Raw genomic sequence first — 56149 nt, forward strand, 5'->3', positions numbered from 1 at the left:
CCTGATCGATTTCCCCAAGGACGGCGTCAACGTGCCGGCGGTCTTGCTGCCGAGCAAGCAGGGCGAGTTGTATGTGCTGGACCGGCGCACCGGCAAGCCGCTGGTGGGCGTGGAAGAACGTGCGGTGCCGGGTGGCGGCGTGGAGCCGCAGATGCGCGCCAAGACCCAGCCGTTTTCGCTGTATCACACGCTGCGCAAGCCGGATCTGACCGAGCGCGACATGTGGGGCATGACCCCGATCGACCAGCTGGTTTGTCGCATCCAGTTCCGCACCGCCAGCTACAAGGGCATCTATACGCCGCCGGAAGCGGAGCGCCATTCGATCGAATACCCCGGCTATAACGGCGGCTCGGACTGGGGCAGCGTGGCGGTGGACCCGCAGCGCGGCGTGATCGTGGCCAACTACAACGACATGCCCAATTACAACCTGCTGGTGCCGCGCGCCAAGGCCGACAAACTGGGCTGGGCACCGCGCGACGAGGTACGTGGCGATGCCGGTGGCGCAGAAGGCGCGGGCGACCCGCAGGCAGGCACGCCGTATGCGATTAACGTCAATGCCGGCTGGCGGCTGCCGTTCACCAAATTGCTGTGCAAGGAACCGCCGTACGGCGGCATCCGCGCCATCGATCTGGCCAGCGGCAAGACGCTGTGGGACCGCCCGTTCGGCAGCGCACGCGGCAATGGCCCGTTTGGCATCCGCTCCGGGTTGCCGATCGAGATCGGCACGCCCAACAACGGCGGCGCGGTGGTGACGGCAGGCGGTTTGATCTTCATCGCCGCCGCCACCGACGACCTGATCCGCGCCATCGATCTGGCCACCGGCAAGGAGCTGTGGCATGCCAAGTTGCCAGCCGGCGGCCAGGCCAACCCGATGGTGTACGCGTATGGCGGCCGCGAATATCTGGTCATCATGGCCGGCGGGCATCACTTCATGGAGACCCCGGCAGGCGATGCATTGATGGCCTACGCGCTACCGCAGCAGGCGCCATGATGCTGGGGGCGATCGAAGGCCGCTGGTAAAGCCGGCGATGACACGGCTGCGTGGCTGCCGAGCCGCGCGGCCGGTGTCTGAAATCGGAATGCGCCGATGCATATATGGCGCGACCAGGCGCACGGCCGCCCGCAACCACGCTCGTCTGCATCACTCGTCGGCCACTCAAGAATGCCGAAGCATGAAACAAAGAAAGCGCACCGCAAGCGGTGCGCTTTTTGCAGAAAATCAGGGGGGCTAAAACGCTTGATTCGCTCGAGACGCCATCCTCGTGGAGAGGCGCAACGCCACATTAGCGATGCATCAGGCCGTACGCTCCTGCGATTCCCGATTCACTGTTAATTCGCACGGTACGCATCCTCGGCAATAGGCGTAACGCCACATCGGGATGCATCAGGCCGTACGCTCTTACGATTCCCGATTCCCGATTCCCGATTCCCGATTCCCGATTCAGCCAACGTTCGCCGCCACCTCATCGTCCCGCACCGCATCGCGCACATCCTGCGCCAGCGTCGCCTTGACGATGATGGAACGGATGGCATCGGTGGCTTCGGAGAGTGGTACATCGCTGCTCAGGCGCTGGAAGGTGTCACGGCTGTTGTAGCCGGAGCCGTCCTTCAAATAATGGTCGTACATCGACAGCAGATCCTGGCACGCGGTGATCAAGGCCGCCACATTGCCGCGTACCAGCGCGTGGCCGATCTGATCGAAGCTGTGCAGGCAGTCCGCCAGCCAGTGCAGGTCGTAGCGCGCGGTGCTCGGCTCCGGCGCGCTGTGGCCGCGGCTGTAGGCGCTGTAGCGACGCAGGCTGCGTGCCACGCGGGCGACATGCGCAAACAGGGTGCCGATCTCGTTGGCGATATCCAGCCGCTGCACCATCACCATCGGGATCACCTCGGTGGCCGCGGCGTCCTGCTGCCCGGCTGCGTTCTGCTCCTGCTGGTCCAGCGACTGCTTGAGCACAGCGTAGCTGCGCTGCAGCGATTCCAGCTCCAGCGCGCTGGCCGCCGCACGCGCCTTCAGCTGCGACAGCGCTGCCTGGTAGCGGCCAAGGCTGTCCTGGGTGCTGGCAAGCTGGCCGGACTCGGCGCGCAACTGGCGGCCGCGGACGAATGCCAGTGCCGTGGCGATCAGGGCCCAGAGTGCGAATGCAGGCACCAGGTAGATCAAGATGCCCATGGAGATTCCTCGAAACGTTGCATACCTTGTCGGCCAGGCAGCGGCGTTCTTGAGGGCAATCGCCGGGAGTGTGATGCGGTGGTCAGGCGTGAGGTCGGCCTTGCCCACGCGGAGCGCGTTCAGCCCCGCCCGCGAGGGGGCGAGGGATCAGTCGACGCCGATGCGGCCATAACCCCCCGCGGGAAGGGCGGCGGCTCCATGCCCTGCCGCTGGCGCAATCCGTGGCTATTCGAACGATCGCAGATCTCATTGACCTCTTTTGCCCGTGATCCCGGGCAAATCCAGTCCCTGTACGTCTGCGCAATCCCGTGCAATCGCATAACCGGCGTCGGCGTGCCGCATCACGCCGGTGGCGGGATCGTTCCAGAGCACGCGCTCCAGGCGCTTGTCGGCCGCCTCGCTGCCGTCGCAGACGATGACCATGCCGGCATGCTGCGAAAAGCCCATGCCGACGCCGCCGCCATGATGCAGCGACACCCAGGTGGCGCCGCTGGCAGTGTTGAGCAGGGCATTGAGCAAGGGCCAGTCGGACACGGCATCGGAGCCGTCGGCCATCGCCTCGGTTTCGCGGTTGGGCGAGGCCACGCTGCCCGAATCCAGATGGTCGCGGCCGATCACCACCGGCGCCTTGAGCTCGCCACTGCGCACCATCGCATTGAAGGCCAGGCCCAGCCGATGGCGGTCGCCCAGCCCGACCCAGCAGATGCGCGCGGGCAAGCCCTGGAAGGCGATCTTGTCGGCCGCCATGTCCAGCCAGCGATGCAGGTGCGCATCGTCGGGGATGAGTTCCTTGACCTTGGCATCGGTCCTGGCAATGTCTTCCGGGTCGCCGGACAGCGCGACCCAGCGGAACGGGCCGATGCCGCGACAGAACAGCGGGCGGATGTAGGCGGGGACGAAGCCGGGGAAGTCGAATGCATCGTCGACCCCTTGTTCCAGCGCCATCTGGCGCAGGTTGTTGCCGTAGTCCACGGTGGGCACACCGAGCGCGTGGAAGGTGAGCATGGCGCGGATGTGGTTGGCCATCGTCTCGCGCGCGGCGGCTTCCACCTCCTTCGGTGCGCTCACGCGCTTTGCGTCCCACTCTTCCACGCTCCAGCCTTGCGGCAGGTAGCCGTTGACCGGGTCGTGTGCGGAGGTCTGGTCGGTCAGCAGGTCCGGCTTGATCCCGCGCAGCAGCAGTTCGTCCAGGACGTCGGCGACATTGCCGAGCAGGCCGACCGACAGCGGCGTCTTCGCGGTGCACGATTGCTCGATCAGGCGCAGCGCTTCGTCCAGCGAGTCGGTCCAGGTGTCCAGATACCCGGTGCGCAGGCGCATGTCGATGCTGGAACGGCGGCATTCCACGGCCAGGCAGGAGGCGCCGGCCATCACCGCAGCCAGCGGTTGCGCGCCGCCCATGCCGCCCAGCCCGCCGGTGAACAGCCACTTGCCGGCCAGGCTGCCGCCGTAGTGCTGGCGGCCCATTTCCACGAAGGTTTCGTAGGTGCCTTGCACGATGCCCTGCGCGCCGATGTAGATCCAGCTGCCGGCGGTCATCTGCCCGTACATCGCCAGGCCTTTTTGATCCAGCGCGTTGAAGTGGTCCCAATTGGCCCAGCGCGGTACCAGATTGGAGTTGGCGATCAGCACGCGCGGCGCATCGGCGTGGGTGCGGAACACGCCGACCGGTTTGCCCGATTGCACCAGCAGGGTTTGATCATCTTCCAGTCGCGTGAGCGCAGCCACGATCGCATCGAAGGATTCCCAGTCGCGCGCGGCGCGGCCGATGCCGCCGTACACCACCAGTTCCTGCGGGCGCTCGGCCACGTCCGGGTCCAGGTTGTTCATCAGCATGCGCAGCGGCGCTTCGGTGAGCCAGCTCCTGGCGGTGAGCGTGGTGCCGGTGGCAGCGCGGATGACGCGGGTAGCATCGTGACGGGTCATGCCGGGTTCCTTGCAATCAACGGTGGGCCGCGTGCGGCGTGGTGTCGGTTCGGGGTGCGTTGGCGAATGCCAGACAGGCCAGCAGCACGTGCCGCAATACCGCGCGCAAGGCAGCGGCGTGCACCGGCTGCCACGGAGTGGGCCAGTTGTCCGGGGTGATGGTGTCGGGTTCGCGCATGTAGCCGCGGCAGGCCAGCTCCATCTGCAGGGCGTGCACGCCCTGGTCGGGTTGCCCGTAATGGCGGGTGATCCAGCCGCCCTTGAAACGCCCGTTGCGTACCGTACTGGAGCCGCTGCTGCGGCACAGTTGCTCCACCGCGTCGGCCAGCGCCGGGTCGCAGCTGCGGTCGTCGTTGCTGCCGATGTTGAACTGCGGCAATTCGCCGTCGAACAGGTGCGGGATGAAGGACCGAATCGAATGCGCGTCGTACACCACGATGCTTGCGTGCTGCTGGCGCAGGCGCGCAATCTCGTCGGCCAGCGCGGCGTGGTACGGGTCGAACCAGCGGGTGCGGCGCAGGTCGATCTGCGCCTGATCCGGCGCCTGGCCTTCGGCATAGAGCGGTTGATTGTCGAAGGTGGTCAGCGGACACAGGCCGGTGGTGTTCTGGCCCGGATACAACGAAACGCCGCTGGGGTCGCGATTGACGTCGATCACCGAGCGGCTGATCGTGGTGCGCACCGTGGTGGCGCCCAGCGACTGCGCAAAATCGTAGAGCTGATGCACCCACCAGTCTGCATCGCGGCGCGCCAGCCACGGCGAGGCGAACTGGTCGGCAACCAGATCGGGTAACTCGGTTCCGGTGTGCGGGAAACTGATCAGCAAGGGGGCGTTGCCGCGGTGGATCTCCAGCCAGTCGGGCAGGGCACTCATCGTTGCGCTCCGGTGGTGCGCGCAGCGGTGAACGAGTGCGGCCGGCGGCAGCAATCAGTGGCATGCAGGCCGGCTTCGCGCTGGACGCAGCAGCCAAACCCACCGCCCGCAGATCCTGCGCATGCGCGCGCGGCTGTATCGCATGGCGCCGGAATGTTGCACAGGTAAGCTGCAACGCGCCGCATCATGCCTGCGGCTCCACACCCGGCAACGCAATCGCCACCGCCTCGGCCAGGGCGCCCGACCGCACCAGTGCGCTGGCGGCCAGCATGTCCGGGTGGAAGTAGCGATCGTCCTGCAACGTGGGCACCTGCGCCCGCAGCAATGCGCGTGCCGCTTCCAGCGCGTCACTGGAGCGCAGTGGCGCATGGAAGTCGCAGCCTTGCACCGCCGCCAGCAGCTCGATGCCGATCACGTGCGCGGCGTTTTCCGCCATGGCCAGCAGACGGCGCGCACCGTGCGCGGCCATCGACACATGATCTTCCTGGTTGGCGGAGGTTGGAATCGAATCCACGCTGGCCGGGTAGGCGCGCTGCTTGTTCTCCGACACCAGGGCCGCGGCGGTGACCTGCGGAATCATGAAGCCGGAGTTCAAACCCGGGCGCGGGGTGAGAAACGCCGGCAGACCCGACAAGGCCGGATCGACCAGCATCGCGGTGCGGCGTTCGCTGATCGAGCCGATCTCGCACACCGCCATCGCCAGCATGTCGGCGGCAAAGGCCACCGGCTCGGCATGGAAGTTGCCGCCCGACAGTGCCTCGCCGGTGTCGCTGAATACCAACGGATTATCGGACACGCCGTTGGCTTCGATTTCCAGCGTGCGCGCGGCCTGCCGCATGATGTCCAGCGCTGCCCCCATCACCTGCGGCTGGCAGCGCAGGCAATACGGGTCCTGCACGCGCACATCGCCGAGCCGGTGCGATTCGCGGATCGCCGAATCGGCCATCAGTGCGCGCAACGCCGCGGCGGTCGCGATCTGCCCCGGCTGCCCGCGCAGTGCGTGGATGCGTGCATCGAACGGCGTATCCGAGCCCTTGGCCGCTTCCACCGACAGCGCACCGGTCACCAGTGCGGCCTGCAACACGGTTTCGATCTCGAACAGGCCGGCCAGCGCGCAGGCGGTGGAGAATTGCGTGCCGTTGAGCAGCGCCAGGCCTTCCTTTGCGCCAAGCACGCGCGGTTGCAGTTGCGCGTGTGCAAGCGCGTCGGCAGCAGGTAACCGTTGCCCGCCGACGAAGGCTTCGCCAACGCCGATCATCACTGCCGCCAGATGCGACAGCGGCGCCAGATCGCCGGACGCCCCGACCGACCCCTGGCACGGCACCACCGGAGTGATGCCCGCATGCAGCATCGCGTCCAGCAATGCCAGCGTGCCCGGTTGCACGCCGGACGCACCCTGCGCCAGGCTGGTGAGCTTGAGCGCCATCATCAGCCGCACCACCGGCACCGGCGTGGGCTCGCCGACGCCGGCCGCATGCGACAGCACGATATTGCGCTGCAGGGTCTGCAGGTCGTCGCGCTCGATGCGCACGCTGGCCAGCTTGCCGAAGCCGGTGTTGACGCCGTAGACCGGCTCGCCACGCGCGACGATGGCCTCCACCGTCTGTGCGCTGCGCAGCACCGCGGCCGCGCAGGCGTCGTCCATCCTCATCTCGGCGCCGCGATACAGCGCACGCCACTGCGCCAGCGTCACGTGGCCGGGTTGCAAGACAACAGAAGCACTCATGGCAACTCCAGTGAATCAGGTCGAATGCCCGCGCCAGACGCGGGCGTGGAGCGGATTGAAGCCCATGCGATAGACCAGGTCGGCCGGCGCATCGATGTCCCAGATCGCCAGGTCGCAGTCCAGGCCGGCGCGCAACCGGCCCAACCGCGCGCTGCGGCCGAGCGCACGCGCAGCCTCGCGGGTGAAGCCGGCGATGCATTCGTCCACGGTCATGCGGAACAACGTGGCCGCCATGTTCATTGCCAGCAGCGGGCTGGTCAGCGGCGAGGTGCCGGGGTTGCAGTCGGTGGCCAGGGCCAGTGGCACCCCCGCCGTGCGCAGGGCGTCGATCGGCGGCAACTGGGTATCGCGGGTGAAATAGAACGCACCAGGCAGCAGCACCGCCACGGTGCCGGCAGCGGCCATGGCGGCCACGCCGTCCTGGTCCAGGTATTCGATGTGGTCGGCCGACAACGCCCCATGGCGCGCGGCCAGCGCCGCGCCATGCTGGTTGCTCAGCTGCTCGGCATGGATCTTGATGCCCAGCCCGTGCGCCTGCGCGGCGATGAAGACCTGTTCGGCCTGGGCAGGCGTGAACGCCAGGTGCTCGCAGAACACGTCGACCGCTTCGGCCAGGCCATGCGCGGCAATCGCCGGAATCATCCGGGTGCAGACCGCATCGATGTAAGGCTGCGCATCGCTGCCCGGCGGCACCGCATGCGCACCGAGAAAGGTCGGTACCACCTCGACCTGACGCAGGCCGGCGAGCGCGCGCGCCACGCGCAGTTGCTTGGTTTCGTCCTCCAGCGTCAGCCCGTAGCCGGATTTGATTTCCAGCGTGGTCACTCCTTCGGAAAGCAGTGCATCCAGGCGCGGCAGGCTGGCAGCGAGCAGGGCGGCATCGTCGGCAGCCCGGGTGGCCCGCACGGTCGCCACGATGCCACCACCGGCTGCGGCGATGTCGGCGTAGCTGGCGCCGCGCAGACGTTGCTCGAATTCGTTGGCGCGGTTGCCGGCATACACCAGGTGCGTGTGGCAATCGATCAGGCCCGGGCTGATCCAGCGCCGCTGGCAGTCGTGCGTGATGGCCGCTGCGAACCCCGGCGCCTGCGCGGCCGGGCCGGCATACACGATGCGGCCGTCCAGGCAGGCGACCACGCCATCGTCCACCGGACCCAGACCGCCGCCTGGTGCGTCCAGGGTCATCAGCTGCGCGTTGTGCCAGAGAACGTCGCAATGCATGGCGCAGGCTCGTGGTGTCTGATATGTATATACAATAAGTTCGTCAATCGAGGGTGTCCAGTGGCAGACCAGCCGGTACAAGCGTTGTGGGCAGCGCGGGCCCTGTTGCCAGGCGGCTGGGCCAGCGGTGTGCGCATCGGCCTGACGCAGGGGCGCATCGTGTCGGTGCAGGCCGATACCGCGGTGGCTGCCACCGATACACGCGCCGGGACGCTGCTGCCCGGCCTGGGCAACCTGCACAGCCACGCCTTCCAGCGCGGCATGGCCGGCCTGACCGAAGTGGGTGGGCGTCGCGGTGACAGCTTCTGGAGCTGGCGCGAGCTGATGTACCGCTTTGTCGACCGGCTCGACCCGGACAGCCTGCAGGCGATCGCCGAGCAGGCGTATGTGGAGATGCTGGAAAGCGGCTTCACCCGCGTCGGCGAATTCCATTACCTGCACCACAGCCCCGGCGGCGCGCCTTACGCGCATGCCGGCGAAATGTCCGGGCGCATCGTCGCTGCCGCTGCCAGTACCGGCATCGGGCTGAGCCTGCTGCCGGTGTTCTACGCGCACTCGGATTTTGGCGGCGCCGCACCCAGCGCGGCGCAGAAGCGCCTGATCCACGACATCGACGGCTTCGCACGGCTGCTCGACGATTGCAGGCAAAGCCTCACTGCGCTGCCCGACGGTGTGCTTGGCCTGGCGCCGCATAGCCTGCGCGCGGTCACGCCGCACCAGCTGATGGCACTGCTGCCGCTGACCGATGGCCCGGTGCACATCCACATTGCCGAGCAGCAGCGCGAGGTCGATGCCTGCCTGGCCTGGTCGGGCCAGCGCCCGGTTGACTGGTTGCTGGCCAATGCGCCGGTGGACGCGCGCTGGTGCCTGGTGCACGCCACGCATGTCACCGGCAGTGAAGTGCAGGCCATTGCCGATCGCGGCGCGGTGGTCGGGCTATGCCCGATCACCGAGGCGAATCTGGGTGATGGGATCTTCCCGATGCAGGTGTTCGCCGCCGCGGGTGGCCGCTTCGGTGTGGGTTCGGATTCCAATGTGCTGATCGATGCCGCCGAGGAGTTGCGCCTGCTCGAATATGGCCAGCGGCTCAGCGTGCAGGCGCGCAACGTGCTGGCGCCCGCCGATGTGTCGAGCGGGCGCTGGTTGTACGACCAGGCCGGCAGGGGGGCGGCACAGGCACTGGGCAGCGCGGTGCATGGAATCCAGGCGGGCGCCGCGGCCGATCTGGTGGAGCTGGAGACCTCGCACCCGGCCTTGCTCGCGCGCGACGACGACGCGCTGTTGGACAGCTGGGTGTTCGCCGCACGCGCGGGGGCGGTCCGTACCGTTTGGCGCGCCGGGCGTGCGGTGGTGCGCGATGGCCGGCATATCGACCGCGCACTCATCGCCGCGCGGTTTGCACAGGTGTTGCGCACAGTGCTGGGCAACGGAGCCGATGCGCGCACAATGCAGGTCTGACCGGAGACCTCCGCTTTGACCGCCACCCCCATCGCCGCGCCCGGCACCTTGCACCACCGCATCCGGCAGGATCTGGAGCAACGCATTCACAGCGGCGACTGGCCACCCGGGCACCGCATCCCGCCCGAGCACGAACTGATGGCGCAGTACGGCTGCTCGCGCATGACCGTCAACAAGGTGCTCGGCCTGCTGGCCGACGCCGGCATGATCGAGCGTCGCCGCCGCACCGGCTCGTTCGTGGCGCGCCCGCATCCGCATCTGGAGCAGGTGGCGCTGTCGATTCCGGATATCGAAGTGGAGATGACCACCCGCGGACATCGCTACGCGTTTTCGCTGTTGTCGCGGCGGCTGCGCAGTGTGCGCCCGCGCGTGCCGCAGGAGCGCGCGCTGGGCAGCACCGGCAAGCTGCTCGCGCTGGACAGCCTGCATCTGGCCGATGGCAGCCCGTTTGCGCTGGAACAGCGGGTGATCGATGTCACCACCGTGCCCGAGGCCCTGCACGAGTCATTCACCACGCTCGCTCCCGGCAGCTGGCTGTTGCGCAACGTACCGTGGACGCGGGCCGAACACCGCATCAGCGCAGTCAGCGCCGATGCCGCGCAGGCACACAGCCTGCAGGTGGACGAAGGCGCGGCCTGTCTGGTGATCGACCGCCACACCTGGCGTGGCGAGCAACCGGTGACCTATGTGCGCCAGCTGTTTCTGGGCGGCTCGTACGATCTGGTGGCGCGGTTTGCGCCGGGCATGCGCTGACGCTGTACTGGAGCCTCGCGCGCGCCTCCCGCGTAGGGCCTATCGCGTTGCAGAACGCAGTCGCTGCAACGCCAGTGTGCACGGCGGCTTCGAGAGCGCGGCTCGTCTGACCCAGCTGTCGTGAATGGCCAGCCGCTGTATGCGCGATGACGGGAAGCGCGTCGCAGTCATCGCCCAGCTGCGCCAGCAGATCAGCGCGGGATCGACTGGACTCGCGCGTGCCCACGCCAGACGCCCGATATGTTTACCTGCGGGGTGGCAGACCATCGCGGTGCACCCGCATCAGATCGTGGTGCATTGTCGCCAGCGCACCGGCTCGTCCACGCCCGGTCGGGGGTTGAGCTGCACGCGCACCGTGCGCAGATAGGGGTAACGCTGCAATTCGCGGCAGATCAGCGGCCATGCCGCGCCATCGTCCACCGCGCGATCCACCGCAAGCGTCGCCTGGGTGATCCAGATCCCGCGCACCAGGCCCGGCGTCTGGGCCAATGCCCTCGACACCTCGCGCCGATAGCCTTGCAGGGTCTCGGCATCCGGCTCTGCGCTGGTTGCCGTCGCGGCGCCGACTGGCGCTGTCGGCGCTGCGGGCTGCACAGCGTTCATGGCGGCCGCAGCGGGAGGGCTCGGCGGCGTTGCGCCCGCCCGCGAGGCCGCAACGGGCGGTGCCGGCTGTGGCTCGGGTGAGTGCAGTGCCAGCACCGCCACCAGGGCAAGCGTGGCCAGGGCGGCACCGGCAATGACGCTGTGGCGGAGCGCGCGCCGCCGCGCCAGGGTCACCACGCGGGTCTCCACATCGCCCGGCAGATAGGGTTTGAGCAAGGGCCACAGGCGCGTGCCGTCCAGCACTTCGATGGATTGCTTGTCTGCCGCAGCCAGGCCTTCGCGCTCCATGCGGCCTTCGGTCACCATCACCCCGCCGCCAGCGCCGGCCAGCCGTGCCATCGCCCCGAGTTCGTTCACTGCAGCTACGCCGATGCGATAGCCGCGGCCATGCTTGCAGGCCACCAGGCGGGTGCCGTGATCGGTCTGCATCATGAAATCGGCGGTGGGCAGGCCGTCCTGCGGTAGCTGGGTCGGTTGCCAGCCACGTTGGTCCTGCAGCACCCGCAGCACCACTGCGGAGAAGTCGCGCCAATGCAGGGCGGCCAGCGCACGGATGCCTTCGTCGGTTTCGTTGGCGCGACGCCGCACCAGCCAGAAGTAAGCGCACACCGCCAACCACAGCAGCAGTGCAGCCAGGAGCGCCAGAATCCAGGAAGGCATAAGCATCAAGCGAAGGGATGGCGCGTATTACGAGTCGATGCGCCTAGAAGAATCCTTCGTACCGGATTCGTCAATGGATCGCGGGCGGCGATGTCACGAGCCGTGACCCAGGCAACGAAAGACCCGCCAGTCCGAAGCCGTGAGGGGAGGGGAGCAAACGGACTTCGTAATACAGGACTGGCGGGTCGTCCCCCGATTGTCTGTAAAACCATGCTGCTTTGCAACACGGTGGCGGGGCGGCTATCGCTTGACCCCGGTGCGGTCCGGGGCGACCTGGCTGCGCAGGACGTCAGTTGTGGACGGGCGCCGGTGCGACGCCCTGCATCCCGTGCACCAGGCCAACCCCTTCCGTAGTTCACTCCCCGTCGAAAGCCGCCGAATTGCCGGTCTGCGAGGTGCCGCCGGTAGTGCCTGCGCTGGTCGTCTCGCTGCTGGCAGCCTGCGCGGCCTGGTTGGCCGTGCGGTTGGCCCGCTTGGTCGCGGCGGTATTGGCGCGCACCTGTGCCTTCAGCGACTCCACTTCACGGCGCAGGGTTTCCAGCTCTTCCTGCTCGGGGATGTTGAGCGTTCGCAGCACGCCCTTGACGCGCTCGTCGAAGGCTTTGCCCAACTTGTCCCAGCCGCGCACCGCGGTATCGCGTGCCTGCTCGAACTGGGTCTCCACTTCTTCGCGCAGCTCGTCCACGCCTTCGGCCGCCTTGCGCTGGCCGGTGCGCTCGTAGGCAGCGCCCTCGCGCACCAGCGAGTCGAACAATTTGCCGCCTTCGCTCTGCACGCGGCCCAGTGCGCCGAGTCCCGCCAGCCACACGGTCTGCGCCGATTCCCCGAGCCGGCGCGAGATCTGTTCTGCCTGGGCCTGGAAGCCCGACGCCGTGTGGTCGCGATTGCCGTTCTGGTCGTATCCGGTCGTCATGGAATGCTCCTGTCGATTGCCAAAGTGACGTTGCGTTCACCCTAGTGCCGGTCCTGCATCGGGCAGGTGAAGCGCCACCCGATCAGGCCTGGCCCAAGCATCCGCCCATCGCATGCTGGGCGGGTGACTTGGCGCTGAAGCGGCAAACCTGCGCGAAGCGCTGGCTCAGGCGAGTTTTTCCGCCAGCAGGCGGCGGATTTCCGATTCCACCATCGGCTGCACGGCCGACAGCAGGAAGCCGAGCTCGGCCGTCAAGTGCACCTGCTGCGGCAGCAAGGTGATTGCACCATCCACACCGGCGCGGGCGATGCGCAAGGTGTCGCCTTCCCAATGCGAGGCAACGCCGTAGCGATCGGTCAGCTTGCGCGCCGCCTCGTCGATCGCCGCGCGGGCCTGAGCCGGCGGCAGGGAATGGTCGTGGCGGATATCGATGCTGGACATGAGCTGCCTGGGTGAGACGAAAGTAGGCGCGCATTGTGCGCATGCGCGCGTCCGGCTCCAAGTGCGACCGCTCGCGCCGCGCTCCAGGCGGCACCGTGGAGACATATGCGTCGGTGCCGATGCGCGCATTTCCGGCGCGTACGTCTCGCTGCACAACAGCCTGACGCCGCCCTCCGGCGGTGTGCAAGATGCCGGGTTGGCCGCTGCTGGCGGCAAACCTGCTAGGCTGCGGCGGGTGCGCGACCTGCAAGTTCATTTCACCCACCGGCAGCAGCCGGATCATTCCCTCACGCCCGGCGTCCACCGGATCGTCCGTCATGCCTCCGGCAGCGTGCGGGTGGTCGCCGATGCGCAGGGTGCGCTGCTGTTGGCGCAGTTCTGCCTGGACCAGCGTGGCCTGTGGCTGCAGGTGGCCAATGGCATCCGCGGCATCCACGTCAACGGACGCCCTGTGCGGCGCATGGCCTTGCTGCGTCCCGGCGATGCGATCTACGCCGACGGTGTGGAGATGCTGTTGCGCAGCGCGCCGTCGAGCGCGCCGGCCAACGATGCGCCGGAGGACAATGCCGGCCTGAGCGAAGTCTGCCTGCTGCTGCGCGGGTTGGGCGGGCGTCACCACGGACGCAGCTTCACCCTGGACCGCTCACGCCTGGTCGGCAGCGACCCCGCGTCGGACATCGTCATCGACGACCCGGCGTTCGCCGCCCAGCACGCGCGCCTGGAACGCCATGGCGACCGCGTGCTGATGCGCGACCTGGGGTCGGAAGAGGGCAGCTGGATCAATGGCGTGCAGGTGCGCGATGGTTGGTTGCAGGCCGGCGACCAGGTCGTGTTCGATGCGCGTCACCGCTTCGTGGTGGAAGTCCCGCGCATCCATCACGGCACCACCTGGGACATTCCCGATTCCGAACCGCCGCCGCCGCCGCGTGCCACCGCCGCGCCGGCGCGCGCACCGATGAAGGTCGCACGCTGGCCCTGGCTGCTGCTCAGCGCGGTGTTGCTGGCGGCGGCGCTGAGCGCCCTGCTGTGGTTCGGCGCGCGCTGAGCTTTTTCCAGAGCCGCCAGCCCAGCAGCACGGCCAGGATGCCGGCATACAGTGCCGGTTCGCGGATGTCGGACTTCACCAGCCACCAGAAATGCAGCACCGCCAGCACGCCGATCGGATAGATCAGCTGGTGCAGGCGGCCCCAGTTGCGCTTGAGCCGGCGCATCCAGCCCTGGGTCGAGGTGATCGCCAGCGGCAGCAACAGCAGCCAGGCCGCAAATCCCACCGTGATGTAGGGACGCTTGAGAATCTCTTCGAAGATCTGCGTCCAGAAGCCGCGCAGGTCCAGGGTCAGGTACACCAGCAGATGCACGCTGGCGTAGAAGAACGCGTAGAGCCCCAGCATGCGGCGGAAGCGGATCACCACCGCCTGGCCGGTGAGCTGGCGCAACGGCGTGAGCGCCAGCGTGAGCAGAAGAAACCGTAATGCCCACAGGCCGGTGCGGTGCTCGATCTCGGCCACCGGATCGGCGCCCAGTGCATCGCTGCCGTTCTGCCACACCTGCCAGAATTGCCAACAGAGCAGCGCCATCGGCGCCAGTGCGGCAACGTGTACCGCAGTCTTTGCGGCGATCAATGCAATGGAGGTCTTGGCCATGCCATCTCGAAGAAGGGGACGCCGCGTGGGCATGAAGCGTAGGAGCGCACCCAGGCGCGACGGGCCTTACCGGTAAGGCCTGTCGCGCCCGGGTGCGCTCCTACGACCTGTCGATACCGGAGTGCGTGTTGCCTAGAACCACTTCTTCAGATCCATGCCTGCGTACAACGACGCCACCTGATCGGCATAGCCATTGAACGGCTTGGTCGCGATGCGTTTGGCAAACAGCTTGCTGGCAGTGCCGGCGATGCGGCGCTCGGTCTTCTGGCTCCAGCGCGGATGATCCACCGCCGGGTTGACGTTGGAAAAGAAGCCGTATTCGGAGGGTTGCAGATCGTGCCAGGCGGTCTCGGGCATCTTCTCGACGAAGCGGATTTCCACGATCGACTTGATGCTCTTGAAGCCGTACTTCCACGGCACCACCAGGCGCAGCGGCGCACCGTTCTGCTGTGGCAACGGCTTGCCGTACAGGCCGGTGGCCAGCAAGGTCAGCGGGTGCATCGCTTCATCGATCCGGAGGCCCTCGCGATACGGCCAGTTGATCGAGCGATAGCGCACACCCGGCATCTGCTGCGGGTCGGCCAGCGTGGTGAACGCCACATACTTGGCCTTGGAGGTCGGCGCGAAACGCTTGAGCACCTCGCCCAGTGGCACGCCGGTCCACGGGATCACCATCGACCAGCCTTCCACGCAACGCAGCCGGTAGATGCGCTCTTCCGGCGTGACGCCCTTGAGCAGTTCATCCAGCGACAGGCTGCCGGGCTTTTCGCATTCGCCGCCCACGTTCACCGACCACGGCGACAGCTTCAGTGTCTTGGCGGCCTTCGACGGGTCGGTCTTGTCGGTACCGAATTCGTAGAAATTGTTGTAGCTGGTGACATCTTCCAGCTTGGTCAACTCCTCGGCGGTGCGAAATCCGCTGCGCGCCTGCGCCGGGGTCACCACCGTCTTGGGCGGTGGCGGCGGGTCGGCCTCGGCGCAGCCGGCCACGCCCAGTGCCGGCGTCAGCGCAAGCAGTTGCAGCAGCCGACGACGGTCGCGGTAAACGGCCTCATCGGTGATCTCGCTGGACGGCAGGTTGAAAGCAGTGCGAAACGACATGGCAGGCTCCGGCAATGGCTGCAGCGTGAGAGTAGCCGACCGGGGCAGAAGTTCGTCCCGCGGCTGTCACCACGTTACGTCAGGCTCAGTCAAAAGGATGCAGCTGCAACTTTTTTGCCCGCTGCCAAGGCCGATGCGCTGCGGCATACTAGAAGGCTAGCTCGACAAGGTGTGCCATGACACGCGCGTTCAATTTCAGTGCCGGCCCTGCGACATTGCCGGAATCGGTCCTGCGGCAGGCGCAGGCGGAGATGGTCGAGTGGAACGGCGTTGGTGCCTCGATCGTTGAAATCAGCCATCGCAGCGCGGATTTCATGGCGGTCGCGGCCGCGGCCGAAGCCGATCTGCGCACCTTGCTGTCGATCCCTGACGACTATGCGGTGCTGTTCACGGCCGGTGGCGCGACCACGATCCAGGCGCTGCTGCCGCTGAACTTTGCCGCGCCCGGCCAGGCGGCCGACTATGTGATCAGCGGCCACTGGGGCAAGACCGCGATCAAGCAGGCGGCACCTTACGTGGACGCACGCATTGCCGCCGATGCACAGGCGGGCGGTTTTACCGAGATTCCGCCGGTAGCCAGCTGGACCTTGTCGCCGCACTCGGCCTATGTGCACATCACCGCCAACGAAACCATCCACGGTGTCGAATTCCGTGAGACACCGGATGTGGGCACACTGCCGTTGTTTGCCGATTTCAGTTCATCCATTGCGTCCGAGCCGCTGGATATCTCGCGTTACGGGCTGATCTATGCCGGTGCGCAGAAGAACCTGGGGCCGGTGGGGATTTCGGTGCTGATTGTGCGGCGCGACCTGCTCGAGCGCGCCGGGCAGCCGCGCGCCGACATCTTCAATTACGCCTCGCATGCGGCACGCGATTCGATGCTCAACACGCCGCCAACCTGGAACTGGTATCTGCTCGGGCTGACCGTGAAGTGGATGCTGGAGCAGGGCGGGGTGACCGAATTTGCGCGGCGCAACGCGGAAAAGGCCGGCCTGGTGTATGCGGCCATCGATCGTTCCGGCGGCTTCTATCGCAACCTGGTCACACCGGCGGTGCGCTCGCGCATGAACATCCCGTTCTTCCTGCCGGACGAGCAGCTGGATGCGTTGTTCGTGAGCGAATCCAAGGCCGCCGGGTTGCTTGCGTTGAAGGGCCACAAAGCCGTCGGCGGTATCCGTGCATCGCTGTACAACGCGATGCCGGTGGCCGGTGCGCAGGCACTGGTGGCCTTCATGCACGACTTCCAGCAGCGTCACGGCTGAGTCCAACTTCGACCGCGGCGCATGCCGCGCAGGCGCGTGCGCCGTCTTTTCAAGGAATGCCCAGCGATGGCACCCAAGTCCAACAAGCCCAAGGCCGCCAATGGCGGCAAACACAGCCCGGCGAGCAGGTCTGCCGACACGTCTGCGCGTGCGCCCGGCAGCAAACCTGCCAAGGTGGCTGCCAAATCCGTCGCCAAGCCTGTCGCGGCCGCACCGGTGCTGGCCGATGTGCGCGCCAAGATCGACGAGATCGACCGCAACATCCAGGCATTGATCGCCGAGCGCGCCAACTTCGCGCACCAGGTCGGCAAGGCCAAGGGCAAACTGGCAGCGGCGGTGGACTATTACCGCCCCGAGCGCGAAGCGCAGGTGCTGCGCATGGTGGTGGACCGCAACGAGGGCCCGCTCAGCGACGAAGTGCTGGTGCACGTGTATCGCGAAATCATGTCTGCGTGTCTGGCCCAGCAGGAGCCATTGAAGATCGGTTACCTGGGGCCGGAAGGCACCTTCAGCCAGCAGGCCGTGCTCAAGCATTTCGGGCGCTCGGCGGTGGGTCTGCCGATGGCGACCATCGAGGAAGTGTTCCAGGAAGTGGAAGCCGGCAATGCCGATTTCGGCGTGGTGCCGGTGGAGAACTCCGGGCAGGGCACCATCCAGGTCACGCTGGACATGTTCCTGACCTCCAACCTGAAAATCTGCGGCGAAGTCGAACTGCGCGTGCATCAGTATCTGCTCTCGCGCAACGGCCGGCTGGACGACATCGAGCGCATCTATGCGCATTCGCAGTCCTTCGCGCAGACCGCCGGCTGGTTGCGGTCGCATCTGCCCAAGGTGGAGAAGATTGCGGTTTCCAGCAACGCCGAGGGTGCACGGCGCGCGCGTAACGCCGAAGACGCTGCGGCGATCGGCGGCGAGAGCGCGGCGCACGTGTATGGCCTGAAGAAGGTCATCATGAAGTCGATCGAAGACGACGACGACAACACCACGCGCTTCCTGGTGATCGGCCGGCAGATCTTTCCCTCGTCCGGGCACGACCGCACCTCGGTGCTGGTGTTCATCCATGACAAGCCGGGTGCGTTGTTCGATGTGCTCAGCCCGTTCGCACGCCACGGCATCAGCATGAACCGCATCGAGTCGCGGCCCTCGCATCAGGCCAAGTGGGAGTACGGCTTCTTCATCGATCTGGTCGGCCATGTGGAAGACGAGGCGATGAAGCAGGCACTCGCCGAGCTGGAAGCGCATTCGGCACAGATCAAGGTGCTGGGGTCGTATCCGGTCGCGATTCCCTAGGCGCACGAACAGCCGCAGCCATCGGCGCGTTGCGTTGGTGTCGGCAACGCGGCCCCTCTTTCAAAGCGCATCGCCACCGCCTGTGGCGATGCGCAGCATTCGGATCATTCGCATGAGCAACAGCACGCAACACTGGATCGCCCGGCAAGGCAGCGCCTTGCGTGGCACCTTGGCCATTCCCGGCGACAAGTCGGTCTCGCACCGTGCGGTGATGTTTGCTGCGCTCGCCGATGGCGTCTCGCAGATCGACGGCTTCCTCGAAGGTGAAGACACGCGCTCCACCGCGGCCATTTTCGCCAAGCTCGGTGTGCGTATCGAAACGCCATCGGCGTCGCAGCGCATCGTGCATGGCGTCGGTGTGGATGGCTTGCAGCCGCCGTCCGAGGCGCTGGACTGCGGCAATGCCGGCACCGGCATGCGTCTGCTGGCCGGCGTGCTTGCCGCGCAGCGCTTCGACAGCGTGCTGGTCGGTGATGACTCGTTGTCCAAGCGGCCGATGCGGCGGGTGACCGGCCCGTTGGCGCAGATGGGCGCCAGGATCGACACCCAGGATGACGGCACGCCGCCGCTGCGGGTGTACGGTGGCCAGACATTGCAGGGCATTGCATTCGTTTCGCCGGTGGCCAGCGCCCAGGTCAAGTCGGCGGTGCTGCTGGCCGGCCTGTACGCACAGGGTGAGACCTCGGTGACCGAGCCGCATCCCACACGCGACTACACCGAGCGGATGTTGTCGGCGTTCGGCGTGGAGATCGATTTCGCTCCCGGCACCGCGCGTCTGCGTGGCGGCCAGCGACTGCGCGCCACCGATATCGCGGTGCCTGCCGACTTTTCGTCGGCGGCGTTCTTCATCGTGGCTGCCAGCATCGTCCCCGGCTCGGAGGTCATATTGCGCGCGGTGGGATTGAACCCGCGGCGCACCGGGCTGCTGGCGGCATTGCGCCTGATGGGCGCCGACATCACCGAAGAACGTCATGCCGAACACGGCGGCGAACCGGTAGCCGACCTGCGCGTGCGTTACGCGCCGTTGCAGGGCGCGCACATTCCCGAAGCGCTGGTGCCGGACATGATCGACGAGTTTCCGGCCTTGTTCGTGGCTGCGGCTGCGGCAAGCGGGCAGACCGTGGTCACCGGCGCTGCCGAATTGCGGGTCAAGGAATCGGATCGGCTGGCGGCCATGGCCACTGGCCTGCGCACCTTGGGCGTGCAGGTCGATGAAACGCCGGATGGCGCGACCATCCACGGCGGCAGCATTGGCAGCGGCGTGATCGAAAGCCATGGCGACCACCGCATCGCCATGGCGTTCGCCATCGCCGGCCAGCTGTCCACCGGCAGCGTGCAGGTGAACGATGTAGCGAATGTCGCGACCTCGTTCCCGGGTTTCGACACCCTGGCGCGGGATGCCGGTTTCGGGCTCAGCGCGCTGCGCTGAAGTCCACCGGCACCTGCACGCTGCTGATCACGGCATGGCCATCACGCGTGGCCGGCGCGAAGCGCCACTGGCGCAGGCTGTCGGTCACCGCCGCATCCAGGCGCGGGTCGTTGCTGCCGGTGCGTTCGACAATGACTACCTCGCGCACCCGGCCCTGCACATCCAGCTGCAGGCGCACGGTACGGCTGCCCTGGATGCCGGCGCGCGCCAGTTCGGCGGGATAGCTGGGCATTGCATTGCCGGGTAACGGTTCGGCCTCGATGCTGGTGGTGGCCGCGCGTGCCGGTGCATGCGCCACCATCGTCATCGCGCGGGGGCCATCGGCACTGGGCAGAATCTGGCGGCTCGCGACGGGAGCGGGGCCGGTATCGGTCGCAAACGACTCGTCGCCATGCCGGTTCCACCACCAAGCAGGAATCACCACCAGCAGAGCCAGCAGCGTCGCCCACAGCCATGGCGAGGCGCCATCGTCTGCCGCATCCGGCCCCCGGCCCGTAACAGGCGGAGCGCCGCGCGACATCGCTGGCGCCTGGGGCGTTGAAGGGTTCGAGATGAAGGACATGGCCGACCTCCTGGCGCATCTTTGGGATGACGCGGCCAGTCTGGTCGGCACTGCCTGAGGCGCAGCTAAGGCGCGGGGCCTGACGGCGGTTGCCGGCGTGCAGATGTTCAGTTTAGTGATGGTGGCGGCCGTTGCATCCGGGCGAATCGATGGCCGTGTACGGGCTCGATCAGTGCATATCGACGGCTGTCGTCCTCCCGATCAGCAGCACCGGGCGATGCCGATCAGCGCTGCCGTCAGTGGCGCTTACTGACCAGGCTTGAACTCGAACGGAACATCCAGGCTGCCGGCCACCGGCTGGCCATTGCGCTGTGCCGGGTGGAAGCGCCAGTGGCGGACCGCTTCCATCGCTGCGCGGTCCAGATCCCGCGAACCACTGCGCTGCACCAGGGTGACGCCGCCGGGATTGCCGGCGGCATCTACGTCCACGCGCACCACCACATCGCCCGCATCGCCACGGCGCAACGCAGCGGAGGGATAGCGCGGCGGCGGCATCTGGCCCTGGATCGGCACCGGGCGGTTGCCGCCGGCCACCGGGGCCGGGGCCGGCGCTGCTGTTCCTGGTGCACCGGGGACGGCCTCTTCCGGGAGTGGCGCGGGCGCGGGCGGAGCCGCCGGCGCGGTGTCGACCAACGTGGGCGCTTCTTCCTGCGGCTTGGCCTGTGGCATGTCGCTGGCGCCATCCTGGGCGGGCAGCGGCGCTGGCAGCGGTTGAATGGCGTCGTCCGCCGCCGGCGTGCCGGCGCTCGGTTGGGTGGGGGAGGCCTTGTAGAAATCGTCCTTGCGGCCGGTCGCCCACACCAACAGGAACAGCAGCAGGCCGGCAGCGAACGCGATACCGGCAATTTTCAGCGTGTGGCGGGGCAGGCGCAAAACGATCTGGCGGTCGGACGCAGGGCGGGGCGCGGGCATAGGGCTCACCTGAAGGATCGCCATAATTCTTGCATAGCCCCGGTGAATCGATCGCAGCAGGTGGCGGAACAGGCGATAATCCCGCGCTCCCCACCGACACACAGACTTCCGATGCTAGATCCGGCCCTGCTTCGCCAACATCCCGCCGACCTTGCCGAGCGCCTGCGCAGCACCCGCAGTTTCTCGCTGGACACCGCGGAACTGGAGTCGCTGGAAAGCGAGCGCAAGCGCATCCAGGTGCGTACGCAGGAACTGCAGAGCCAGCGCAATGCCAAGTCCAAGGCGATCGGGCAGGCCAAGGCGAAAGGCGAGGATGTCGCCGCGCTGATGGCCGAAGTGGCTGGGTTCGGCGATGAGCTCAAGGCGTCGGAAGAGGCGCTGGATGCGATTCGCGCCAAGCTCGACACCATTGCGTTGGGGTTGCCCAATCTGCCGGCAAGCGACGTGCCGCTGGGCAAGGACGAAGGCGACAACGTCGAGCAGTCGCGCTGGGGCACGCCGCGGCAGTTCGACTTTGCGGTCAAGGACCATGTGGAACTTGGCGCGCCGCACGGCTGGCTGGATGGCGAGACGGCGGCCAAGTTGTCGGGCGCGCGCTTCACCGTGCTGCGCGGGCCGATCGCGCGCCTGCATCGCGCACTGGCGCAGTTCATGCTGGACCTGCATGTGGGTGCGCACGGCTACGAAGAAACCAACGTGCCGCTGCTGGTCAATGCCGATTCGATGCGCGGCACCGGGCAGCTGCCGAAGTTCGAAGACGATTTGTTCCAGACCGAAGTGGGTGAGTCGCGCCGCTATCTGATCCCCACCTCGGAAGTGCCGCTGACCAATATCGTGCGCGACGAGATCATCGATGCCGAGCGCCTGCCGCTGCGCATGACGGCGCATTCGATGTGCTTCCGTGCCGAGGCCGGCAGCGGTGGTCGTGATACGCGCGGCATGATTCGCCAGCACCAGTTCGAGAAGGTGGAGCTGGTGACGGCCTGCGCGCCGGAAGACAGCGATGCCGAACACCAGCGCATGACGCGCTGTGCCGAGGTGGTGCTGGAACAACTCGGCCTGCCCTATCGCAAGGTACTGCTGTGTACCGGCGACATGGGCTTTTCGGCGATCAAGACCTACGACCTGGAGGTCTGGCTGCCGTCGCAGAACACCTATCGTGAAATCTCCTCGTGTTCCAATTGCGGCGATTTCCAGGCGCGGCGCATGCAGGCACGCTGGCGCAACCCGGCCAGCGGCAAGCCGGAATTGCTGCACACGCTCAATGGCTCCGGCACCGCAGTGGGCCGCGCCATGATTGCGGTGATGGAGAACTACCAGAACGCCGACGGCTCGATCGATGTGCCGCAGGTGTTGCGCCCGTATATGGGTGGGATGGAAAAGATCGCTTGACGTCGGCGTGGCCGGTGCAGCCGGCGAGCGCTGTGCAGCGGTGGAGGGATGTCGAGTGATCTCGGCATACACGCGCGCAGTCTGGAGTGGTCGTTGGATCGGCAGCACGTACGCATTTGCACGAGCAAGTGCAGTGTCTCTTGCGGGCTAAGGGTGCAGTTTCAACACGCAAACGGGGCCAGCAGTGGCCCCGTTTCGCGTTGTACGCGGCTGGCTGGTCGTATGGCGTAGTGCCTGGCGCGAGTCACCGGGATGACGCAGCACGCTCAGGATTGCAGCGCGTTGCGCCCACCCAGCACGTGGCTATCGCTCTTGCGGTACGGGCGAGGCACTGGCCTGCGTTTGGTGCCGCGCGCTTATGCCACTGCGCCTGCCGCCTGCTGCAGGCCAGCCAGCGCCTGCGCAATCGCGTCGCTGCGGTGCTGCGGCGAATAGGCCAGGCCTTCGGCGCGTACAAAGCTGACATCGTCCACGCCCAGGAAGCCGAACAGCTGACGCAGGTAGGGCTCCTGGAAATCATTGGTCGGGTCGGGGTAGATGCCGCCGCGCGCGCTGGCGACGATGACGCGCTTGCCGCCGGCCAGGCCTTCCGGGCCGGATGCGGTGTAGCGGAAGGTACGCCCAGCAACCGCGATGCGGTCGATCCATGCCTTGAGCGTGGAAGGGATGCCGAAGTTGTACATCGGTGCGCCGATCACGATGACATCGGCCTCCAGGAACTGCTGCATCGCCTGCTCGGCCACGGCCGCTTCGGCGGCGTCCGCCTGCGCCAACGACCTGCCGCTGAGGTGGGGGATTGGCTCCTGATCCAGATCGCGGTACGTCACCTGCAGCCCGGGGTGCAGCCGCTGCTGCTGCGCAACGGCGGCGGCACTGAGTTCCCGGCTGACGGAATTGGCGCCCAGGGCGCTGGAGTCGATGTGAAGCAGCTTCATGGCGAAGACCTGTGGCAAGCGGCAGCGCCGCGGAGATGCGCAGACTAGGTCGTTGCCCTGTTGGGATAAAGGTGGTTAAATATCACTTATCGTTCTATCCATGGATACCTGCGCCATGCACGACCTGAATGACCTGTACTACTTCGCGATGGTGGTGGACCACGGCGGCTTTGCCGCGGCCGAGCGTGCGCTTGGTATCCCCAAGTCGCGCCTGAGCCGGCGTATCAGCCAGCTTGAAACCGACCTGGGCGTGCGCCTGCTGCAGCGCTCCACACGCCGCTTCGCGGTTACCGACGTCGGCACCAGCGTTCACCGGCATGCCCAGACCATGCTGGCCGAGGCCCAGGCCGCGCGCGAGGTGGTGGATCGTCTCAGCGCCGAGCCGCGCGGTCTTGTACGTGTGAGCGTTCCTGTCTCGCTCGCGCAGATTCAGTTGCCCAAGCTGCTGCCGGAATTTCTGGCCAAGTACCCCAAGGTGCGGCTGCAGCTCAACATCAGCAACCGCCGCGTCGATGTGATCAACGAGGGCTACGACATTGCCCTGCGTGTGCGTTCGCGCCTGGACGACGACGGCAGTCTGGTGATGCGCAGCTTCGGCCAGGTGCAGGAGCTGCTAGTGGCCAGCCCGAAGTACCTGGACCGTGCCGGCCGTCCCAAGGACCCGAGCGAGCTGGCCAACCACACCACCATGAGCACCAGCGAGGACGAAGCGCACCAGCGCTGGGAGCTGCATGGGCCCAACGGCGAGATGCGCCGCGTGGACCTGCAGCCGCGCCTGGCCGGCTTCGACTTCCCGCTGCTGCAATCGATGGCGCGCGACGGCTTCGGCATCACCATGCTGCCGGAGACCGTGTGCGCCGAAGCGGTGCGCAGCGGCGAACTGGAGGTGGTGCTGCCGCACTGGTCGCTGCCGCAGGGCATCTGCCATGCGGTGTTTGCCTCGCGCCGCGGCCTGCTGCCGGCGGTGCGCGTGTTCATCGACTTCCTGGCCGAGCACCTGCCGCAGGAAATCGAACGCTCGCGCCTGGACTGCGGCGGCAACTGCGCCGAGCTGGCGGAAAAGCTCAAGCGTGCCGCCGGCACCGCGCCGCGCTTGGTGGTGGCCGAGGCTGGCTGAGCGGTCGTGGCCAAGGCCGGCTGAGGACTGCGTCTGGCCGCCGCGGCTGGCTGGCAAGTTGGTTGGCAGCCAGCGAGCTGCTCGGCAGTGGTTTCGCTGCAGACGTTCGGCAGGCCGCATCCATGCTTGGGTGCATTCCGCCGACCACGACATGCAGCGGCCGGCCACGAGTAGCGCCGCACGACGCTGTGCCAGCCAGAAGCGAGTGGTGCCACCAAGCAAAACGCGCCAGGGCATGCGAGAATGCGCGCCCGGGAGCGTTCCGGGGATTGTGGATCCGCACAAGATGTCCCTGCGGCCACCGTCAGGCGCCACCCGCGCAGTGCGGGTCGCTATAGCGTGACAGCCGATGCCTTCGGCGGTCACGCGCAGCAGCATCGGAGAGATGGCCGAGCGGTTTAAGGCACCGGTCTTGAAAACCGGCGAAGGGTCAAACCTTCCGTGGGTTCGAATCCCACTCTCTCCGCCACACGCTGCCACAAGTTGCTGAGGCGATGGACTTCTTTTGCAAGGTCCGCTGTCGTCCCATCTTCCATCCCATGCGCAGCGCTATGGTTTCCGTGGCGGCTACTTCTCATCAGGCTGATCGCTCAGCAGCCCCGTCAACCGTTCACCGCAGGTGGTTATGTTGCCGCCACTCGCAGCGCTGGACTAACGCTTCCAGGGCGATTTGAAGCAAGCAGCGTTCTTCCGGAGTGCGAGGAATGGCACGCGTGTGAATCAGGCGGGCCCGCACTGCGCACGGCAGTCGGGCCGCGCGGGCATCACCTGGCATGGTCGCTTGCGGTGATAGTGCTGTACTAGCACTCCTTCAATCCACTGCCGCGATGCATGACACCTCACCCTTGATCAACACCAACGCGCGTTCGCAGCAGACGGCGGGCGATGCGGGCAAAACAGTCTGGACGGTCGGTCACTCCACCAGGACCTGGGAGGCGTTCGTTGCGCTGCTGAGCGCGCATGGGATTGAGGCACTGGTGGATGTGCGGCGTTTTCCGGGTTCGCGCCGCTACCCCTGGTTTGCCAGCGACACGATGGCGCAGGCACTGGATGCCGTATCGGTGCGGTATCTGTGGCTGCCCGAGCTGGGTGGCCGTCGCAAGGCGCAGCCGGGATCGCCGAATGGCGGGTGGCGCAACGCGGCGTTTCAGGGCTATGCCGACCACATGACCAGTGCCGAGTTCGCTGCCGGACTGGAGCGGGCGACGGCCATGGCACGGGAGCGGCGTACCGCGCTGATGTGTGCCGAAGCGCTATGGTGGCAGTGCCATCGCCGTTTGATTGCAGATCTGTTGCTGCACCGAGGGTGGCAGGTGCTGCACATCCTTGGCGAAACCACGGCGCAGCCGCACCAGCTGAATGCCGATGCGCGCCCGGTTGGGAGCGATCTGATCTATCCGCCGCGGCAGATCGGTCTGTTTTCTGCCGAGTAGGCGCCTGTGGTTACGTCGATGCCGAGACGGTGCCCGCAACCGTTGCTTGCGCGTTGAACGCGATCATGCGGGCTCACAGCACCGTTGCATTGACCTTGAAGACTTCCACTGCGCGGGTGAGTTGCGTGGAGTGCTCCTCCAACGCATGCGCAGCGGTGCTGGCGGCTTCGACGAGGCGCACGTTTTGCTGGGTGGTTTCGTCCATCTGGGCGATGGTGTGGTTGACCTGTTCGATGCCGCCGGCCTGTTCCTGCGAGGCGGCGGAAATATGTCCGATGATGTCGGTGACATGCTGGACGCTGGTGACGACTTCGCCCATGGTGGTGCCGGCCTGGTGCACCAGGGTCGCGCCATCGGCCACGCGCTGTACGGAATCGTCGATCAGGCGTTTGATCTCCTTCGCTGCATCCGATGAGCGGTGCGAGAGCGTGCGCACTTCCGACGCGACCACCGCAAAACCGCGGCCTTGTTCGCCCGCGCGCGCGGCTTCGACAGCGGCGTTCAACGCCAGAATGTTGGTCTGGAAGGCAATGCCGTCGATGACGGAAATGATGTCGGCGATGCGTTTGGAGGAGGCTTCGATACCGGACATCTGCTCGATGACCTGGCCGACCACATCGCGACCTTGCGAGGCGATGGTGGCCGCGCCGAGCGCGAGCTGGTTGGCGCGGCCTGCATGCTCGGCGTTCTGCTTGACGGTGGAGGTCAGCTCTTCCATCGAGGCGGCGGTTTCTTCCAGGCTGGCTGCCTGCTGTTCGCTGCGACGGGTCAGTTCCTGGTTGCCACCGGTGATGTCTTCGGCGGCGAATCCGATGCTGTTGGACGTGGTCTGGATGCGCGTCACGATATCGGTGAGGCGGTGCACGGTGCTGTTGGCGTCGTCGCGCATGGACGCAAACACGCCGTGGAAGTTGCCGGACATGCGCACGGTCAGGTCGCCGTCGGCGATGGCGCGCAGCAGTTCGGAGAACTTGGCCAGGTTGGTGTCGGAGGTGGCCATCATGGTGTTGAGGTTCTCCACCATCAGGCGGAAATCGTGTTCGAACTTGTCCGGCTGGCCGCGAAGTGCGAAGTCGCCCGCGCAGGCAGCCTGGGTCAGGGCGTGGATCTGCGCGTTGATCGCGCGCAGGTTCTGCTTGACCTGCTGCATGGTGGCGGTGATGGCGGCCTTTTCGCCGGGATACTGTTCGATCTCCGGAGCCAGGTCGCCGACTGCATAGCGGCCCATGACCTCGGTCATGCGCAACTGCGTCTGCACATGTGCGTGCACCAATGCGTTGGTGTCCTGCACCATGTGGCCGTACTCGCCGGGGAAGCGCTGCGCATCGGTGCGATAGCTGATCTCGCCGGCATCGTGGCGCGATGCCATGGTGCGTTGTGCGGAGATCACGTCCTGCAGGCGATGCTGCATGTGCTGCATGGCGCGCAGCAGTTGGCCGGATTCGTCGCTGCCGGTCGGGGCGTCCTGGCTGCGCAGGTCGCCTTCGTTGATGCGTTGGGCCAGCTGTAGCGACTGACGCAGCGGCAGCACCACGCTGCGGGTGAGCAGGAAGGCAATGGTTGCGCCGAGTAGCAGCGCGACGACGGTGGAGATCACCATCAACATCGCAAAGCCACGCGCGGTGGCGACGGCTTGCTTGGCCGCTGCGCGGTTCTTGGCTTCCTGCAGGTCGATGAAGGCGTTGATGCTGGCCAGCCAGTCGATGAAGGCCGGGCGTGCTTGCTGCAGCAATTGTTGCTCGGCGTGCAACCGGTCCGATGCATCGCGGAACGAGCGCACCTGCGTGATCAGCGGCATGGTGCGCTGCTCGATGGACTTGATCTGCTGAAGGATGGCTTTTTCTTTTGCGTCGGTCGAAGCCGCGATCATGTCGTCGAGCGGTTGCGCGGAACGCGCGTAGTCGGCGGCGAGCTTGTCGATCAATTGCTCGGCCGCGTGGCGGTCGGCCGGCGCGTCCATCAGGACAACATCGCGCAAGGCGATCGCGCGATCATGCACGCTGCCGCGAAAGTTGATGGCGTAACGCTGCTTGACGCTATTGACCTCGTTGATGGCGGTCAGTTGCTGGTCGATGCTTCGTACGCGCTGGATGCCAACCACGGTCAGGATCACCATCAGCACGATGATGGACAGAAAGCCGAGCGCCAGGCGCTGACCAATGCGCAGATTCGAAAGGAGATGCATAGGGTTCGATCGGTGATCCGACAGCGGGATGGCAGGGGTCCCCGCGGCAATGGCGAGGCGAAAGGCGCGATACGGCCGTGGGCAGCGCAAGGCCGCTGCGTTGGGTGTGTCTCGACCTATTCGTTAGCGGCCTCGGCCAGGAGAACTGAACTTTGCAGCCCGGAGGATTCAGGTGCGGTTGCTGCGTCCGGGGCGGCGTCGAGCCGCCAGCCGGCTCGCCCGGATGGCGTTGGCGATGCGTGGGCACGCGACGCCCGAGCCAAGCCCGGAGCGGAGCTGGCATGACCCGCATCGTCCGGCGCAGGCGTCATGCCCGCCGTGTAAGCCCGTTCTGCCAAGTGGGCCTGTCTCCATCCACTCCCGGCCGGAGCGCGGCAGCCGGCGAACAACCACTGCCGAGCTGGCAGGTAATAGATTCAGTGGCATGTCGCCCGTCCGCTGGACGGCGTCGGTCGCAGGCAAGATGATAGGCGCCCGGCGTGGGTGTCGCCTGTCACCCACGCGCCGATTCCTGAGTCTTCCCGATGGTCACAACGATGCTTCCATGGTCGACAGGTCACCTGGCCCCCCGTAGTGCTGCACTTGCGCGGTGCGGCGCGCGCAATGGCGCGCCATGGTCGTGCGCTGCATGAGCGCGGCATTCCCGCATGGCGATAGCGCGATGGCACAGGCGGTCCGTGCCCATGACTGGAGCGGCACGCCACTGGGGCTGCCCGCGCAGTGGCCGTTGCCGTTACGAAATACCGTCGATCTGATGCTCGCCTCGCCCGAAAGCATGTATGTGGTCTGGGGGCAGGCGCTGACGTTCTTCTACAACGATGCCTATACGCCGATCCTGGGGTCGCGCCAGGCACAGGCATTGGGTGCGCCGCTGCGCGAGTTGTGGGCCGATGCCTGGGATGCCGTGCGTGCGCCGATCGAGGCGGCGTTTGCCGGGCGCGCGTCGCGCTTCGAAGAAGTGCCGATCGCGATGAACCGTTATGGCACGCCCGAAGACACCTGGTGGACGTTCTCGTTCTCGCCGATCTATCTCGACGATGGCAGCGTGGGTGGCGCGTTCTGCGTGACCAACGAGGTGACCGCACGCAAGGTGGCGCAGGCGCGGTTGGCCGACGAGCACGAACGCCTGATCCGCCTGTTCGAGCAGGCGCCGATGTTCATGGCGTTCTTGAGCGGGCCGCAGCATGTCGTCGAGTTCGTCAATCCGTGTTACTCGCGGCTGATCGGTCACCGCGACGTGATCGGCCGCCCGTTGGCCGAGGCGTTGCCGGACGTGGTGGCGCAAGGGCATCTGGCGCGGCTGGATGAGGTGTTTCAGTCCGGACGTGCGTATTCGGCCACGGCGCTCGCCTACGACGTGCAGGCCGTGCCGGGCGGGCCGACCGAGCGCCGGCTGCTGGATCTGGTCTATCAACCGATCGCCGGTGCCGACGGCACGGTGTCGGGCATCTTTGTGCAGGGGCTGGACATTACCGACCGCATCAGCCTGGAACGCGCGGTGCGCGAGGCCGAAGTGCGCAACCGGCAGATCCTGGACAGCGTCATGGACTACGCGATCATCGCCACCGACATGCGCGGCCGGGTGACCTCGTGGAACGAGGGCGCACGCCGCATTCTGGGGTGGAGCGAGAGCGAGATGCTCGGGCAATCGCTGGAGCGCACGTTCACACCGGAAGACGTGGAAAAGCGGCAGATCCTCATCGAAGCTGCCGCCGCCCTGGAAAGCGGCAGCGGCATGGACGAACGCTGGCACGTGCGCAAGACCGGCGAGCTGTTCTGGGCCACTGGGTCGTTGATGGTGTTGCGCGAAGAAACCGGCACGGCGATCGGTTTCGTCAAGGTCCTGCGCGACCGTACTGCCGAGCGTCTGGCCAGCGAAGCCTTGATCAGGAGCGAGCGTCGCCTGGATGCGCTGGTGCGCGCCTCGTCGCAATCGATCTTCTCTGCGGCTGCCGACTGGAGTGCATTGCGCCAGCACGTGCGCGACGGGCTGCTCAACGACAGCCTGCCGGCGAACGCGCGCTGGCAACAGGACTGGGTCTACCCGGACGATCACGCGCTGTTGTCGAGCGCCATTGGTGCCGCGATCGCCGACAAATCTGGGTTGGAGCTGGAGCTGCGGGTGCTGGATGCCAGCCAGCGCGTGCGCTGGACCCTGCTGCGTGCAGTGCCGCTGCTGGATGCGCACGGCGCGATCGAAGAATGGTTCGGCACTGCATCGGACGTCACCGACAGACGCCAGGCCGAAGAGCAATTGCGCCTGCTGACCGAAACCCTGGAAGAACGCGTGCGCGAGCGCAGCGCGGCACTGCTGCTGGCCGAAGAAAAATTGCGCCAGAGCCAGAAGATGGAAGCCGTTGGGCAGCTGACGGGCGGCCTGGCGCATGATTTCAACAACCTGCTGACCGCCATCACGGTGGGGCTGGAACTGCTGCAAGCGCGCGTGCAGCAGGGCAAATACGACCGGCTGGAACGCTACGTGGAGATGGCACAGACCAGCGCCGCGCGTGCGGCAGCGTTGACGCAGCGTCTGCTGGCGTTTTCGCGTCGGCAGACCCTGGCGCCCAGCGCACTGGAAGTGGAGGCACTGGTGCATGGCATGCGCGAGATCATCGCGCGCACCCTGGGGCCGTCGATCAGTTTGCAGGTGATTCCGGCGGCCGACGCCTGGAAGGTGCTGGTGGATGCGCCGCAGCTGGAAAATGCCTTGCTCAACCTGTGCATCAATGCGCGCGATGCCATGCCCGATGGTGGCGAGCTCACCATCAGCCTGCATAACCGCTCGCTGGATCACGCTGCGGCCCAGCTGCTCGATTTGCCGCCCGGCGACTATGTGTGCCTGAGCGTGCAGGACACCGGCACCGGCATGAGCGAAGAGATCATGTCCAAGGTTTTCGAGCCGTTCTTCACTACCAAGCCCATCGGTCAGGGCACCGGGTTGGGCTTGTCGATGATCTATGGGTTTACCCGACAATCCGGCGGGCATGTGCGTATCGAATCGGACGTTGGAGTGGGCACCACCATGGCGCTGTATCTGCCGCGCTTCAGTGGCGAGCAGGTGCATGACGAAGGGCCGGCCACGCAGGATGATCCGCAGCGGGCGACGATGCACAGTTGCACGGTGTTGCTGGTCGAAGATGAAACCGCGATCCGTGTGCTGATCTCCGAAGTGCTCACGGACGCCGGGTATCGGGTCATCGAGACGGCCGAGGGAAGCGCGGCAGTGGAGCGCCTGCGGTCAGCGGAAACGATCGATGTGCTGGTAACCGATGTCGGTCTGACCGGCGGCCTGAACGGGCGCCAGGTGGCGGATGCGGGCCGGCAATATCGCCCGATGCTGCCAGTCTTGTTTGTCACCGGCTACGCGGCGACCGCGGCCGTGGGCGCAGGGCAGTTGGATGACGGCATGGAAGTGCTGACCAAGCCCTTCCTGGCGGCTGACCTGGAACGGCGCGTGGCGCAGTTGCTGGAGCGGCGCCCGTAGTGAGTCAGGGCGGTGCGCGGTCACGCGTGGAGACACGGCGTGACCGCGAGACGAGGCGCTTCAGACGTTGTGCTCTCCACCGCGCAGCGGGAGCAAAGCCGCCGGAATCTACTGGGGTATGCTCAAGCGCAGCGGCTACACGTGGCACTCGGCGACGCGTTACAACGCTTTCTGGACGATACCCAACAGGTCGCGTAACGAAAATGGTTTTGGCAGCAGGCGCATGCCGGTGTCCAGGAAGTCCGCGCGCTTGGCAATCGCACCGGCATAGCCGGTCATGAAGACGATCGGGAGCGCGGGATACAGGCGCCGCGCATTGTCGGCAAGGTCGCGTCCGTTCATGCCGGGCAGGCAGATATCCGAGAGCAGCAAGTCGAACGGACACGCCGTGGTGAGTTGCTGCATCGCCTGCTCGGCGTCAGCGGACACAACAACCTGATAGCCCTCGTCACCCAGAATGTCTGCGGCCATCGCACGGATGGCATCGTCGTCTTCAACCAACAGAATGCGTGCATTGCCTGATGCGTCGTTCACTGCCGTCCTCGAGCGATCGCAACAGCGCGTTCGCTTCCATTGCCCACGCTATGCGCATGTGCGTGACGGATGTGTCGGAGTTGCCACAAAGCCGGCGGCGCAGGCAGGCAAGATCCAAGCAAGTTTTTGTGCGATTCATCGCCGGCGGTAAAACGTTAGCGGTGTCACGGCAGAAGGGCGATAAAACACACAGCACGTCAAGCCAAACAAGCTGATCAATTCAGTCCCTGACGCGGCTGTATCACCGGCGCGTGATAAATTCTGCGGCATGGAAAACGTGAAGCCGATGATCGCAAACCGTATTACCACCGGGACGACGGGGCTTGACACCATCCTCCGCGGTGGCCTGCCCGCCAACCGGTTGTATCTGCTCGAGGGCCAACCGGGCTCCGGCAAGACCACGATGGCTTTGCAGTTTCTGCTCGATGGCACAGCCAGGGGCGAAAGCTGCCTGTATGTGACCTTGTCGGAAACCATCGACGAGCTCACCGAAGTGGCCGCCTCGCATGAGTGGTCGCTGGAGCCGCTGCATATTTTCGAGCTGGCCTCGGCCGAAGCGTTCCTGGGCGACGGACGTCAGCAGTCCATCCTGCATCCCTGGGAAATGGAACTGGATGGCACGATCAAGCTCATCCAGGCCGAGGTCGATCGGGTCAAGCCCACACGCGTGGTGTTCGATTCCTTGTCCGAGTTGCGATTGCTGGCGCAGGATTCGCTGCGCTACCGGCGGCAAGTGCTGGCGCTCAAGCAATTCTTTGCCCCACGTAATATCACCGTGTTTCTGGTGGACGACCTGACCGGTGAACATGGCGAGCGCGATGCCCATCTGCACAGCCTCTGCCACGGTGTGGTCTCGCTGGAGCGCATGACACTGGATTTCGGTGCTGCGCGGCGGCGCATGCAGGTGCAAAAGCTGCGCGGGGTCAATTTCATCGCCGGCTACCACGATCTGACGATCGCGACCGGTGGCTTGCATATCTATCCGCGTTTGATTGCCTCCAACCATCACGTGCCTTTCGTTGGCGATGCGGTGTCCAGTGGCGTGGAGCGGATCGATGCGCTGCTGCATGGCGGCCCGCTGCGCGGTACCAGCACGCTGTTGACCGGACCGGCCGGCTCGGGCAAGACCAACGTGGCGTTGCAATATGTCAACGCGGCCTGCGAGCGTGGCGAGCACTGCTGCGTGCTGGAGTTCGATGAGCGCACCGGCACATTGTTGACGCGTGCACAAAGCCTGGGCATGGATTTACGCAAGCATCTGCAGTCGGGTTTGCTGGAGCTGCATCAGATGGATCCGGCCGAACTGACACCCGGCGAGTTTGCCTGGGCCGTGCGGGAAAGCGTGGAAAAGCGCAACTGCCGTGTGCTGGTGATCGACAGCCTCAACGGGTACCTGTCGTCGATGCCGCAGGAAAAGCAGTTGATGTTGCAGATACACGAGCTGCTGTCGTATCTCAATCAGAGCGGCGTGACCACCTTCCTGATCAATCCACAGCATGGCCTGGTGGGGACGATGTCTACCGGCAACCTCAATGTGTCCTACATGGCCGACACCGTCATCCTGTTCCGCTTCTTCGAAGCGCAGGGCCGCATCCGCAAGGCCTTGTCGGTGATCAAGAACCGCAGCGGCGCGCACGAAGACGCGATCCGCGAATTGCAGATCGGCACGGGCGGTTTGCAGCTGAGCGAGCCCCTGGAAAAATTCCATGGCGTGCTGACCGGCACTCCGCAGTTCGTCGGAGACGATGCGCCGTTGCTGGGGCGTCCCCTTGACCAGTTGTGAGGCAGACGGCTCGATCGTTCACATCATCGCGCCGTTCGGCCGCGATGCCCAAAGCATCGCCGGCATCGTCGGCGAGCACGGGCTGACCCAGAAGGAGTACGGCACGCTGGCCGCGCTGGCCGGCGACCTGCTCGACAGTTCCGGTGTGGTGGTCCTGACCGAAGAGGCGGTGGGTGGCGATCTGCAACAGCTGCAGCAGATCCTGCAGGCCCAGGCGGCCTGGTCGGACATCCCGTTCGTGCTGCTGCGTGCGCCGCGCGGCAGCCACGCCGGGCGGCGGGCAAGCCTGCCGCCGGAGATGACCAACGTCATCGAGCTGGAGCGGCCACTGAGTTCGTCGTCGTTGCTGAGTGCGATTTCCACTGCGCTGCGCTCGCGCCAGAAGCAGTTCGTGATCCGCGATCAGATGGCCCAGCTGGCCGAAAGCAGGGCGGCGCTGGCGCTCAGCGAAGCCGAGCTGCGTCGCGTCACCGATGCCCTACCGGTCTTGATCGCGTTCATCGACAAGCACCTGGTCTACCGCTTCGCCAACCGTTCGTATGAAGACTGGATCGGGATCCCGCCGCAGGATGTGATCGGGCGGCCGCTGGTGGACGTGGTGGGGCCCGCGGTGGTGGCCGAGCGTCGCGCGTGGATCGAGGCGGCACTGGCCGGGCGCGCGCTCACGGTGGAAACCAGCTGGCCGCATGCCGATGGGCGTCGCCGCGATGCCGAGATCCGCTACATGCCGCGCTTCGATGCGGACGGCCAGGTGGACGGGTTCCATGTGTTCGCGACCGATGTCACCGCGCGGGCGCTGGCGATGGAATCGATCCAGCAGCAAGCCACCGTGCTCGAGGCTAAGGTCGCCGAGCGCACGGCCGAGCTGCAGCAGCAGATGCAGGCGCGCGAGTCCAGCGAGGCGGCGCTGCGCCAAGCGCAGAAGATGGAAGCGGTGGGCCAGCTGACCGGCGGCATCGCGCACGATTTCAACAACATGCTGACCGGCATCCTGTCTGCGCTGGATCTGGCGCGCCTGCGCATCGATCAGGGGCGCACCGAAGGGCTGGGGCGGTTCCTGGATGTGGCGTCGGCCTCGGCGCTGCGTGCGGCCGCGTTGACGCAGCGGCTGCTTGCGTTTTCGCGCCGGCAATCGCTGGAAGCGCGGCATCTGCAATTGAACGATCTGGTGGTGTCGCTGCAGGATCTGCTGGCGCGCACGCTGGGCGAATCGGTGCGCCTGGAAACCGATCTGTGCAGTGCGTTGCCGCAGGCCTACGTCGACGAAAACCAGCTGGAAAGCGCGCTGCTCAACCTGGCCATCAATGCACGCGATGCGATGCCCGATGGTGGGTTGTTGCGCATCGCCACGCGGCATCTGCAGGTCCAGGCGCAAGGGCTGGAGCTTGGCCGTGGCATCAGCCTGGCGCCGGGCGACTATGCGGTGGTGTCGGTCACCGACACCGGCACCGGCATGCCGACCGATGTGCTGGAGCGGGTGTTCGAGCCGTTCTACACCACCAAGCCGATCGGGCAGGGCACCGGCCTGGGCATGTCGATGATCTACGGCTTCATGCAGCAGTCCAACGGGCAGGTGTGGGTGGAGTCGCAGATTGGCACGGGCACCACGGTCAGCCTGTACCTGCCGGCCGGGGTGTCCGTGCCGGGTGCGGTCTCCGAGCCGCAGAGCGGTGCGGTGGTAGCCGGGCAGGGGCAGCAGGTGCTGGTGGTGGAGGACGATGAACAGGTGCGCCTGCTGGTGACCGAGTTGCTGGGCGAATTGGGCTACCAGGCCGAGGTGGTGGCCGATGCCGATGCCGCGTTGCCGATCCTGGCGTCGCCACGGCGGATCGACCTGCTGGTCACCGACGTCGGCCTGCCCGGGCTCAACGGCCGCCAGCTGGCGGAAATCGCGCGGCAGTCGCGCCGCGATCTGCCGGTGATCTTCATGACCGGCTACGCCGAAACCGCGCGCGACCGTGGCGAGTTTCTGGCCGAGGGCATGAGCATGATCGCCAAGCCTTTCACGCTGGGCGAGTTCAGCGGCAAATTGCACGAGGTGCTCGGGCCATCGCCGTGAGCCCGCTGCGCGCAGCCCGGCGCGCTGTTGCCGGTCTGCGGCGGTGACCGCAATCGCGGTGTCGTGTTGCTGCGCTCCGCGGCACACACGAGCGCCGCAGTAAGGCTTGCGGCAGTGGCGGGCGAGACGCGTCGCGCGAGCCGGCCGCCGTGAGCGATATGTCGCGGTGGAGGTCTAGCGCGCAGCGCGCCCGGATTGCCGCTCGGTGGCCAGCGCTTGTGCCACGGCAATCTTGTCTGCCACCGCCTTCTGCATGGGCGAGCCGGTCTCCAGCAAACCGTGCAGGTGACGCCAGTGCGTGGTGGCGGCCGCGTAGTCGTGCTGCTGGAAATCGCTGATGCCAAGCAGCCACAGCCCGCGCTGGTTGTCCGGCTCGCGCACGATTACCTGTTGCAGGCGCGTGCGTGCGGCCGCGTCGATCGCAAAATCGTCATGCGTGGCCATGTCGGCAGCAATCCAGCCGACGATGGCCGCGCTGGTGTCCGGCGCAAGCTTCAGGGCCTGTGCGTACGCGTCGCGTGCCTCGGCGGGGCGGTTGTTCTGTTCGTGATCCTTGGCCTGCTGCATCCATGCACCGAGCGCCTGCAGTTGCGCGTCGTCGGCAACCGGGGCCTGTGCCTGCGAGGGGGCGGCAACGGCGGTGTGCGTGCTCTGCGGCGGCGCGGCGTCGATGCGCGGCGCGATCGCATCGGGTGTGCCCACCAGCCGATACAGCCCGGCAGTGGCGAGTGGCAGCCCCAGCGCCAGCAGTACCGGCAGCGTGTAGTGCGCGGCGCCATGGCGCGTGGGCTTGCGCAACAGCGGCAGCAGCAAGAGCAGCAGCGCAAGGAGCACCAGCGCGGCGCTTGCGAGATAGAAGCCTGTCATCACCAGTCGTCCTCCGGCCGCGGCGCCACCGGGGTGCCGGCGCGCGCGCGCTGGCGCATGGTGTGGGCCACCACCACCGCGCCGGCGACCAACATCAGTGCCGGCCCGAACCACAGCAACCAGGTGCCGCGCTTGACCGGCGGGTCGTACAGCACGAAGTCCGAATAGCGGTCGACCATGTACTGCTTGATCTGCGCATCGCTGCTGCCGGCCTGCAGCTGCGCAAAGACTTGGTGGCGCAGGTCGCGCGCCAGGCTGGCGTTGGAATCGGCCAGGTTCTCGTTCTGGCACACCAGGCAACGCAGCTGCGCGGTCAGCCGCTGATAGCGCGCTTGTTCGGCGGCATTCTTGAACGGCAGCGGGTCCACTGCCTGCGCCTGGAGACCGGGCGCAAGCAGCAGGCCCAGCAGCAATACCAGCAACAGCCGCAGCTGCCGCGCCTGCTGCTGCCGATGCGCCTGCAGCCCGCGGTAATACCCGATCACCGCGCCCCCCTGGGCAGCGCAGCGATGGCCGGCAGCAGCTCGTCGTTGATGACATCCGGGGTCAGCACGCCGATGTGCTTGTAGCGGATCATGCCGTGCGCATCGATCAGGAAACTTTCCGGTGCGCCGTAGACGCCGAAGTCGATTGCGGTCTGGCCGGTTTCGTCGGCAAGCACCACGGCATACGGATTGCCCAGGCGTGCAAGCCAGGCGGTGGCATCGGCCGGCGCGTCCTTGTAGTTGTAGCCGATCAACGGCACGCCAAGGCGTTGGGCCTGCGCCATCAGCACCGGATGCTCGTGCACGCACTCGGCGCACCAGCTGCCGAACACGTTGAGCACGTACGGCTTGCCCAGCAGCTGGTCACGGGTGACGTGCCGCGCGGGCTGATCCAGCTGCGGCAGCGAGAACGCCGGGGCCGGTTTGCCGATCAGCGGCGAGGGCACCTCGCGCGGGTTGTGCTGCATCGTCCAGTAGATGCCGAAGCCGAACAGGGCGGCCACCACCAAAAACCCCAGCAGGGGCAGCATGCGATTCACGGGTGCGACTCCTGCGCGATGACCAGGCCATCGTGTGCGGGTACTGCGGCCGGCCTGGCGGCGCTGGCCGGTGCACGAAAGCGCCGTGCGCAGGCGCTGACGAAACCGCCCAGCATCATCAGCAGGCCGCCGGCCCAGATCCAGCGGATAAAGGGCTTGTAGTACAGCCGCAGCGTCCAGTCGTATTCGATGTGTTGATCGTCCAGCGGCTCGCCGAGTGCGACATACAGGTCGCGGGTGATGCCGGGGTCGATCGCCGATTCGGTCTGGATGCGCTCGCTGCTGTACAGGCGTTTTTGCGGATGCAGTTGCGCCACCACCTGGCCATCGCGACTGACCTGCACGCTGCCTTGTTCGGCCTTCCAGTTGGGACCATCGATCAATTGCACGCCGTCGAAGCGGAAGCTGTAGCCGGCGATCTCGGCGGTTTGCCCAGGTGCCAGGCGCACGTCGCGTTCGACCGACAGGCTTTCGGACACCAGCACGCCGGCAACGAAGACCGCCACGCCGGCATGCGCGATCAGCATGCCGGCCATTTCAGCCGGGAAACGCCGGCCGCGCGGCAGCTCGCGCCAGCGCTTGTAAACGTACAGCGCGGTACCGGCGGCCACCCACGTCGCCACGCCGATGCCGGCGATGGCCTTGGCCTGTCCATCGGCAACGATGCTGCCGACCAGTGCACAGGCAATCGCCGCGGTGCCGGCACGGGTGCCGAGCGCCTTCAATGGCGCGGCATCGGCCTGGCCCCAGCGCAGGTAGGGGCCGAACGGCAGCAACAGCACCACCGGCAGCATCAACAGCGGGAACAACAGGCCGAAGTAGGGCGGCCCCACCGAGACCTTGCCCAGGCCGAAGGCATCGGCAATCAGCGGGAACAAGGTGCCCAGCAGCACCATGGCGGCGGCCACGGTGAGCAGCAGATTGCCGATCAGGATCGCGGTCTCGCGCGAGGCCGCAGCGAACGGTTTGCCGCTGGCGATCCTGGGCGCGCGCAGCGCGTACAGCAGCAACGAGCCGCCGACCACCGCGACCAGGAAGATCAGGATGTAGAGGCCGCGGCGCGGGTCGGCCGCGAACGCGTGCACCGAGGTCAGCACGCCCGAGCGCACCAGGAAGGTACCCAGCAGCGAGAACGAAAACGCCAGGATCGACAGCAGGATGGTCCACGCGCGCAGGCTGCCGCGTTTTTCGGTGACCGCCTGGGTATGGATCAACGCGGTGCCGACCAGCCACGGCATGAAGCTGGCGTTTTCCACCGGGTCCCAGAACCACCAGCCGCCCCAGCCCAGCTCCGCATATGCCCACCAGCTGCCGGCGACGATGCCAGCGGTGAGGCAGGCCCAGGCCACGTTGGTCCACGGCCGCGCCCAACGCACCCAGGCCTGTTCCAGCTCGCCGCCCAGCAGCGCGGCGACCGCAAACGCGAACGCCACCGAGAAGCCGACGTAGCCGGTGTACAGCACGGGCGGGTGGAAGGTCATGCCCGGGTCCTGCAGCACCGGATTGAGCTCGTTGCCATCCAGCGGGATCGGCGACAGCCGCCCGAACGGATTGGAGGTCAGCAGGATGAAGGCCAAGAAGCCCACCGACACCAGCCCCAGCACCGCCAGCACGCGGGCGGCGAAGTGCTGCGGCAGATGCCGGCTGAAGGCGGCCAGCAGCACCGTCCAGGTGGCGAGGATGGCGATCCACAGCAGCAGCGAGCCTTCATGCGCACCCCACACCGCGGCGAAACGGTAGTACCAGGGCAGGGCGATGTTGGCGTTGGCGGCGACGTATTGCACCGAAAAATCCAGCGACAGCAACGACCACGCGAGCAGCCCGAAGGCCATCCACACGAACACTGCCTGGCCAAGCGCGGCCGGGCGCGCAATGCCCATCAGTGCAGCGTTGCCGCGCCAGGCACCGATCAGCGGCAACACGCCCTGGGCAAGCGACAGCAGTAACGCCAGGATCAGTGCGATCTGGCCGAGTTCAGGCGTCATGGATAGGTCGCTGGGTGTAACCAAGAAGAGTCATTGCAGTGCCTTGCGCCAGCCGACAACGCATCAGCGCGGCGCAGACAGCGGCACGGCGGTGGCAGCAATCGGCTTGCCGACATGGCCTTCGGCCATCGCGTCTTTCAGTTCCTTGGGCATGTAGGTTTCGTCGTGCTTGGCCAGCACTTGGTTGGCGACAAAGCGCCCGCCCTGCATGCGCCCGTTGGCGATCACCGATTGGTTGTCGCGAAACAGGTCCGGCAGGATGCCGGTGTACTCGACCTGGGTGGCTGCGTGTTTATCGATGACGGTGAAGCTGACTTTCAACGAGTCGCTGGCGCGCTGGATCGAGCCGGCCTTGACCATGCCGCCCAACCGGAATTGCTGGTAACCGGCCGCTTCGCCGGCGTGTACCTGGCTGGGAGTGAACAGGTAGCTCATGTTCCGCTGCAATGCGAACACGATCAGCGTGCCGGCCAGTGCGGCGGCGGCCAGCACGCCGATGACCAGCCAGAGGCGCTGTTTGCGGGTGGCATTCATGGTGCGTCGCGCTCCAGTGCCGGCAAGGGCGCATTGCGCTGGCGGCGCGGCGTCTGCCGCTGCAGTTGACCGCGCAGCTCGCGCGGCAGGCGCCGGCGCCGCAACCACGGCGATGCCAGATCGGCCAGCAGCACCAGCACGAACACCGCATAAGAAGTCCACACGTAGTGGCCGTAGCCACCCATCGCCAGAAAGCTGCTCATGCGGTGCGCTCCGCCAGCACGATGCGGCGTGCCCAGTCCTTGCCGCTGTCCAGCGCCAGCAGCTCCACCCGTACCCGCCCGAACAGGCTGGCGATGTAATAGCACTTGGTGGCCAGCATCATGGTCAGCAGCGGCCATAGCATGTCTGCACCCATCTTGGAGGGGCCGAGCAGGCGCACGGTGGAGCCCTGGTGCAGCGTGTTCCACCACACCACCGAGTAATGCACGATGGGCAGGTTGATCAGGCCCACCAATGCGAGCAGGCCGGCCGCGCGCATCGCCTGGCGGCGGTCTTCCACCGCGTAGTACAGGCCCAGCACGCCCAGATACAGAAACAGCAGCAGCAATTCCGAGGTTAGCCGCGCGTCCCAGGTCCACCAGGTGCCCCACATCGGCTTGCCCCACAGCGCGCCGGTGCACAAGGTGATGAAGGTAAAGGCCGCGCCGATCGGTGCCGACGCCATGGTCACCACCTCGGCCAGCTTGATCCGCCACACCAGCGCGATAAAGGCCGACACGCCCATCGCCGCATAGATGAAGAGGCTCATCCAGGCGCTGGGCACGTGGATGAAGATGATGCGGTAAGCGTCGTGCTGTTGATAATCCGGCGGTGCCAGCACCAGCCCGCCATAGGCGGCCACTGCGCCCAGCAGCAGCGCCAGCGCCAGCGCCCAAGGACGCACGCGCCCGGCAAAGCGGTAAAACAGCGGCGGTGAGCTCAGCTTGTGCAGCCACAACGGGATCCAGTTGGCCATGCCGGTGTCGTCAGTTGGAATGTTTGGAAGGCGACAACGCGTCGACCGCCGCGCCGGCATTGACCTGCAGCTGACCATCGGAGACCTTGCTGGTGCGCTGCAACAGCTCGCGCAGCGCGCTGGCGTCCATCGACGGCGACAGCGACAACAACAACGCGGCCATGCCGCTGACGTGCGCGGTGGCCATCGACGAGCCGGAGGTGAAGTCGTAACGGCCGTTGGGCTGGGTGGTCAGGATGTCCTTGCCGGGTGCGCTGAGCACCCCCGGCATCGCCGCGCTGGCACTGCTGCTGCGCACCACCAGCACGCCCGGCACGTCGTTGGGAAACCCATCCAGCCGGCCGTTGGGCGGCATGGCCGCCACCACGATGCGGCCTTGCTGCACCAGGTGCAGCAGCATCTTGTTCAGCAGCGGGTCGGCCGGGCCGCCCAGGCTCAGGTTGACCACCCGCGCGGAGCTGTTGTTGATCGCCGCCAGCGCCTTGGCCAGGGTGAAGGTGTTGCAGCGGGCGGTGGCGCCGACCGTGGGCGCATACCAGCACGCCTTGTAGATGCTCAGCATGGCCTTGGGCGCCATGCCGACGATGCCTTGATGGTTGTTGCTGCCGGCGGCGATGATGCCGGCCACTTCGGTGCCGTGCGAATCGGTGCTGGTCATGACCGGCGTGTCGTCGACCAGATCGTGCACGTCGCGGATGCGCGTCTTCAGGTCGGGGTGGCTGGTATCCACGCCGGTGTCGACCACGGCCACCACCACGCCACGGCCCTGGGTGACGGTCTGCGCGCTGGCGGCATCGGTGTCGATGAAGCCGCGCTGCATGTCCACGTACGGGTCGTTGTAGCCCGACAGCGGGGTGCTCTTTTCGGCGGCATCGGCAGAAAACACCGAGAAATCCTGCACCGGCTGCACCAGCTCCACGCCGTCGTCGTGGGACAGCGTGCTGACCAGCGCATCGCGCGACACGCCTTCTGGCGGCTGCAGCACCGCGCAGTACAGCCCCAGCGAGGTGATCGGCCAGCCGGAGACCTCGCGCAGTTTGTAGCGCCGCTTGATGGCTTCCATGCGCACGGCGGCCTTCTGCCCGGCACCGTAGTAACTGGAGGCGTAGCCGATCAGGCTGGAGCCGGCACGCGCCGGTGGTGCGCTGAGCGGATTGGCCACCGCCAGCAGGATGTCGCGGCTGGCATCGGGTGTATGCGCATCGGCCGGAGCGGATGCCGCGGCGATGGCGGCCAGATTCGCAGTGTCCTGCGTGGGCGCGGCAGCGTGCGCGCTGCCCTGCAGGCCCAGGCCGATGAGGGTGACGCACAGGCCGATGGCGAGAAGACGGCTCATGGGGCGGAGACGATCTCGGCCAGCCGGATGGCCGGATTGGCGCGCAGTTTCTGCACGGTCTGCTGCGGCTGCGGCTGCGGCTGCGGCGCGGCCGGCACCACGGTGTAGGCGCCCAGGTCGTTGGGCCCGGCGATGACCTGCAACTGCTGCGCGCGCAGCAGGCGATCCCAGTCGGCCACGGTCATCCTGGCATCGGGCACCACGCGGATGGCGCCCTGCGGCACCGGCAACGCGGTTGCGCTGCTCAGCGTGCGGTAGTCGTGCGTGGGGGCCGGCGAGGCCAGCTTGACGCCCATGACGCCCAGGCCGATGGCCTGCACCAACGCGGCGGCGGCCAGTGCGCGCACCGTCCAGCTGCCGGAGCGGCGTGCTGCCGGTGCCGGCGCGGTGCGCTGTTCGGGGGCATCCAGGCGGCCGAGCAGGCGTTGCAGCCCGGCATTGGGGTCCAGCGTGACGGCCGACGGCAGCGCCAGCGCCTGGCGCAGACGATTTTGCTGCGCGAACTCGGCGCTGCATGAGGCGCACTTGGCCACGTGCGCAATCAGCCAGCTGTGTTCTTCCTCGGTGGCGCTGTCCAGCAGGACGGCTGGCATCAGCTCCCACGCGTGCGAGCATTCCTTGCCAGGCGCGATGAAAAACGTCTTCATTGCATGGTCTCCGTGTAAGGCGCGCTGCCGGCCAGGCCGGGCAGCACGTTGCGTAATTTGACCCGTGCATGGAACAGCCGGGCTTTGATCGTGCCCACCGGGCACTGCATGATGTCGGCGACTTCTTCCAGCTTGTGGCCGACGCCGTAGACCAGTTCGATCACCAGGCGCTGATCCGGCGACAGGCGCTCCATGCCCTTGTCCAGCCAGTCGCGCAGCTCGCGGTCGTCGTTGTCGTCTGCACTGGGGGCGTGCTCTTCAACCACCGCGGTGTCGTCGATGGCTTCACCGTCATGCTGGCGCAGGCACTTGAGCCCGCAGCGGTAGGCGATGCCCATGATCCAGGTCGACACCTGCGAATCGCCGCGGAAGTCGCCGGCTTTCTGCCAGGCGATCCAGAAGCAGTCGTTGATGGCCTCCTCGATGATGTCGGGACGGCGGGTCAGGCGCGACAGAAACCGGCACAGGCGCCCGTGATAACTGGTGTACATGCTGGCCAACGCGTCGCGATCGCCCGCCGCCATGCGGCGCAACAGCATGCGGTCGGTGGCATCGCCCAGGGTGTCGGTGTCATTCATCGAGGCAGGCATGGCGTAGGACACCTTTGAGTGCCCGCAGGCGGGCAAAAGGTTGCGGGTGGATCAGAAGGCGCGCGAGACCATGCCCACCCAGGGCGTTTCGCCGGGGCCGCCCTGCGCGCGCGGGGTGTTGCTGCTGGTCAGGATCCGGTCCAGCTTCACGGTCCATGCGGCGTGGTTCCACTTCAGGCCCAGTTGGCCATACCGATAGCGGCCGGAACTGGCGGCGCCGTAGGTCATCGCCGGAAAATCGGAGATGCCGGCACCGGCAGAGAGACTGAAACTGGACGACAGCGGCACGCTGGCGGTGACGTCGATCACCTTGTTCCAGGGCGAGCGCTGCGCGCGCGGGAAATTGAAGGTGGACAGCGAAAAGGTCAGCATGTCGCGGTAGGACCAGGCCAGGCTCGCTTCCTGGCGGTCGAAGGTGCGCGACTGGCGGTCGGCCGGGTAGGCGTAGTACAGCAGGCTGGCCTGCATCTGCCAGCGGTCGTCCAGCATCCAGGCGCGCGCGCCCTGGATGGTGAATGCCACCGGCTTGCTGAGCGACGGCGACTGCAGTGCGGCAGAGACCGAGGTCGACCAGCCCGGCGACGGCAGCCAGTAGCCGGCGGTCTGCAGGGTGACGCGGTTGGGCGCAATCGCGATGCCGCGATCGATCAGGGAGGAGGCGACTGCGACCGCACCGCCGACATTATCGGCCAGTGCATTGCCGCAGGGGCTCAGGAGCAGGGCGAGCATGACTGCATGGCGCAACTGTAAGCGCTGGGGCTGCGGTGCCGGCGTTCTGCAATGCGCGTGCAGGCATGGCACGCGTCGAGGCGACGAGGAGTACGACGGTGCACGGCCGTGCGATGCGGCCCACGGCCGCCCCCCGCAGGCGCAAAGGCGTCGCGGTGGGTACGGAGACTGCTTGGCGGACAGCAGGTTCGGCAAGGGCGTAGGGCATGGACACGAAGCGGGGCGCGATAGTGACCCATCACGCAGGACGAGACCGCCTTGGCTGTGGCGGTTCCGTCCGTATACGCGAAGGTGTCGGCTCAGGCAACGCGATACCGTGCACCCGTTCTGGTGCGGCATGTGATCGGCTGCCGGCCGCGGAGACTGCGGCCGGCAGGCTGTACCGGGCTTGAAGCGATCGCCCCTGCCTGAGCGCGGTCTTCAGACACATGCAGCAATGGCTTGGGCAGGCTCGACTGCCTTGCCGTCCCCGTGCCGGCAGGGACACCCCCGCCGGCCGGCGTTTCCGGCATGGCTTGCCGTTCGTCTCAGTGCAGGGTGTTGAGGTAGGCGATCAGGGCGTCCAGCTCCTTTTCGTCTTCAAGCCCTTCGTACTTCATCTTGGTACCCGGTATCGCTTTCTTCGAATCCGCTCTCAGAAAGGCTTTGAGGCCGGCCGCATCCCAGGTGCGCTTGCTTGCCTTGAGCTCAGGGGAGTAGCCGCTGAAGTCCGCCACCGCGCCGGCAGGGCGATTGACGATGCCGAACAGGGACGGGCCCTTCTTGTTCTTGCCCTGCGTGGCGCTATGGCATTCGGCGCATTCGGTCGCAAAGACGCTCTTGCCATCAGCGGCGCGCGCCGGCGTGGCCAGGGTTGCGCCGGCCAGCAACAGGCCGGCCAGCGGTGCGCATAACAACGTTTTGTGGAATGGGTGCATATGAGTCCGTACGGTTGCGTGCAACGGTGGGGGATCAGAACGCCAGGTTGACCGACAGCGAGAAGCTGTCGAGATCGCGCGGATTGGTGATCGGCGGGCCACGGAACACGTTGGATGTGCTGCCGTTGAATTTGTCGAATCGGAACCAGCCAGCGGAAACGCGCAGGTTGGCGTTGGTGGTGTAGGTGCCTTCGCGGCCGAACGGGCTCCAGTACAGCAGGATCAGATTGCTGGTGGTGTCGGGGATGCCCACCGGCGAATAGCGCGCCGCATCGAACGAGCCGGTGTTGATCATGTGCGCGGCCAGCACGCCATAGGTCTGCTTGAAGGCGTAGTTCACGCTGAGGGTCTGATCGCGCACGCTGCCGCGGTCCAGCGCCGGCATGGTCGGGTCGGACGGAATCAGCGGGCTGCCGTATTTGCGGCGCTCGTAGATGTTGACGTAGGCCAGCGACGCCACGTGCTCGCGCGTGCCGAGGAACTGGTAGGTGAGGTCGTAGCCGAAGTCGGTGAGGTCGTCGCTGGGCCCGTTGCGCGGGCGCTGGCGACGCGTGTTGAGCGCGGTCAGGCCCACCGAGAAGAACTGCCGCTTCATGTCCTTCATGTAGGCCACGCGCGCGTAGGTGGTGTCGCTGAGCTTGCCCGGGTCGCCGTTGATCGGCCAGCCGAGGCGGTCCTGCGCAGACGGCGACAAGGCGCTGTAGCTGCCCACTTCGCCGTACCAGTTCTTGTCGTACAGCCCGTACACGCTGGCACCGATGACGCGGTTGGACAGCGACGAGGAGCTGAGCATGGTGGAGGCGCCGCCGTTGGACGCCGGGGTCAGCGTAGAGGCATTGGGCAACACGTGGATCGGGTCGGAGATGCCCGGATTGTTGTTGACGCTGACACCGACCATGGTGTCCTTGCCGGCCAGCTGGAACGGCTTGGTCACAAAGCGCAGATCGACGTCGTCGAGGCGCGTATCGAAGGTGGCATTGCCGCTGTTGTTGGAGCGGATCTTGGAGTAACCGCCGACGTTGTCGCTGACGCGGCCGGCCAGATACAGGTCGGCCTGGGTCAGGCGTGCGGTGCTGTCGCCACGGCTGGGATTGTTGCGCGACCAGGTGAGCTGGCCGGACACCGGTATCTTGGTGCCGTTGCCGTCGGTATCGGTGAAACCGCCGAGCTTGAAGCGCATGCCATACGGCGTGAGCGAGGGGCCGTACGAGCCGATGTGGCAATCGGCGCAGGACGAACCGGTCTGGCGTGCAAAGGCGGCAACCGCCTGCGCCTGGTTGCTCGCCATCAGCAGCAACGGACCGGTGACGCACAGCAACGACGTCAGGGAGGCGGCACGCGAGGCAGTGGCGCGGCGCGGAGCGGGCTGGGAGTTAGGCATGGAAAGTCCTTGTTCGGCGGGACGGAATGCAACGGATTGGATGCGTGCGGAGGACGGGCGAGGGCTCATGCGTGCTTGCCTGGCAACACGCGGCGCAACAGGCCATCGCGCAACACCAGGTGATGCCAGAGCGCGGCACCGATGTGCAGCAGCACCAGCGCCAGCAGCGCCCAGGCCGCGTTCAGGTGCCAGGTGCCTAGGGTGTCGCCGAGATCCGCGTCCACCTCGATCAGGTTCGGCAGCGGCAGGCCGAACAGATACACCGTCTTGCCGAAGGCGTTGCTCAGCGACCAGCCGATCAGCGGCAGTGCGAGCATCAGGCCGTACATGGCCAGGTGGGTGGTACCGGCCAGCAAGCGGGTGATCAGCGGGGAGGGCGGGCCGGGCGGCAGCTTGCGCAGACGCAGGCGCAGGCCGACGCGCAACACGAACAGCAGCAACACCATCAGGCCGAAGTGGCGGTGGCCTTCCAGCAGCCACTGACGCAATGCGCGACCATCGAGTTCGGCGCGCAGCAGGATCAGGCTGGCCGCCATCACCAGGCACAGCACCGTGAGCCAGTGCAGCACGCGCATCGGTCTGGGGAGCGGAATGACGCGCGCGGCCGGCGCGGTGTCTGGCGCCGATGGCAGCGCGGTGGCATCGGCGCTGGCCGCCGGGTCGGAAGCCTGAGGGGAAGAACGCATCTGGTCGGTGTCCTCACCGGTGGTGGTCGTTGGTTCCGGCAATGCGTGTCGCGCTGCCAGGCCTGGCTCCCCACGCCGGCCAAGCTGCGGCCAGGTGAACGTGCACCGATATGTGCGGCGATGCCGATGAAAGGTTGCATCGCCACAACGAATTTTTATCGCGGCGGCGGGACATCGGCGCTGCGCCACGCGTGCTGCTGCGCTTGCGCGCACGCCGCTTCGCAGGGCCCCGGCGTGGCGCAACCTTTCGCGCATCGCGGCGCACTCAGGCATGTCGCACTACGTGCAGTCAGCGGTAACGCCCCCGGATCATGGCCTTCGAACCCATCCAGTTGCATACCCACGGTGATGATCGCGGCCTGCTCGTGTCGTTGGAGCAGCAGCGCAATGTCCCGTTCGAGATACGCCGCGTGTACTACCTGTTCGGCACCCGCAGTGGCGTGCACCGCGGACAGCACGCGCACCGCCAGCTCAACCAGCTTGCGGTGGCCTTGCACGGCTCGGTGAGGATTCTGCTGGACGAAGGCAAAGGCGATGGCCCGACCGAAGTGGTGCTGGACGACCCGGCGCAAGGCCTGCTGCTGGGCCGCATGGTGTGGCGCGACCTGCATCACTTCAGCCCCGACTGCGTGCTGATGGTGCTGGCCGACCAGTTCTACGACCCGGGCGACTACATCCTGGACTACGACCAATTCCTGAGCGAAGTGCGTGGTCATCGCAATGATGCACGCAGGTTGGAAGCATGAGCACGCGCAAGCCGCTGGTGATCGTCGGTGCGGGCGAGTTCGCCCAGATCGCCTGCGAATACTTTCGGTACGATAGCGACTACGAGGTGGTCGCCTTCAGCGTGGAGCGCGATTTCCTGTTGCGGCCCAGTCTGGCCGAGCTGCCGGTGGTGGCTTACGAAGAACTCGAACAGCGCTACCCGCCTGCGGCGTACGAGGTCTTCGTTGCGATTCCTGCCACGCAGTTGAACCGCCTGCGTGCGCGGTTCTACGCGGATGTGGTGCGTCGCGGCTACCGCTGCGCCAGTTATGTCAGCTCGCGTGCCTTCGTGTGGCGCAATGCCGAGATCGGTGCCAACACGTTTGTCTTCGAAGGCAATGTCATCCAGCCCTTCACCTGTATCGGCAACAACTGCATCCTGTGGAGCGGCAACCATATCGGCCATCGCACCGTGGTGCAGGACCACGTGTTCATTGCCTCGCACGCGGTGATTTCCGGCTATTGCGAGATCGGGCAGGGCAGCTTCGTCGGCGTCAACGCCACGCTCAGCGACAAGGTGCGGATTGCCCCGCACAACATCATCGGCGCGGGCGCCCTGGTGACCCGGAATACCGAGCCCGAACGCGTGTATGTCGGCTCACCGGCACGCGCCGTGGCAGGCAGATCTGCGTTCGACGTGGAGCTGTAAGACATGTTCGCCTGGACCAAGCGAGGCCTGGTGTTCGACGTTGCACGTGATGGCGTGGGCGGTTGGATGCAGCATGCGGCGTTGACGCCCACCCCGTACCGGCTGTCCGCGCAGGTGCTGCGCGTGTACGCGGGATTTCGCGACACGCAGGGAGTGAGCCGGATCGGCTACGTGGATGTGCGTGCCGATGCGCCGACGCAGATCGTTGGCGTGAGCGCCAGGCCGGTGCTGGACATCGGGCGCGACGGCTGCTTCGACGACAACGGCATGATCCTGGGCGACGTGGTGGCCGGGCCGGATGGCCTGTACATGTTCTATGTCGGCTTTCAGCGTGTGGCCAAGGCCAAGTTCCTGGCGTTCACCGGCCTGGCTGTCTCGCACGATGGCGGCGAGACGTTTCAGCGCCGCCAGGACACGCCGCTGCTGGACCGTGCGCCCGGCCGCAGCACCATCGCGGCGGTGCATTCGGCACGCTATGAAGATGGACGCTGGCGGCTGTGGTACGCGGTTGGCGATGACTGGGAATATATCGGCGGCCAGCCGTATCCGCGGTATCACATCCGCTATGCCGAGACCGATGCGTTGAGCTGTATTCCCCTTGACGATAGCGTGTGCCTGCGCCCGCAGGGCACGGAATACCGAATCGGGCGTCCGCGCGTCTACCGTCTTGGCGGACGCTATCTGATGTACTTCACCCGCGGCGATACCGCGGGTGGTTACTTCCCGGGCATCGCCTTCAGCCGCGATGGCGTGCACTGGGAGCGGGACGACGGCCAGCTTGGGCTGCGACTGTCCGAGACCGGCTGGGATGCGCAGACGCTGTGTTATCCGGCACTGATCCAGCACGGCGAGCGTGTGTTGATGTTCTACAACGGCAATGCGATGGGGCAGGCCGGCTTTGGCCTGGCCGACGCTGCGTTGCCGGTGGAACTGCAGGGCTGCCATGTATTCGGTTAGGCCCTACACCACCAGCGATGCAGCCAGATGGGACGCGCTTGTCACCTGCTCGCGCAATGGAAATCTGTTGCATCGGCGCGGCTACATGGACTATCACGCAGACCGATTCGTGGACGCGTCGCTGCTGGTGGAACGTGGCGGTGAGGTGGTGGCGGTGTTTCCGGCCAATGTGCACGGCGACTGCGTCAGCAGCCACGCCGGTCTTACCTATGCCGGTCTGCTCTTCTCGGCGGCCTTGCGCGCAGGCGCCAGCTTGCAGGTGTTCGAGCTGATCGCAGCGCATTACCGGGCAACAGGTGTGCGCGAGATCGTCTACAAGCCGGTGCCGCATGTCTTTCATGCGTACCCGGCCGAAGAAGACCTCTACGCGCTGCATCGTGTGGGCGCGCAGCTGTCTCGGCGTGACCTGTCGTCAGTGATTGCACTGCGTCAGCCCTTTGCCTTCAGTGCCGAGCGGCGGCGGTCGATCGCCAAGGCGCGCAAGGCCGGTGTGCAGATCCAGACCGGCACCGCGCTGGAAGAGTTTCATGCGCTTCTCAGCGATGTGTTGCGGCGCCATGCCGTGGCGCCCACGCATCGCCTGGAGGAGTTGCAGCTGCTGCAGGGGCGCTTCCCGCATCACATCGTGCTGCATGAGGCGCGTGCCGGGGGGCGGTTGCTGGCAGCGGCACTGGTCTACGACTTCGGGCGCAGCGTGCACACCCAGTACCTGGCGGTGTCCGAGCGCGGACGCCAGCTGGATGCGCTGAGCCTGTTGCTGGCCGAGCTGATCACGCAGGTGTATGCGGCGCGCGATTACTTCAGCTTCGGCATTTCCACCGAGCAGGGGGGGCTGGTGCTCAACGAGGGGCTGGTCGAACAAAAGGAGCGCTTCGGCGCGCGGGCCGTGGTACAGGATGTCTATCGATGGACCTTGTAATGGATGTGCCTTTCCTGGATTTGCGCGCGGTCAACGCGCGGTATGCGGACGAACTCAAGGCCGCCGCCGCGCGGGTGATCGATGCCGGCTGGTACGTGCTGGGCCAGGAGCTGGCCGGGTTCGAAGAAGAGTTTGCCAGTTACTGTGGCACCGCCCATGCCGTGGGCGTGGGCAATGGCCTGGATGCGCTGTCGTTGATCCTGCGTGGCTATCGGGAGCTGGGCGCGCTGCGCGAGGGCGATGAGATCATCGTGCCGGCCAACACCTTCATTGCCACCTTTCTGGCGATCAGCCAGAACCATCTGGTGCTGGTGCCGGTGGAGCCGGATCCGGCCACCTTCAACATGGATCCGGCCAGTGTGGAAAAGGCGATCGGGCCACGCACCCGCGCCATCATGGCAGTGCACCTGTACGGTCAGCTGGCCGATATGGCGGCGTTGCAGACGCTGGCGCACCGCTACGGGCTGCTGTTGATCGAAGATGCGGCGCAGGCGCACGGTGCGATGGCGCACGGCCGGCGTGCCGGTGCCTTCGGCGATGCCGCCGCTTTCAGTTTCTTTCCGACCAAGAATCTTGGTGCGCTGGGCGACGGCGGCGCGGTGGTCACCGCCGATACGCATCTGGCCGAGCGCATTCGCGCGCTGCGCAACTACGGCTCGGAGGTGAAGTATCACCACCTGTATCAGGGCGTGAACTCGCGCCTGGATGAGCTGCAGGCCGCCTTGCTGCGGGTCAAGCTTGGCTATCTGGACGAAGAGATCGCGCTGCGGCGCGAGGTGGCGCAGCGCTATCTGCAGGGGATCGACAACCCCTTGATCACGCTGCCGGCCGTGGTCAGCGACGAGCAGCATGTCTGGCATCTGTTCGTGGTGCGTAGCCCGCAGCGCGATGCGTTGCAGGCGCATCTGCTGCGCCATGGCATCCACACCCAGATTCATTACCCGGTGCCGCCGCATCGGCAGCCGGCCTACGCCACGCTGGGCGATGCCTGCCTGCCGGTCAGCGAGCGCCTGCATGCGGAGGTGCTCAGTCTGCCGATGAGCCCGACGCTGGACGCCGCGTCGGTGCAGCGGGTGATTGACGCATGCCAATCCTTCGGCGCCCGCACATGAATCTGCTGCGCAGCGGCGCCTACACCGGCGTTGCGACGTTGGCCAAGCTGCTCGCTGCACTGGTGGTGGTCAAGCTGGTGGCCATCCATGCCGGGCCGCAAGGGGTGGGCCGGCTCGGGCAGTTCCTCAATCTGATGTCGGTGCTGGCGGTGCTGGCCGGTGGCGGCATCAGCGCCGGGATCGTCAAGTATGTGGCCGAATATCGCGGCGACCCGCAGGCCCAGGCACGCCTGCTGGGCACGGCGCTGTGGTATGCGTTTTGCGCCTCCTGCGTGCTGGCCGTGCTGGCACTGCTGTTCAGCCGGGCGCTCGCCGAGCGCCTGCTGGGCGATGCCGGCTACCGGCCGCTGATCTGCGTGCTGGCGATCGCGCAGCTGGGCATTGCAGTGGTCAATTACATTCTTGCCGTGATCAACGGCTTCATGGACGTGCGCCGGCTGGCCGTGGTGCAGGTGAGCGGTGCGGTATTGAGTGTGGCCTTGGTGGCGTGGTTGTCCAGCCGGGCCCAGTTGCAGGGCGCGCTACTGGCGCTGGTGCTGGGACAGGTGCTGTGGCTGCTGGCCGGCGTGCCGGCCTTGCGGGCCAGCCCCTACTTTCGACGCGAGATGCTGCGCATGCGCTTCGATGCGCCGATGGCGCGCCGTCTGGCCGCGTTTTCGGTGATGACGCTGACCTCCACGCTGGTGCCGCAAATGGTGGTCATGCTGGTGCGTGACCATCTGGTCGCACAGTTCGGCTGGCAGCAGGTCGGCTACTGGCAGGCCGTGAGCCGGGTGTCGGATGCGTACCTGCTGTTCTTCACCACCGCCATCAATGTGTATTACCTGCCCAAGCTGGCCTCGTTGCACGAGCGTGCCGCGCTGGGGCGCGAGCTGCGCGCCGCGTACCGCTACGTGATGCCTGCGGTAATCGGCATGGCCCTGGGCGTCTATGTCTGCCGCGACTGGGTGACCTGGGTGCTGTTCGACCCAGGGTTTTCCGCGGCCAGGGCGTTGTATGCGCCGCAGCTGATCGGCGACGTGGTCAAGATCGCCGCCTTCGTGTTGTCGTATGTGATGCTGGCCAAGGCGATGACGCGCGTGTTCGTGCTGTCCGAATGCGTATTTGCGGCCAGTTACCTGGGGTTGGTGTACCTGTGCACCGCGCACTTCGGCCTGGTCGGTGCGATGTACGCGTTCGTCGCCAACTACGTGCTGTACCTGCTGTTCAACATCGTGGTGGTGCGTCGCTACCTGGTGCAACCGGCGTGAGCGAACGAATGCCCCTGTCGGAGCGTGCACACTGGCCGCTGGTGTCGGTGCTGATCCCGGCATTCAACCACGCGCGCTTCGTCCAGCGTTGCCTGGACAGCGTGCTGGAAGAACCTTACCCGTGCAAGGAGATCGTCATCATTGACGATGGCTCCAGCGATGCCACCGCAGAGAAGATCGGTGAGTGGGTCGCGCAGCACGGGCACCGGCTGCCGGTGCAATTTGTGCAGCGGGAGAACCGGGGTGTGGCTGCCACGCTCAACGAGCTGGCCCTGCGTGCCAACGGCGACTATCTGCGCCTGGGTGCCAGCGACGATTACCTGCTGGCGGGCGGTCTCGATGCACAGGTGCGTTACCTGCGTGCGCACCCACAAAAGCTGGCAGTGATCGGCGATGCCTGCGTGGTCGATCAGCACGGGCAGCGCTTGCACGACAGTGCCATGCGCGACCTGCACGGTGTGGACGTCGATCTGTATCGCTCCGGGCCCGGGATCCGGCGTGCGGTGATCCGGTACTGGGCGGTCAGCGGTGCAGTGGCGCTGTTGCGGCGCAGTGCTTTCGATGCCCGCAGCGGCTGGGACGAGTCGTTGCGCATCGAAGACTGGGACTTCTTTCTGCGCCTTGCTGCACGTGATGCGCTGGGATTTGTCGACATGCAGGTGTGCGCCTACCGCCTGCATGGCAGCAATCTCAGCAAGACCGTCGACGTGCGTGCGCGCATCGCCAATCTGAGCGAGTCGCGGCAGGTTGCGCTGCGCTGCGCGAAGCTGTTCGACGAAGAATCTGACCGCACGCTGTTGCGTGCGCAATCGCGCTACATCGCCGCCAAGGTGGCCTACCTGCAACGCCGGCCGCTTGCCCTGGCCGGCCATCTGCTGGCCTATGCCTGGTTATCGCTGCCGGCACGTTGGCGACCGGGGCATGCGGCCCGCACGACGGAGCCGGTATGACGAGGCTGTTGCGACGACCGGCAAGCTATCTGGCGTTGCCGATGCTGCTCGGCTGCGCATTGACGTGGCTCACCTATACGCTCCCCGATGGCTACGGCGCGGGCGTGGCGTTGCTCGCAGTCGCTGCGGCGTCGACCTGTGCGCTCGATGCGCTCCTGCGGACACACTTGCCCGATATCGAGCACTTCCGCCGCTACCGCTACGCCGGCACCCGCGACGCTTTCCTGGCACTGACCCTGGCGGCGGTGGTTACCGTGTTCTGCATCGCCGATGTGGTGCTGTTTCCAATTCCGCTGTTCAGCGATCCGGCGTCTTACGCAACCTTGAGCCCGGCGCGCTCGCATGTGCGGCACATCTCCAATATGTGCTGGATCCTGCCGCCGATCGCGCTGCTGTGCGTGCGCCACCGCGGCCTGCGCGCGGCGATGGTGACGCTGGGGTTTGTCTTCCCGATCGTGGTGATCGACCGCAACCGCATCTTTGCCGGCCTGTTTTCCTTCGTGCTGGTGATGCTGCTGCGCCGCGATGCGGCACGTCGCTTGCCGTGGAAGACCATCGGCCTGTTGCTGCTGGCGGGTGGCGGCGTGTTCTCGGTGCTTGGCGCCTTGCGGTCCGGCTCGCTGGCCACGGTGGCGCTGCCGTTCAGTGCGTTCTACCGCGCCATGCCGCAGGGGCTGCAGTGGCTGCTGCTGTACATCAGCGCCGGGCCCTACAACTTCGGCGCGATGCTCGCCAAGGGCTACGTCAACGCCAGCTTCCTGATCAACCAGCTGGTGCCCTTCAGCGGCTCGATTGCCACTGCCGGCACCGGCATTCCGCTGGACGCGCCCAACATCAACGTGGGCACCGAGTTCTTCCCGTTTCTGATGGCCTGGGGTGCCCCCGGTGCCTTGCTGGCGTTGCTGGCGCTGTATGCGGGCCTGGTGTGGAGCGTGCGCCGGCTCAACCGGTCGTTGTCGATCTTCCATGTGCTGATCTTTCTGCGCATCGCCTATGCCTGCGTGATGTCGCCCTTTGCACCGCAGGCGTTTACCTGGACCAACTTCGGCTTCATTGCGCTGTGCCTGGTGTTGCATGCCTGCACCGTGCTGCTGCCCAACCGACATGCCCCATGCCCGTCTGCCGTGTAAGTACACCGCCACGTCCTCTCTCACGTTTCAGAGCCTGCGCACCATGAATCAACACGACGAAATCTATCTGATCGACCTGTGGCGCATCCTCCGGCGCGAATGGCGCTGGGCGCTGGCTGCATTGGTGCTAGTGCTTGGCCTGGCTTTCGTTTTCCTGCGCGTGGCCACCCCGCAATGGGAAGCCACTGCATGGATCCAGGTGGGCGAGATCGGCCCGACCCCGGCGGGCCGCGACCCCAAGGTGGAGCCGTTCCAGCGGGTGATCGACCGCATGAAGACGCGGCTGTTTCAGGATGCGGTGCTGCGCCAGGCCGGCGTGCCGCTCAAGAGCCGCGCCGCGCAGGTGTACCGCGCCAGCCTCAAGCCGGATCCGGACCCCTACGCCAACCTGATCGGCATCACCGTCCGTGCCGAATCGGCGCAGCAGGCGCGCACCCTGGCCATGGCGACCGTGACGGTCCTGCAGACCTTGCATGGCGACACCAACACCGCCGCGCTCGCGCTGGCACGTACCCGCCTGCAGGGACTGAGCGAAGACCTGCGTGTTGCCACGCTCACCCGCCAGCAGCTGCAGCAGCAGCTGCACGCGGGGCAGGGCGGGTCCGGTGCGACACCTGCGCAGGTGCTGGCCGGGGTGCTGTTGACCGAGAACACCACTGCCATCCGCGCGATCAAGGCCGAGCGCGACGATCTGATCGCGCGACTGACCGCACGGTATACCTACCAGACCTCGCTGGCGTGGCCGCTGTACGTGCCAGAACAGCGGGCGTTCCCGAATGCCGTGATGGTCTGGGCAGTCGCCCTGCTGGGCGGTGCCGGGCTGGGCACGGTGGTGGCGGTGCTGCGCAATGCGTGGCGTCGCCATCGCATGGCAGGCGTCACCGCGGCCGGCTGAGT

The 56149-nt window shown here is 66.5% G+C and carries 51 protein-coding genes and 1 tRNA gene (1 of these 52 only partly in view); 23 read left to right on the forward strand and 29 right to left on the reverse strand.

All coding sequences use genetic code 11. The features are described 5' to 3' along the window. On the forward strand, nucleotides 1-991 hold the 3' end of the coding sequence (locus ACCQ12_RS08145; RefSeq protein ID WP_372383341.1) for a membrane-bound PQQ-dependent dehydrogenase, glucose/quinate/shikimate family. The gene continues 1508 nt to the left of window position 1, outside the view; the window shows 991 of its 2499 coding nt (coding positions 1509-2499); its start codon lies beyond the left edge, outside the window; the stop codon is at nucleotides 989-991. Nucleotides 992-1441: 450 nt separating this feature from the next. Here ACCQ12_RS08145 and ACCQ12_RS08150 read toward each other — a convergent pair whose 3' ends face one another. The 5 genes from ACCQ12_RS08150 to hutI form a co-directional block, all read right to left on the reverse strand. Beyond that, nucleotides 1442-2170: a hypothetical protein gene (locus ACCQ12_RS08150; protein WP_355608517.1), complete on the reverse strand. Its 729-nt coding sequence runs from the start codon at nucleotides 2168-2170 to the stop codon at nucleotides 1442-1444. A gap of 246 nt (nucleotides 2171-2416) precedes the next feature. Next, the gene (gene hutU, locus ACCQ12_RS08155) at nucleotides 2417-4096 is read right to left on the reverse strand and encodes a urocanate hydratase (RefSeq protein ID WP_166743199.1); all 1680 of its coding nucleotides are present in this window, start codon (nucleotides 4094-4096) and stop codon (nucleotides 2417-2419) included. Nucleotides 4097-4112: 16 nt separating this feature from the next. Continuing rightward, nucleotides 4113-4970 carry an N-formylglutamate deformylase gene (gene hutG, locus ACCQ12_RS08160; RefSeq protein WP_166752732.1) on the reverse strand — a complete coding sequence of 286 codons (858 nt, stop codon included), beginning with the start codon at nucleotides 4968-4970 and terminating at the stop codon, nucleotides 4113-4115. 184 nt (nucleotides 4971-5154) lie between these two features. Next, the gene (gene hutH / locus ACCQ12_RS08165; protein ID WP_228313791.1) at nucleotides 5155-6696 is read right to left on the reverse strand and encodes a histidine ammonia-lyase; all 1542 of its coding nucleotides are present in this window, start codon (nucleotides 6694-6696) and stop codon (nucleotides 5155-5157) included. 15 nt (nucleotides 6697-6711) lie between these two features. Further along, a complete protein-coding gene (gene hutI / locus ACCQ12_RS08170) occupies nucleotides 6712-7917 on the reverse strand; it encodes an imidazolonepropionase (RefSeq protein ID WP_372383342.1) in 1206 nt (401 codons plus the stop codon). Between the two features lie 60 nt (nucleotides 7918-7977). Here hutI and ACCQ12_RS08175 point away from each other — a divergent pair, with 60 nt between their 5' ends. After that, on the forward strand, nucleotides 7978-9375 hold the full coding sequence (locus ACCQ12_RS08175; protein WP_372383343.1) for a formimidoylglutamate deiminase: 1398 nt from the start codon (nucleotides 7978-7980) through the stop codon (nucleotides 9373-9375). Between the two features lie 15 nt (nucleotides 9376-9390). Further along, a complete protein-coding gene (hutC, locus tag ACCQ12_RS08180; RefSeq protein ID WP_372383344.1) occupies nucleotides 9391-10128 on the forward strand; it encodes a histidine utilization transcriptional repressor HutC in 738 nt (245 codons plus the stop codon). A 282-nt stretch (nucleotides 10129-10410) separates the two neighbouring features. On the opposite strand, the gene ACCQ12_RS08185 is transcribed toward hutC, so the two are convergent. The 3 genes from ACCQ12_RS08185 to ACCQ12_RS08195 all read right to left on the reverse strand — a co-directional run bounded on the left by ACCQ12_RS08185 (nucleotide 10411) and on the right by ACCQ12_RS08195 (nucleotide 12745). Continuing rightward, on the reverse strand, nucleotides 10411-11397 hold the full coding sequence (locus ACCQ12_RS08185) for a restriction endonuclease (RefSeq protein WP_372383345.1): 987 nt from the start codon (nucleotides 11395-11397) through the stop codon (nucleotides 10411-10413). Between the two features lie 349 nt (nucleotides 11398-11746). Next, on the reverse strand, nucleotides 11747-12304 hold the full coding sequence (locus tag ACCQ12_RS08190; RefSeq protein ID WP_372383346.1) for a phasin family protein: 558 nt from the start codon (nucleotides 12302-12304) through the stop codon (nucleotides 11747-11749). Nucleotides 12305-12469: 165 nt separating this feature from the next. Then, entirely contained in the window at nucleotides 12470-12745 is a 276-nt protein-coding gene (locus ACCQ12_RS08195; RefSeq protein ID WP_372383347.1) for a polyhydroxyalkanoic acid system family protein, read from the reverse strand. Nucleotides 12746-12980: 235 nt separating this feature from the next. Here ACCQ12_RS08195 and ACCQ12_RS08200 point away from each other — a divergent pair, with 235 nt between their 5' ends. Next, nucleotides 12981-13790 (forward strand): FHA domain-containing protein, encoded by an 810-nt coding sequence (locus ACCQ12_RS08200; RefSeq protein ID WP_166743192.1) that lies wholly within the window; start codon nucleotides 12981-12983, stop codon nucleotides 13788-13790. Here the strand turns inward: ACCQ12_RS08200 and msrQ are convergent. Beyond that, nucleotides 13732-14388, reverse strand: a complete 657-nt coding sequence (gene msrQ / locus ACCQ12_RS08205; protein ID WP_184385203.1) for a protein-methionine-sulfoxide reductase heme-binding subunit MsrQ — start codon at nucleotides 14386-14388, stop codon at nucleotides 13732-13734. The genes ACCQ12_RS08200 and msrQ overlap by 59 nt on opposite strands. A gap of 132 nt (nucleotides 14389-14520) precedes the next feature. Beyond that, nucleotides 14521-15489, reverse strand: a complete 969-nt coding sequence (gene msrP, locus ACCQ12_RS08210; protein ID WP_372383348.1) for a protein-methionine-sulfoxide reductase catalytic subunit MsrP — start codon at nucleotides 15487-15489, stop codon at nucleotides 14521-14523. Between the two features lie 176 nt (nucleotides 15490-15665). Between msrP and serC the strand changes: the two genes are divergently transcribed. The 3 genes from serC (at nucleotide 15666) to aroA (ending at nucleotide 19470) form a co-directional block, all read left to right on the forward strand. After that, on the forward strand, nucleotides 15666-16751 hold the full coding sequence (gene serC, locus ACCQ12_RS08215; RefSeq protein ID WP_184374136.1) for a 3-phosphoserine/phosphohydroxythreonine transaminase: 1086 nt from the start codon (nucleotides 15666-15668) through the stop codon (nucleotides 16749-16751). A gap of 66 nt (nucleotides 16752-16817) precedes the next feature. Further along, nucleotides 16818-18041 carry a prephenate dehydratase gene (pheA, locus tag ACCQ12_RS08220; protein WP_372383349.1) on the forward strand — a complete coding sequence of 408 codons (1224 nt, stop codon included), beginning with the start codon at nucleotides 16818-16820 and terminating at the stop codon, nucleotides 18039-18041. A gap of 112 nt (nucleotides 18042-18153) precedes the next feature. After that, nucleotides 18154-19470 carry a 3-phosphoshikimate 1-carboxyvinyltransferase gene (gene aroA / locus ACCQ12_RS08225; protein ID WP_372383350.1) on the forward strand — a complete coding sequence of 439 codons (1317 nt, stop codon included), beginning with the start codon at nucleotides 18154-18156 and terminating at the stop codon, nucleotides 19468-19470. Here aroA and ACCQ12_RS08230 read toward each other — a convergent pair. Both ACCQ12_RS08230 and ACCQ12_RS08235 read right to left on the reverse strand, forming a co-directional pair. Beyond that, nucleotides 19454-19921, reverse strand: coding sequence for an energy transducer TonB (locus ACCQ12_RS08230; protein WP_372383579.1), 468 nt, complete (start codon nucleotides 19919-19921; stop codon nucleotides 19454-19456). The genes aroA and ACCQ12_RS08230 overlap by 17 nt on opposite strands. 357 nt (nucleotides 19922-20278) lie before the next feature. After that, on the reverse strand, nucleotides 20279-20944 hold the full coding sequence (locus ACCQ12_RS08235) for an energy transducer TonB (protein ID WP_355608545.1): 666 nt from the start codon (nucleotides 20942-20944) through the stop codon (nucleotides 20279-20281). A gap of 111 nt (nucleotides 20945-21055) precedes the next feature. Between ACCQ12_RS08235 and serS the strand changes: the two genes are divergently transcribed. Beyond that, on the forward strand, nucleotides 21056-22336 hold the full coding sequence (gene serS / locus ACCQ12_RS08240; protein WP_372383351.1) for a serine--tRNA ligase: 1281 nt from the start codon (nucleotides 21056-21058) through the stop codon (nucleotides 22334-22336). A 356-nt stretch (nucleotides 22337-22692) separates the two neighbouring features. Here serS and ACCQ12_RS08245 read toward each other — a convergent pair whose 3' ends face one another. Then, nucleotides 22693-23271 carry an FMN-dependent NADH-azoreductase gene (locus tag ACCQ12_RS08245; RefSeq protein WP_372383352.1) on the reverse strand — a complete coding sequence of 193 codons (579 nt, stop codon included), beginning with the start codon at nucleotides 23269-23271 and terminating at the stop codon, nucleotides 22693-22695. Between the two features lie 100 nt (nucleotides 23272-23371). Between ACCQ12_RS08245 and ACCQ12_RS08250 the strand changes: the two genes are divergently transcribed. From ACCQ12_RS08250 to ACCQ12_RS08260, 3 genes are all read left to right on the forward strand, one after another. Next, nucleotides 23372-24388 (forward strand): LysR family transcriptional regulator, encoded by a 1017-nt coding sequence (locus ACCQ12_RS08250; RefSeq protein WP_003485786.1) that lies wholly within the window; start codon nucleotides 23372-23374, stop codon nucleotides 24386-24388. A 379-nt stretch (nucleotides 24389-24767) separates the two neighbouring features. Further along, a tRNA-Ser gene (locus ACCQ12_RS08255) sits at nucleotides 24768-24857 on the forward strand. A gap of 358 nt (nucleotides 24858-25215) precedes the next feature. Continuing rightward, nucleotides 25216-25821, forward strand: a complete 606-nt coding sequence (locus ACCQ12_RS08260) for a DUF488 domain-containing protein (protein ID WP_372383353.1) — start codon at nucleotides 25216-25218, stop codon at nucleotides 25819-25821. A gap of 73 nt (nucleotides 25822-25894) precedes the next feature. On the opposite strand, the gene ACCQ12_RS08265 is transcribed toward ACCQ12_RS08260, so the two are convergent. Beyond that, nucleotides 25895-28006 carry a methyl-accepting chemotaxis protein gene (locus ACCQ12_RS08265; RefSeq protein WP_372383354.1) on the reverse strand — a complete coding sequence of 704 codons (2112 nt, stop codon included), beginning with the start codon at nucleotides 28004-28006 and terminating at the stop codon, nucleotides 25895-25897. Nucleotides 28007-28634: 628 nt separating this feature from the next. On the opposite strand from ACCQ12_RS08265, the gene ACCQ12_RS08270 reads away from it, so the two are divergent. Further along, nucleotides 28635-31490, forward strand: a complete 2856-nt coding sequence (locus ACCQ12_RS08270) for a hybrid sensor histidine kinase/response regulator (protein ID WP_372383355.1) — start codon at nucleotides 28635-28637, stop codon at nucleotides 31488-31490. 159 nt (nucleotides 31491-31649) lie between these two features. Here ACCQ12_RS08270 and ACCQ12_RS08275 read toward each other — a convergent pair whose 3' ends face one another. Next, nucleotides 31650-31994, reverse strand: coding sequence for a response regulator (locus ACCQ12_RS08275; protein ID WP_039409498.1), 345 nt, complete (start codon nucleotides 31992-31994; stop codon nucleotides 31650-31652). A gap of 298 nt (nucleotides 31995-32292) precedes the next feature. Here ACCQ12_RS08275 and ACCQ12_RS08280 point away from each other — a divergent pair, with 298 nt between their 5' ends. Together ACCQ12_RS08280 and ACCQ12_RS08285 are read left to right on the forward strand one after the other, a co-directional pair. Then, nucleotides 32293-33807, forward strand: coding sequence for an ATPase domain-containing protein (locus tag ACCQ12_RS08280; protein WP_372383356.1), 1515 nt, complete (start codon nucleotides 32293-32295; stop codon nucleotides 33805-33807). Then, nucleotides 33794-35866, forward strand: coding sequence for a PAS domain-containing protein (locus tag ACCQ12_RS08285; RefSeq protein WP_372383357.1), 2073 nt, complete (start codon nucleotides 33794-33796; stop codon nucleotides 35864-35866). The genes ACCQ12_RS08280 and ACCQ12_RS08285 overlap by 14 nt, the downstream gene beginning before the upstream one ends. Nucleotides 35867-36040: 174 nt before the next feature. On the opposite strand, the gene ACCQ12_RS08290 is transcribed toward ACCQ12_RS08285, so the two are convergent. The 14 genes from ACCQ12_RS08290 to ACCQ12_RS08355 all read right to left on the reverse strand — a co-directional run bounded on the left by ACCQ12_RS08290 (nucleotide 36041) and on the right by ACCQ12_RS08355 (nucleotide 47520). Next, nucleotides 36041-36733 (reverse strand): tetratricopeptide repeat protein, encoded by a 693-nt coding sequence (locus ACCQ12_RS08290; RefSeq protein ID WP_506191671.1) that lies wholly within the window; start codon nucleotides 36731-36733, stop codon nucleotides 36041-36043. Next, nucleotides 36733-37218, reverse strand: a complete 486-nt coding sequence (locus ACCQ12_RS08295) for a cytochrome c-type biogenesis protein (RefSeq protein ID WP_372383358.1) — start codon at nucleotides 37216-37218, stop codon at nucleotides 36733-36735. The genes ACCQ12_RS08290 and ACCQ12_RS08295 overlap by 1 nt, the downstream gene beginning before the upstream one ends. After that, on the reverse strand, nucleotides 37215-37757 hold the full coding sequence (locus ACCQ12_RS08300) for a DsbE family thiol:disulfide interchange protein (protein ID WP_166778334.1): 543 nt from the start codon (nucleotides 37755-37757) through the stop codon (nucleotides 37215-37217). Before ACCQ12_RS08300 ends, ACCQ12_RS08295 begins: the two co-directional genes overlap by 4 nt. Continuing rightward, on the reverse strand, nucleotides 37754-39742 hold the full coding sequence (locus ACCQ12_RS08305; RefSeq protein ID WP_372383359.1) for a heme lyase CcmF/NrfE family subunit: 1989 nt from the start codon (nucleotides 39740-39742) through the stop codon (nucleotides 37754-37756). The genes ACCQ12_RS08300 and ACCQ12_RS08305 overlap by 4 nt, the downstream gene beginning before the upstream one ends. A 63-nt stretch (nucleotides 39743-39805) precedes the next feature. Continuing rightward, a complete protein-coding gene (gene ccmE / locus ACCQ12_RS08310) occupies nucleotides 39806-40276 on the reverse strand; it encodes a cytochrome c maturation protein CcmE (RefSeq protein WP_372383360.1) in 471 nt (156 codons plus the stop codon). Continuing rightward, a complete protein-coding gene (ccmD, locus tag ACCQ12_RS08315) occupies nucleotides 40273-40479 on the reverse strand; it encodes a heme exporter protein CcmD (RefSeq protein WP_047696826.1) in 207 nt (68 codons plus the stop codon). Before ccmD ends, ccmE begins: the two co-directional genes overlap by 4 nt. Then, nucleotides 40476-41234, reverse strand: a complete 759-nt coding sequence (gene ccmC / locus ACCQ12_RS08320; RefSeq protein WP_372383361.1) for a heme ABC transporter permease CcmC — start codon at nucleotides 41232-41234, stop codon at nucleotides 40476-40478. Before ccmC ends, ccmD begins: the two co-directional genes overlap by 4 nt. A gap of 10 nt (nucleotides 41235-41244) precedes the next feature. Further along, nucleotides 41245-42570, reverse strand: coding sequence for a S8 family serine peptidase (locus ACCQ12_RS08325; protein ID WP_372383362.1), 1326 nt, complete (start codon nucleotides 42568-42570; stop codon nucleotides 41245-41247). Then, entirely contained in the window at nucleotides 42567-43217 is a 651-nt protein-coding gene (locus ACCQ12_RS08330; protein WP_372383363.1) for an anti-sigma factor family protein, read from the reverse strand. The genes ACCQ12_RS08325 and ACCQ12_RS08330 overlap by 4 nt, the downstream gene beginning before the upstream one ends. Next, entirely contained in the window at nucleotides 43214-43807 is a 594-nt protein-coding gene (locus ACCQ12_RS08335) for an RNA polymerase sigma factor (RefSeq protein WP_179455132.1), read from the reverse strand. Before ACCQ12_RS08335 ends, ACCQ12_RS08330 begins: the two co-directional genes overlap by 4 nt. Before the next feature lie 51 nt (nucleotides 43808-43858). Then, nucleotides 43859-44536: a hypothetical protein gene (locus tag ACCQ12_RS08340; protein WP_081422602.1), complete on the reverse strand. Its 678-nt coding sequence runs from the start codon at nucleotides 44534-44536 to the stop codon at nucleotides 43859-43861. A 527-nt stretch (nucleotides 44537-45063) separates the two neighbouring features. After that, nucleotides 45064-45453 (reverse strand): c-type cytochrome, encoded by a 390-nt coding sequence (locus ACCQ12_RS08345; protein ID WP_047696832.1) that lies wholly within the window; start codon nucleotides 45451-45453, stop codon nucleotides 45064-45066. A 34-nt stretch (nucleotides 45454-45487) separates the two neighbouring features. Further along, nucleotides 45488-46834: a cytochrome C gene (locus ACCQ12_RS08350; RefSeq protein ID WP_372383364.1), complete on the reverse strand. Its 1347-nt coding sequence runs from the start codon at nucleotides 46832-46834 to the stop codon at nucleotides 45488-45490. A 65-nt stretch (nucleotides 46835-46899) separates the two neighbouring features. Continuing rightward, nucleotides 46900-47520 carry a cytochrome b gene (locus ACCQ12_RS08355; protein WP_372383365.1) on the reverse strand — a complete coding sequence of 207 codons (621 nt, stop codon included), beginning with the start codon at nucleotides 47518-47520 and terminating at the stop codon, nucleotides 46900-46902. A gap of 311 nt (nucleotides 47521-47831) precedes the next feature. On the opposite strand from ACCQ12_RS08355, the gene ACCQ12_RS08360 reads away from it, so the two are divergent. The 9 genes from ACCQ12_RS08360 to ACCQ12_RS08400 are packed head-to-tail and all read left to right on the forward strand — an operon-like array spanning nucleotide 47832 to nucleotide 56147. Continuing rightward, nucleotides 47832-48266: a sugar 3,4-ketoisomerase gene (locus ACCQ12_RS08360; RefSeq protein WP_166750463.1), complete on the forward strand. Its 435-nt coding sequence runs from the start codon at nucleotides 47832-47834 to the stop codon at nucleotides 48264-48266. Beyond that, nucleotides 48263-48934: an acetyltransferase gene (locus tag ACCQ12_RS08365; protein ID WP_372383366.1), complete on the forward strand. Its 672-nt coding sequence runs from the start codon at nucleotides 48263-48265 to the stop codon at nucleotides 48932-48934. The genes ACCQ12_RS08360 and ACCQ12_RS08365 overlap by 4 nt, the downstream gene beginning before the upstream one ends. A 3-nt stretch (nucleotides 48935-48937) precedes the next feature. Continuing rightward, nucleotides 48938-49891: a glycoside hydrolase family protein gene (locus tag ACCQ12_RS08370; protein WP_166752757.1), complete on the forward strand. Its 954-nt coding sequence runs from the start codon at nucleotides 48938-48940 to the stop codon at nucleotides 49889-49891. Then, nucleotides 49878-50810, forward strand: a complete 933-nt coding sequence (locus ACCQ12_RS08375; RefSeq protein ID WP_104580102.1) for a GNAT family N-acetyltransferase — start codon at nucleotides 49878-49880, stop codon at nucleotides 50808-50810. The genes ACCQ12_RS08370 and ACCQ12_RS08375 overlap by 14 nt, the downstream gene beginning before the upstream one ends. Beyond that, on the forward strand, nucleotides 50810-51922 hold the full coding sequence (locus tag ACCQ12_RS08380; protein ID WP_372383367.1) for a DegT/DnrJ/EryC1/StrS family aminotransferase: 1113 nt from the start codon (nucleotides 50810-50812) through the stop codon (nucleotides 51920-51922). Before ACCQ12_RS08375 ends, ACCQ12_RS08380 begins: the two co-directional genes overlap by 1 nt. Continuing rightward, nucleotides 51919-53172 (forward strand): O-antigen translocase, encoded by a 1254-nt coding sequence (locus ACCQ12_RS08385; RefSeq protein ID WP_166743150.1) that lies wholly within the window; start codon nucleotides 51919-51921, stop codon nucleotides 53170-53172. Before ACCQ12_RS08380 ends, ACCQ12_RS08385 begins: the two co-directional genes overlap by 4 nt. 8 nt (nucleotides 53173-53180) lie before the next feature. Further along, the gene (locus ACCQ12_RS08390; protein WP_208417385.1) at nucleotides 53181-54122 is read left to right on the forward strand and encodes a glycosyltransferase family 2 protein; all 942 of its coding nucleotides are present in this window, start codon (nucleotides 53181-53183) and stop codon (nucleotides 54120-54122) included. Next, nucleotides 54119-55252, forward strand: coding sequence for a hypothetical protein (locus tag ACCQ12_RS08395; RefSeq protein ID WP_372383368.1), 1134 nt, complete (start codon nucleotides 54119-54121; stop codon nucleotides 55250-55252). Before ACCQ12_RS08390 ends, ACCQ12_RS08395 begins: the two co-directional genes overlap by 4 nt. Before the next feature lie 43 nt (nucleotides 55253-55295). Further along, nucleotides 55296-56147, forward strand: coding sequence for a Wzz/FepE/Etk N-terminal domain-containing protein (locus ACCQ12_RS08400; protein ID WP_372383369.1), 852 nt, complete (start codon nucleotides 55296-55298; stop codon nucleotides 56145-56147). The last annotated feature ends 2 nt before the right edge of the window (nucleotides 56148-56149 follow it).

It is taken from the genome of Xanthomonas sp. NCPPB 1068, from assembly GCF_041479385.2.
In the GTDB taxonomy this organism is placed as follows: domain Bacteria; phylum Pseudomonadota; class Gammaproteobacteria; order Xanthomonadales; family Xanthomonadaceae; genus Xanthomonas; species Xanthomonas cannabis.

Coding starts and splice junctions, on each gene's coding strand:
- ACCQ12_RS08150 (WP_355608517.1), bottom strand. CDS start 2,170: ATGGGCATCTTGATCTACCTGGTGCCTGCATTCGCACTCTGGGCCCTG.
- hutU (WP_166743199.1), bottom strand. CDS start 4,096: ATGACCCGTCACGATGCTACCCGCGTCATCCGCGCTGCCACCGGCACC.
- hutG (WP_166752732.1), bottom strand. CDS start 4,970: ATGAGTGCCCTGCCCGACTGGCTGGAGATCCACCGCGGCAACGCCCCC.
- hutH (WP_228313791.1), bottom strand. CDS start 6,696: ATGAGTGCTTCTGTTGTCTTGCAACCCGGCCACGTGACGCTGGCGCAG.
- hutI (WP_372383342.1), bottom strand. CDS start 7,917: ATGCATTGCGACGTTCTCTGGCACAACGCGCAGCTGATGACCCTGGAC.
- ACCQ12_RS08185 (WP_372383345.1), bottom strand. CDS start 11,397: ATGCTTATGCCTTCCTGGATTCTGGCGCTCCTGGCTGCACTGCTGCTG.
- ACCQ12_RS08190 (WP_372383346.1), bottom strand. CDS start 12,304: ATGACGACCGGATACGACCAGAACGGCAATCGCGACCACACGGCGTCG.
- ACCQ12_RS08195 (WP_372383347.1), bottom strand. CDS start 12,745: ATGTCCAGCATCGATATCCGCCACGACCATTCCCTGCCGCCGGCTCAG.
- msrQ (WP_184385203.1), bottom strand. CDS start 14,388: ATGGCCAAGACCTCCATTGCATTGATCGCCGCAAAGACTGCGGTACAC.
- msrP (WP_372383348.1), bottom strand. CDS start 15,489: ATGTCGTTTCGCACTGCTTTCAACCTGCCGTCCAGCGAGATCACCGAT.
- serC (WP_184374136.1), top strand. CDS start 15,666: ATGACACGCGCGTTCAATTTCAGTGCCGGCCCTGCGACATTGCCGGAA.
- pheA (WP_372383349.1), top strand. CDS start 16,818: ATGGCACCCAAGTCCAACAAGCCCAAGGCCGCCAATGGCGGCAAACAC.
- aroA (WP_372383350.1), top strand. CDS start 18,154: ATGAGCAACAGCACGCAACACTGGATCGCCCGGCAAGGCAGCGCCTTG.
- ACCQ12_RS08235 (WP_355608545.1), bottom strand. CDS start 20,944: ATGCCCGCGCCCCGCCCTGCGTCCGACCGCCAGATCGTTTTGCGCCTG.
- serS (WP_372383351.1), top strand. CDS start 21,056: ATGCTAGATCCGGCCCTGCTTCGCCAACATCCCGCCGACCTTGCCGAG.
- ACCQ12_RS08245 (WP_372383352.1), bottom strand. CDS start 23,271: ATGAAGCTGCTTCACATCGACTCCAGCGCCCTGGGCGCCAATTCCGTC.
- ACCQ12_RS08250 (WP_003485786.1), top strand. CDS start 23,372: ATGGATACCTGCGCCATGCACGACCTGAATGACCTGTACTACTTCGCG.
- ACCQ12_RS08260 (WP_372383353.1), top strand. CDS start 25,216: ATGCATGACACCTCACCCTTGATCAACACCAACGCGCGTTCGCAGCAG.
- ACCQ12_RS08265 (WP_372383354.1), bottom strand. CDS start 28,006: ATGCATCTCCTTTCGAATCTGCGCATTGGTCAGCGCCTGGCGCTCGGC.
- ACCQ12_RS08270 (WP_372383355.1), top strand. CDS start 28,635: ATGAGCGCGGCATTCCCGCATGGCGATAGCGCGATGGCACAGGCGGTC.
- ACCQ12_RS08280 (WP_372383356.1), top strand. CDS start 32,293: ATGGAAAACGTGAAGCCGATGATCGCAAACCGTATTACCACCGGGACG.
- ACCQ12_RS08290 (WP_506191671.1), bottom strand. CDS start 36,733: ATGACAGGCTTCTATCTCGCAAGCGCCGCGCTGGTGCTCCTTGCGCTG.
- ACCQ12_RS08305 (WP_372383359.1), bottom strand. CDS start 39,742: ATGACGCCTGAACTCGGCCAGATCGCACTGATCCTGGCGTTACTGCTG.
- ccmE (WP_372383360.1), bottom strand. CDS start 40,276: ATGAATGCCACCCGCAAACAGCGCCTCTGGCTGGTCATCGGCGTGCTG.
- ccmD (WP_047696826.1), bottom strand. CDS start 40,479: ATGAGCAGCTTTCTGGCGATGGGTGGCTACGGCCACTACGTGTGGACT.
- ccmC (WP_372383361.1), bottom strand. CDS start 41,234: ATGGCCAACTGGATCCCGTTGTGGCTGCACAAGCTGAGCTCACCGCCG.
- ACCQ12_RS08325 (WP_372383362.1), bottom strand. CDS start 42,570: ATGAGCCGTCTTCTCGCCATCGGCCTGTGCGTCACCCTCATCGGCCTG.
- ACCQ12_RS08330 (WP_372383363.1), bottom strand. CDS start 43,217: ATGAAGACGTTTTTCATCGCGCCTGGCAAGGAATGCTCGCACGCGTGG.
- ACCQ12_RS08335 (WP_179455132.1), bottom strand. CDS start 43,807: ATGCCTGCCTCGATGAATGACACCGACACCCTGGGCGATGCCACCGAC.
- ACCQ12_RS08340 (WP_081422602.1), bottom strand. CDS start 44,536: ATGCTCGCCCTGCTCCTGAGCCCCTGCGGCAATGCACTGGCCGATAAT.
- ACCQ12_RS08345 (WP_047696832.1), bottom strand. CDS start 45,453: ATGCACCCATTCCACAAAACGTTGTTATGCGCACCGCTGGCCGGCCTG.
- ACCQ12_RS08350 (WP_372383364.1), bottom strand. CDS start 46,834: ATGCCTAACTCCCAGCCCGCTCCGCGCCGCGCCACTGCCTCGCGTGCC.
- ACCQ12_RS08355 (WP_372383365.1), bottom strand. CDS start 47,520: ATGCGTTCTTCCCCTCAGGCTTCCGACCCGGCGGCCAGCGCCGATGCC.
- ACCQ12_RS08360 (WP_166750463.1), top strand. CDS start 47,832: ATGGCCTTCGAACCCATCCAGTTGCATACCCACGGTGATGATCGCGGC.
- ACCQ12_RS08365 (WP_372383366.1), top strand. CDS start 48,263: ATGAGCACGCGCAAGCCGCTGGTGATCGTCGGTGCGGGCGAGTTCGCC.
- ACCQ12_RS08370 (WP_166752757.1), top strand. CDS start 48,938: ATGTTCGCCTGGACCAAGCGAGGCCTGGTGTTCGACGTTGCACGTGAT.
- ACCQ12_RS08375 (WP_104580102.1), top strand. CDS start 49,878: ATGTATTCGGTTAGGCCCTACACCACCAGCGATGCAGCCAGATGGGAC.
- ACCQ12_RS08380 (WP_372383367.1), top strand. CDS start 50,810: ATGGATGTGCCTTTCCTGGATTTGCGCGCGGTCAACGCGCGGTATGCG.
- ACCQ12_RS08385 (WP_166743150.1), top strand. CDS start 51,919: ATGAATCTGCTGCGCAGCGGCGCCTACACCGGCGTTGCGACGTTGGCC.
- ACCQ12_RS08390 (WP_208417385.1), top strand. CDS start 53,181: ATGCCCCTGTCGGAGCGTGCACACTGGCCGCTGGTGTCGGTGCTGATC.
- ACCQ12_RS08395 (WP_372383368.1), top strand. CDS start 54,119: ATGACGAGGCTGTTGCGACGACCGGCAAGCTATCTGGCGTTGCCGATG.
- ACCQ12_RS08400 (WP_372383369.1), top strand. CDS start 55,296: ATGAATCAACACGACGAAATCTATCTGATCGACCTGTGGCGCATCCTC.